The 57,671-nt window shown below is 57.3% G+C and carries 49 protein-coding genes and 1 tRNA gene; 26 read left to right on the top strand and 24 right to left on the bottom strand.

What is annotated here, in order from left to right; genetic code table 11:
* Window positions 1-199: 199 nt before the first annotated feature.
* Both GRI65_RS11085 and GRI65_RS11080 read left to right on the top strand, forming a co-directional pair.
* Window positions 200-715, top strand: coding sequence for a ubiquinol-cytochrome C chaperone family protein (locus GRI65_RS11085; protein WP_160756650.1), 516 nt, complete (start codon window positions 200-202; stop codon window positions 713-715).
* A complete protein-coding gene (locus GRI65_RS11080; RefSeq protein ID WP_160756649.1) occupies window positions 712-1,230 on the top strand; it encodes a YceD family protein in 519 nt (172 codons plus the stop codon). Before GRI65_RS11085 ends, GRI65_RS11080 begins: the two co-directional genes overlap by 4 nt.
* Before the next feature lie 27 nt (window positions 1,231-1,257).
* On the opposite strand, the gene ssb is transcribed toward GRI65_RS11080, so the two are convergent.
* From ssb to GRI65_RS11055, 5 genes are read right to left on the bottom strand one after another with little or no spacing between them, the layout of a single operon-like run.
* Window positions 1,258-1,779 carry a single-stranded DNA-binding protein gene (ssb, locus tag GRI65_RS11075; RefSeq protein ID WP_160756648.1) on the bottom strand — a complete coding sequence of 174 codons (522 nt, stop codon included), beginning with the start codon at window positions 1,777-1,779 and terminating at the stop codon, window positions 1,258-1,260.
* A gap of 16 nt (window positions 1,780-1,795) precedes the next feature.
* Complete coding sequence (feoB, locus tag GRI65_RS11070) at window positions 1,796-3,664, bottom strand: ferrous iron transporter B (RefSeq protein ID WP_160756647.1); 1,869 nt, start codon at window positions 3,662-3,664, stop codon at window positions 1,796-1,798.
* Window positions 3,661-3,900 carry a FeoA family protein gene (locus GRI65_RS11065; RefSeq protein WP_160756646.1) on the bottom strand — a complete coding sequence of 80 codons (240 nt, stop codon included), beginning with the start codon at window positions 3,898-3,900 and terminating at the stop codon, window positions 3,661-3,663. The genes feoB and GRI65_RS11065 overlap by 4 nt, the downstream gene beginning before the upstream one ends.
* 52 nt (window positions 3,901-3,952) lie before the next feature.
* On the bottom strand, window positions 3,953-4,612 hold the full coding sequence (locus tag GRI65_RS11060; protein WP_160756645.1) for a COQ9 family protein: 660 nt from the start codon (window positions 4,610-4,612) through the stop codon (window positions 3,953-3,955).
* Window positions 4,613-5,230, bottom strand: coding sequence for an ankyrin repeat domain-containing protein (locus tag GRI65_RS11055; RefSeq protein WP_332872642.1), 618 nt, complete (start codon window positions 5,228-5,230; stop codon window positions 4,613-4,615).
* 66 nt (window positions 5,231-5,296) lie between these two features.
* Here GRI65_RS11055 and GRI65_RS11050 point away from each other — a divergent pair, with 66 nt between their 5' ends.
* The 7 genes from GRI65_RS11050 to GRI65_RS11020 all read left to right on the top strand — a co-directional run bounded on the left by GRI65_RS11050 (window position 5,297) and on the right by GRI65_RS11020 (window position 9,982).
* A complete protein-coding gene (locus tag GRI65_RS11050; RefSeq protein ID WP_160756644.1) occupies window positions 5,297-5,920 on the top strand; it encodes an SCO family protein in 624 nt (207 codons plus the stop codon).
* A gap of 16 nt (window positions 5,921-5,936) precedes the next feature.
* A complete protein-coding gene (locus GRI65_RS11045; protein WP_160756643.1) occupies window positions 5,937-6,371 on the top strand; it encodes a YcgN family cysteine cluster protein in 435 nt (144 codons plus the stop codon).
* Window positions 6,361-7,110: a M48 family metallopeptidase gene (locus GRI65_RS11040; RefSeq protein ID WP_232844109.1), complete on the top strand. Its 750-nt coding sequence runs from the start codon at window positions 6,361-6,363 to the stop codon at window positions 7,108-7,110. Before GRI65_RS11045 ends, GRI65_RS11040 begins: the two co-directional genes overlap by 11 nt.
* A 70-nt stretch (window positions 7,111-7,180) precedes the next feature.
* A complete protein-coding gene (locus GRI65_RS11035; protein ID WP_160756642.1) occupies window positions 7,181-7,777 on the top strand; it encodes a DUF4402 domain-containing protein in 597 nt (198 codons plus the stop codon).
* 65 nt (window positions 7,778-7,842) lie between these two features.
* Complete coding sequence (locus GRI65_RS11030; protein ID WP_202391300.1) at window positions 7,843-8,385, top strand: hypothetical protein; 543 nt, start codon at window positions 7,843-7,845, stop codon at window positions 8,383-8,385.
* Window positions 8,366-9,352: a bifunctional diaminohydroxyphosphoribosylaminopyrimidine deaminase/5-amino-6-(5-phosphoribosylamino)uracil reductase RibD gene (gene ribD / locus GRI65_RS11025; RefSeq protein ID WP_232844108.1), complete on the top strand. Its 987-nt coding sequence runs from the start codon at window positions 8,366-8,368 to the stop codon at window positions 9,350-9,352. The genes GRI65_RS11030 and ribD overlap by 20 nt, the downstream gene beginning before the upstream one ends.
* Complete coding sequence (locus GRI65_RS11020; RefSeq protein ID WP_160756641.1) at window positions 9,353-9,982, top strand: riboflavin synthase; 630 nt, start codon at window positions 9,353-9,355, stop codon at window positions 9,980-9,982.
* Between the two features lie 3 nt (window positions 9,983-9,985).
* Here the strand turns inward: GRI65_RS11020 and GRI65_RS11015 are convergent, their stop codons facing one another.
* A complete protein-coding gene (locus GRI65_RS11015) occupies window positions 9,986-11,161 on the bottom strand; it encodes an amino acid aminotransferase (protein WP_160757104.1) in 1,176 nt (391 codons plus the stop codon).
* 113 nt (window positions 11,162-11,274) lie between these two features.
* Window positions 11,275-12,111: a DUF1134 domain-containing protein gene (locus tag GRI65_RS11010; protein WP_160756640.1), complete on the bottom strand. Its 837-nt coding sequence runs from the start codon at window positions 12,109-12,111 to the stop codon at window positions 11,275-11,277.
* A 226-nt stretch (window positions 12,112-12,337) separates the two neighbouring features.
* Here GRI65_RS11010 and GRI65_RS11005 point away from each other — a divergent pair.
* A tRNA-Ser gene (locus GRI65_RS11005) sits at window positions 12,338-12,427 on the top strand.
* 498 nt (window positions 12,428-12,925) lie between these two features.
* Here GRI65_RS11005 and GRI65_RS11000 read toward each other — a convergent pair.
* The 5 genes from GRI65_RS11000 to GRI65_RS10980 all read right to left on the bottom strand — a co-directional run bounded on the left by GRI65_RS11000 (window position 12,926) and on the right by GRI65_RS10980 (window position 16,853).
* On the bottom strand, window positions 12,926-13,192 hold the full coding sequence (locus tag GRI65_RS11000) for a Txe/YoeB family addiction module toxin (protein WP_160756639.1): 267 nt from the start codon (window positions 13,190-13,192) through the stop codon (window positions 12,926-12,928).
* Entirely contained in the window at window positions 13,189-13,458 is a 270-nt protein-coding gene (locus GRI65_RS10995; protein ID WP_160756638.1) for a type II toxin-antitoxin system Phd/YefM family antitoxin, read from the bottom strand. Before GRI65_RS10995 ends, GRI65_RS11000 begins: the two co-directional genes overlap by 4 nt.
* 330 nt (window positions 13,459-13,788) lie before the next feature.
* A complete protein-coding gene (locus tag GRI65_RS15535) occupies window positions 13,789-13,947 on the bottom strand; it encodes a DDE-type integrase/transposase/recombinase (protein ID WP_160756637.1) in 159 nt (52 codons plus the stop codon).
* Between the two features lie 299 nt (window positions 13,948-14,246).
* Window positions 14,247-15,683, bottom strand: a complete 1,437-nt coding sequence (locus GRI65_RS10985; RefSeq protein WP_160756636.1) for a tetratricopeptide repeat protein — start codon at window positions 15,681-15,683, stop codon at window positions 14,247-14,249.
* A 93-nt stretch (window positions 15,684-15,776) separates the two neighbouring features.
* Window positions 15,777-16,853, bottom strand: coding sequence for a helix-turn-helix transcriptional regulator (locus GRI65_RS10980; protein ID WP_160756635.1), 1,077 nt, complete (start codon window positions 16,851-16,853; stop codon window positions 15,777-15,779).
* A 217-nt stretch (window positions 16,854-17,070) separates the two neighbouring features.
* On the opposite strand from GRI65_RS10980, the gene GRI65_RS10975 reads away from it, so the two are divergent.
* Window positions 17,071-21,045, top strand: a complete 3,975-nt coding sequence (locus tag GRI65_RS10975) for an autotransporter domain-containing protein (protein WP_160756634.1) — start codon at window positions 17,071-17,073, stop codon at window positions 21,043-21,045.
* Between the two features lie 469 nt (window positions 21,046-21,514).
* On the opposite strand, the gene GRI65_RS10970 is transcribed toward GRI65_RS10975, so the two are convergent.
* Window positions 21,515-22,147, bottom strand: a complete 633-nt coding sequence (locus GRI65_RS10970) for a tyrosine-type recombinase/integrase (RefSeq protein ID WP_160756633.1) — start codon at window positions 22,145-22,147, stop codon at window positions 21,515-21,517.
* Window positions 22,148-22,533: 386 nt separating this feature from the next.
* Between GRI65_RS10970 and GRI65_RS10965 the strand changes: the two genes are divergently transcribed.
* Both GRI65_RS10965 and GRI65_RS10960 read left to right on the top strand, forming a co-directional pair.
* On the top strand, window positions 22,534-22,833 hold the full coding sequence (locus GRI65_RS10965; protein ID WP_160756632.1) for a type II toxin-antitoxin system RelE/ParE family toxin: 300 nt from the start codon (window positions 22,534-22,536) through the stop codon (window positions 22,831-22,833).
* Between the two features lie 8 nt (window positions 22,834-22,841).
* Window positions 22,842-23,186, top strand: a complete 345-nt coding sequence (locus tag GRI65_RS10960) for an addiction module antidote protein (protein ID WP_232844107.1) — start codon at window positions 22,842-22,844, stop codon at window positions 23,184-23,186.
* 714 nt (window positions 23,187-23,900) lie between these two features.
* Here the strand turns inward: GRI65_RS10960 and GRI65_RS10955 are convergent.
* Both GRI65_RS10955 and GRI65_RS10950 read right to left on the bottom strand, forming a co-directional pair.
* Window positions 23,901-25,304 carry a serine hydrolase domain-containing protein gene (locus tag GRI65_RS10955; RefSeq protein ID WP_202391299.1) on the bottom strand — a complete coding sequence of 468 codons (1,404 nt, stop codon included), beginning with the start codon at window positions 25,302-25,304 and terminating at the stop codon, window positions 23,901-23,903.
* Window positions 25,305-25,732: 428 nt separating this feature from the next.
* Window positions 25,733-25,942, bottom strand: coding sequence for a DUF3892 domain-containing protein (locus tag GRI65_RS10950; protein ID WP_160756630.1), 210 nt, complete (start codon window positions 25,940-25,942; stop codon window positions 25,733-25,735).
* 328 nt (window positions 25,943-26,270) lie between these two features.
* Between GRI65_RS10950 and GRI65_RS10945 the strand changes: the two genes are divergently transcribed.
* Window positions 26,271-30,836, top strand: a complete 4,566-nt coding sequence (locus tag GRI65_RS10945; RefSeq protein ID WP_160756629.1) for an NACHT domain-containing protein — start codon at window positions 26,271-26,273, stop codon at window positions 30,834-30,836.
* Window positions 30,837-31,179: 343 nt separating this feature from the next.
* Complete coding sequence (locus GRI65_RS10940; RefSeq protein WP_160756628.1) at window positions 31,180-32,370, top strand: hypothetical protein; 1,191 nt, start codon at window positions 31,180-31,182, stop codon at window positions 32,368-32,370.
* A 27-nt stretch (window positions 32,371-32,397) separates the two neighbouring features.
* Here the strand turns inward: GRI65_RS10940 and GRI65_RS10935 are convergent, their stop codons facing one another.
* The 5 genes from GRI65_RS10935 to GRI65_RS10915 all read right to left on the bottom strand — a co-directional run bounded on the left by GRI65_RS10935 (window position 32,398) and on the right by GRI65_RS10915 (window position 39,378).
* A complete protein-coding gene (locus tag GRI65_RS10935; RefSeq protein WP_160756627.1) occupies window positions 32,398-34,590 on the bottom strand; it encodes an SEC-C metal-binding domain-containing protein in 2,193 nt (730 codons plus the stop codon).
* Window positions 34,587-35,411, bottom strand: coding sequence for a hypothetical protein (locus GRI65_RS10930; RefSeq protein ID WP_160756626.1), 825 nt, complete (start codon window positions 35,409-35,411; stop codon window positions 34,587-34,589). Before GRI65_RS10930 ends, GRI65_RS10935 begins: the two co-directional genes overlap by 4 nt.
* A 573-nt stretch (window positions 35,412-35,984) precedes the next feature.
* Complete coding sequence (locus GRI65_RS10925) at window positions 35,985-37,016, bottom strand: IS110 family RNA-guided transposase (protein WP_160756625.1); 1,032 nt, start codon at window positions 37,014-37,016, stop codon at window positions 35,985-35,987.
* Window positions 37,017-37,169: 153 nt separating this feature from the next.
* A complete protein-coding gene (locus tag GRI65_RS10920; RefSeq protein WP_160756624.1) occupies window positions 37,170-38,132 on the bottom strand; it encodes a nucleotidyltransferase family protein in 963 nt (320 codons plus the stop codon).
* Between the two features lie 55 nt (window positions 38,133-38,187).
* Window positions 38,188-39,378 (bottom strand): hypothetical protein, encoded by a 1,191-nt coding sequence (locus GRI65_RS10915; protein WP_160756623.1) that lies wholly within the window; start codon window positions 39,376-39,378, stop codon window positions 38,188-38,190.
* 37 nt (window positions 39,379-39,415) lie between these two features.
* On the opposite strand from GRI65_RS10915, the gene GRI65_RS10910 reads away from it, so the two are divergent.
* From GRI65_RS10910 to GRI65_RS10895, 4 genes are all read left to right on the top strand, one after another.
* Window positions 39,416-39,682, top strand: coding sequence for a hypothetical protein (locus tag GRI65_RS10910; RefSeq protein WP_160756622.1), 267 nt, complete (start codon window positions 39,416-39,418; stop codon window positions 39,680-39,682).
* A gap of 790 nt (window positions 39,683-40,472) precedes the next feature.
* Entirely contained in the window at window positions 40,473-40,745 is a 273-nt protein-coding gene (locus GRI65_RS10905) for a UvrB/UvrC motif-containing protein (RefSeq protein ID WP_160756621.1), read from the top strand.
* Window positions 40,742-40,999, top strand: coding sequence for a DUF3253 domain-containing protein (locus GRI65_RS10900; RefSeq protein WP_332872641.1), 258 nt, complete (start codon window positions 40,742-40,744; stop codon window positions 40,997-40,999). The genes GRI65_RS10905 and GRI65_RS10900 overlap by 4 nt, the downstream gene beginning before the upstream one ends.
* Window positions 41,000-41,252: 253 nt before the next feature.
* On the top strand, window positions 41,253-42,662 hold the full coding sequence (locus GRI65_RS10895; RefSeq protein WP_160756620.1) for a hypothetical protein: 1,410 nt from the start codon (window positions 41,253-41,255) through the stop codon (window positions 42,660-42,662).
* 478 nt (window positions 42,663-43,140) lie between these two features.
* Here the strand turns inward: GRI65_RS10895 and GRI65_RS10890 are convergent, their stop codons facing one another.
* The gene (locus tag GRI65_RS10890; protein WP_160756619.1) at window positions 43,141-44,571 is read right to left on the bottom strand and encodes an outer membrane protein assembly factor BamB family protein; all 1,431 of its coding nucleotides are present in this window, start codon (window positions 44,569-44,571) and stop codon (window positions 43,141-43,143) included.
* A gap of 756 nt (window positions 44,572-45,327) precedes the next feature.
* Here GRI65_RS10890 and GRI65_RS10885 point away from each other — a divergent pair.
* From GRI65_RS10885 to GRI65_RS10875, 3 genes are all read left to right on the top strand, one after another.
* Window positions 45,328-47,013 (top strand): serine hydrolase domain-containing protein, encoded by a 1,686-nt coding sequence (locus tag GRI65_RS10885; protein ID WP_160756618.1) that lies wholly within the window; start codon window positions 45,328-45,330, stop codon window positions 47,011-47,013.
* A 313-nt stretch (window positions 47,014-47,326) separates the two neighbouring features.
* Entirely contained in the window at window positions 47,327-47,881 is a 555-nt protein-coding gene (locus GRI65_RS10880) for a hypothetical protein (RefSeq protein ID WP_160756617.1), read from the top strand.
* 194 nt (window positions 47,882-48,075) lie between these two features.
* On the top strand, window positions 48,076-48,573 hold the full coding sequence (locus GRI65_RS10875) for a hypothetical protein (protein WP_160756616.1): 498 nt from the start codon (window positions 48,076-48,078) through the stop codon (window positions 48,571-48,573).
* Between the two features lie 176 nt (window positions 48,574-48,749).
* On the opposite strand, the gene GRI65_RS10870 is transcribed toward GRI65_RS10875, so the two are convergent.
* Complete coding sequence (locus GRI65_RS10870; protein ID WP_232844105.1) at window positions 48,750-48,983, bottom strand: hypothetical protein; 234 nt, start codon at window positions 48,981-48,983, stop codon at window positions 48,750-48,752.
* Between the two features lie 225 nt (window positions 48,984-49,208).
* Complete coding sequence (locus tag GRI65_RS10865) at window positions 49,209-50,369, bottom strand: IS30 family transposase (protein ID WP_160756615.1); 1,161 nt, start codon at window positions 50,367-50,369, stop codon at window positions 49,209-49,211.
* Between the two features lie 477 nt (window positions 50,370-50,846).
* Here GRI65_RS10865 and GRI65_RS10860 point away from each other — a divergent pair, with 477 nt between their 5' ends.
* The 4 genes from GRI65_RS10860 to pal all read left to right on the top strand — a co-directional run bounded on the left by GRI65_RS10860 (window position 50,847) and on the right by pal (window position 57,390).
* Complete coding sequence (locus GRI65_RS10860) at window positions 50,847-54,092, top strand: TonB-dependent receptor domain-containing protein (RefSeq protein WP_332872640.1); 3,246 nt, start codon at window positions 50,847-50,849, stop codon at window positions 54,090-54,092.
* Window positions 54,093-54,456: 364 nt separating this feature from the next.
* On the top strand, window positions 54,457-55,950 hold the full coding sequence (locus tag GRI65_RS10855) for an ATP-binding protein (protein ID WP_160756614.1): 1,494 nt from the start codon (window positions 54,457-54,459) through the stop codon (window positions 55,948-55,950).
* On the top strand, window positions 55,947-56,642 hold the full coding sequence (locus GRI65_RS10850) for a response regulator (protein WP_160756613.1): 696 nt from the start codon (window positions 55,947-55,949) through the stop codon (window positions 56,640-56,642). Before GRI65_RS10855 ends, GRI65_RS10850 begins: the two co-directional genes overlap by 4 nt.
* 241 nt (window positions 56,643-56,883) lie before the next feature.
* The gene (gene pal, locus GRI65_RS10845; protein ID WP_202391298.1) at window positions 56,884-57,390 is read left to right on the top strand and encodes a peptidoglycan-associated lipoprotein Pal; all 507 of its coding nucleotides are present in this window, start codon (window positions 56,884-56,886) and stop codon (window positions 57,388-57,390) included.
* 29 nt (window positions 57,391-57,419) lie between these two features.
* Here pal and GRI65_RS15315 read toward each other — a convergent pair.
* On the bottom strand, window positions 57,420-57,671 hold a 252-nt coding region (locus GRI65_RS15315; protein WP_232844104.1), incomplete at its 5' end, for a hypothetical protein.

Genomic DNA, 57,671 nt, shown 5'->3' with positions numbered 1-57,671 from the left:
GTCACTTTGAATAGCGGGGATAAGCGCTATATCGCAGGGAAGCCATAAGGGCATGTCGCCCACCTTGCAATGTAGCCAGTGGGGAAACGGCAGAACATGCCGCGGCCTGTCCGCAGCCCGCCCAAGGGCATGGGGCTGACAGGTTGAATTGCCAATTAACGAAACCGCCATGCGGCCAACACAAACCGGTAGAATGCTGATGTCCTTCCTTTCCCGCCTTCTTGGAACCGAGCCTGATCCCAAGGACGCGCTTCGTCCGTTGTGGCAGCGTACCGTGGAGATCGCACGGGAACCGCAATGGTACCGGGATTGCGGTGTCCCCGATACCGTCGAAGGCCGGTATGACATGATCACTTCAGTGCTGGCGGTGGTGCTGATCCGCATGGAGCAAGCCCCCGAATTGAGAGCTCCCTCGGTGCACCTTACGGAATTGTTCGTCGATGACATGGACGGCCAATTGCGTGAACAGGGCATCGGCGATCCGGCCCTCGGCAAATACATGGGCAAGATGATGTCGGCCATGGGCGGTCGGCTGGGCGCATTTCGCGATGCATTGGTGTCAGACCGGTCGAGCCTGAAAGCCGCGGTCAGCCGCAATCTCGGTCTGTCGGAAGGGACGCCGCCCGCAGCGTTGGCGCAGCGGCTGGAGCAACTGCACGATCAACTCGCGCCGATCCCCGCAGATGCCATCCTGGGCGCGGAGATTCCCCGATGAGCGAGAGTGCGTGCGAATTCAGCCGGGTAGTCAGGCTCCACCAGATAACCGGCAAGCCAGTGGTCCTGCAGCCGGATAAACCGGAAATGGCGGCGCTGGCACAGCGGTTTGCCTTGGCCGCGGTGCACCGGCTCAAGGCGGAAGTGACCTTGGTGGCCGATGGCGCAATAGTTAACGCTACCGGACGCCTGCTCGCCGATATTCTCCAGTATTGTGCGGTTTCAGGCGAGGAATTTCCCGTCCATATCGATGAACAGCTCGCCTTGCGCTTCGTGCCGGAATCCCGCGCACCGAAGGAGGAAGAGCTCGAAATACAGGCTGAGGATTGCGACGAAATATTTTACCAAGGCGAAAGCTTTGACCTTGGCGAAGCGGTCGCCCAAGGGTTCGGGCTGGCGATCGATCCGTTCGCGCGCGGACCGGATGCGGACGCATTCCGGCAGCAGGCAGGCATCCTCGGCGAAGACACACCGAGCGGCCCCTTCGCCGCGCTGGCTGCGCTCAAAAAGAACTAACGCCAGCCGCCGGCCCGGCCACCCCGGTCAGAACGGGATATCGTCGTCCAGATCGTCATAATTGGAGCCGCCCCCCGAGCCGCCGCCCGAACCACCGGAGCCGCCACCGGAACTGCCAGAGCCGCCGCCCTGGTTCCAGCCGCCGCCCGAACTGCCGCCCTGGCTGCCACCACCGGAGCCGCCGCCTTGACCGCCGCCAGGTCCGTCGAGCATCGTCAGAGTGCCGTTGAAGCCGCGCAGGACGATCTCGGTCGAATAGCGGTCATTGCCCTGGGCATCCTGCCATTTGCGGGTCTGCAACTGGCCTTCGATGTAGACCTTGCTGCCTTTACGCAGGAAGCGTTCGGCAACGCTGACCAGGCCTTCGGAAAAAATTGCGACGGTGTGCCATTCGGTCCGTTCCTGGCGCTCACCGGAATTCTTGTCTTTCCACTGTTCGGACGTCGCGATGCGCAAATTGCACACTTTGCCGCCGTTCTGGAAGCTCTTCACTTCCGGGTCCGCACCCAGATTACCGATAATCATTACTTTGTTGAGGCTACCCGCCATATTTCCGTGTTCCCAGCTAAAGGCCCAGCGCTGTCGCGGACCAGAATGTGATTCCCGCGAAGATGTAGGCCAATGCGAACAGATAGGCCAACATGAACACCGGCCATTTCCACCCATTTGTTTCCCGCCGGGCAACCGCGATGGTCGACAGGCACTGCGGCGCGAACACGAACCACGCGAGAAAAGCGAGCGCGGTCGGCAGGCTCCACCGGGCGGTGATCTGGTCTCGCAAGGCATTTTCGGTCGCCGCCTCGTTTTCCGAATCGACCGCATAAGTCGTGGCGAGGGAGGCAACCGCTACTTCGCGCGCGGCCATTGCGGGAACCAGCGCCAGCGTCATTTCGCGGTTGAAGCCGACCGGCTCGAACACGACGTGCATCCCGCTGGCTACCTGCCCGGCGATGGATACATCCAGTTGGCTCTCGCCAGGTTCGGCCCGAGGGAAGGTCAGCAGCAGCCAAAGAATGACCGTCGCGGCGAAAATGATCGTGCCGGCGCGGCGTAGGAACACCCATGCGCGTTGCCACAATCCGATTGCGAGATCCCGGAGCCGCGGCATCTGATAGCGCGGCAACTCCATGATGAATCCGCTGGCCTGCCCGGCAGTAACCGACCGGCGCAGGATAAGCGCCACCGCCATCGCGCCGATGATGCCCGCGACATAGAGCGCGAACAGCACCAGCCCCTGAAGACCGATCCCGCCCCACACGCTGGTGTTGGGAATTACAGCCGCAATGACGATCCCGTAAACCGGCAGGCGTGCGGAGCAGGTCATCAGCGGGGCGATCAGAATGGTGGTCAAGCGGTCCTTGGGATCGGCAATGCTGCGGGTCGCCATTATGCCGGGAATGGCGCAGGCAAAGCTGGACAGCAGCGGAATGAAGCTGCGTCCCGACAGGCCGACACCCGCCATCATCCGGTCCATGATGAACGCCGCCCGTGCCATGTATCCGGTAGCTTCCATCACTAGGATGAACGCGAACAGGATGACGATCTGCGGAAGGAACACCACGACCGAGCCGACCCCGGCAATGACCCCTTCGGTGAGGAAATCGCGGACCAGGCCGGCGGGAACGATTGCCACCACCAAACCGGAAAGCCATCCGGCGATGCCTTCAAGCGCGTCCGCAAACGGGGTTGCCCAGGCGAACACCGCCTGGAAGATCACGAACAGCAGCGCGAACAGGATTGGCGGGCCGAGCCATGGATGCAGGAGGACCTTGTCGAGACCGGTGTGGAGCCGCCGCGTCGTGCTGACCGAAAGTATCGCCCCCTTGGCAATGTTGCGCGCTGCCAGCCGGCGTTCGGGCAGGGTCAGGTGCGGCCGCGGATGCACCCGCTGGCCCGCTTCGAAATCCGCTTCGGCAACGGCAATGGCCGCGATCAGTTCGGTAAGACCCTTGCGGCGAACGGCGACGGTCGGAATGACCGGAACGCCGAGCGCTTCTGACAAGGCGTCGGGATCGAGCGTCAGCCCGTCCCGCTGCGCCAGGTCGACCATGTTCAGCGCGACCACGGTTGGCCGGCCAAGCTCGATGACTTCCTGCGCAAACACCAGGTGCTGTTCCAGGTTGGCGGCATCCAGCACGACAACCATGACGTCGGGCTGGACCTCGCCCTCGAACTCGCCGTGGACGAGTGCGCGGGTCACTTCCTCGTCGGGGCTGGTTGCGTCGAAGGAATAGCTGCCCGGCAGGTCGATCAGCTCGACCGGAATACCGTCTGGCATCATCAGGCGCCCGGCTTTGCGCTCCACCGTCACGCCGGGATAGTTGGCAATCTTCTGACGAGCCCCGGTAAGCGCATTGAACAGCGCGCTTTTCCCGGCGTTGGGATTGCCGACCAGCGCTGCCTTGCGCAGGCGGAGGGATACCGGTGCGTTCATAGCGGATCGACCATCATGGCGGCGGCGTGCACCCGGCGGATCGCAATTGTCATCCGGCCGATCATCAATGCGATCGGGTCCTTTCCGCCAAAGATGCCGCGGTGGGAAATCTGGATCTCCGCACCCTCGTCAATTCCCAGAGCGCGCAATCGCTTGCCTTCTTCCGGCGCGATTGCCGACCAGTCCACGGAGCGAATCCGTGCGGGAATGCCGTTTTGGAGAGCTTCGAGCTTCATGGGGGTGCGCTGCCAGACCGACGCGGTAATTGCAACTAATTCTCAATAGTCTTTAGCGCGCCGGATAACGCAAGCGCCCAAGGAGGCGCGTAAGACTGAAACTTTCGCGGTCGGAATTGAGCAACCGGCCCTTCAGTTTTTCGAATTTCATTACGCCTTCGATCCGCCGATCGAGGAATTCCCGCGTGTCGGCCTTGCCCTTGCTCTCGTCGCCAACGAACACCGCCAGCGTCGCTCCGTAGATCCCGGCGAGGATCGTGCGCTTGGTATAATGGTTGTAATCGGTCGCGGTATCGCCGGCGAGCCGCCACATGATATCCGCACTGTGCCAGCCGGTCCTGAGCGAGCGAGCGGCGTTTTGCGGCATGGCCATGATCGCCAGCGCCCGGCGCAGCGCCTCCTCCAGCCCGGCGACGGCATCGAGGCGGAACTGGACGAGGCTGCGGATGCGTTCGCGGATCGGCATGGCGGACAGCACGTCCTGCGGAAGAGCCTCCGCCATCTCGGCATCGATGGTTTCAATCCACGCGGCGATCATGTCCATCGCACCGCCGGGATATGCCAGGGCTGCCACATCGGGATCGACCGCCAGATCGTTCGCGGCGGCGGCCGCGGCATCGGCGCTCCACCCGTCGAAAATCGCGGCTTCGGCAACAGTGGGAGCCATGGCGAGGCGCAATTCGTCCAGCGTCAGGTCAGAAAAGTCGGCCATTCAGAAGCTCGGCCCATAGGATTTGGACGGCTTGTCGTCTTTCCGGTCTTCATCCGACTGCTCGATCTCGCCCAGCAACCGGCTGTTGGAATCGAGCCGTGCATAATCGCGTGCGGTGCGGCCGGAGTTGTCGCTGCGGTCGGCATTCCCGCCGTTGGCAAGCAGCAGGCGGGTCATTTCGACGTCGCGGCGCAGGACGGCGGCGATGAGCGGCGTTTCGCCGGTGCTGTTGGCCACATTGACGTTCGCGCCCGCTTTCAGCAGCGCTTCGACCCCTTCGACATAACCGAGGCTTGTGGCGATCTGGAGGGGCGTGATGCCGTTCTTGTCGGCGATGTTGGGATTGGCGCCCTGTTCGCTGAGGAACCGGATCCACAATTGGTCGCGCCGCTGCGTCGCGATATGCAGGGCTGATTCGCCGGTTACCTGGTCCCGCGCGTTGATGACGGTCCCGTTGGTCGCCTCGAGGATCTTGTTGACCTCGTTGCCGTCACGGTCCTTGACCGCTTTGAGGAATTCATAGCCGGCAGAGAAAAACTGCGCTGCGGCCGGAACGGCAAAAGCCCCGGCTACCAACATCAGGGCAAGGTAGGCGTTTCGGAAAACGGCTTTCGCCACTGGTTCGTCTCCATAAATTCTGTTTCTAGGCAGAGTCGCCTCTTGCTCCCCGCTGGTTAGCAGAGCATGAACCTCCACGCTATGCCCCACACCTTCAAATATCTCCGCACCGCAGCGATCGCCGCGCTGTCCCTCGCTGCGGCCAGCTGCAATTCCAACCCGGCCACGCCGCTGGAACAGGCACCGCTTTACGGTGCTACCATTGGAGGGCCGTTTGAATTGACCAACTCCGCCGGCGAGACCGTGCGCTGGTCCGATTTCGCCGGTCAGTACCGGATCGTCTATTTCGGCTTCACCTATTGCCCCGATATCTGCCCGACTGACGTCCAGCGCATGTCGCAGGGTCTGCGGCAATTCGAACAGGAGAGCCCGGAACTGGGCGCGCAAATCCAGCCGATCTTCATCACCATCGATCCCGAGCGCGACAACCCGCAGGTAGTCGGAGACTTCGTGGACAATTTCCACCCGCGCCTGATCGGGCTGACCGGGACCCCTGAGCAGGTCAAATCCGCTGCCAAAACCTTCGCGGTTACATATTCCAAGGGGGAAGTTCCCGAGAGCGGCAATTACCTGATGAACCATTCCGCGATCACCTATCTGTTCGGACCGGACGGCCAACCGATCGCGACGCTGCCTACCGACCTGGGCGCCGAAGCCGTTGCCGAAGAGCTTGCGAAATGGGTCAGGTGACGCGGTGACTGAAGCGATGCGTGACAAATTCTGGGAACTGCCGCTGGCACAATTGACCCGGCCCGAATGGGAGGCGCTGTGCGATGGCTGCGGCCGGTGCTGCCTGCACAAGATCGAGGACCCGGATACCGGACAGGTCGAACACACCAACGTGTCGTGCAAACTGCTCGATACGCGCAGCGCGCAATGCAAGGATTACCGCAACCGCAAGGCGTTCGTCCCGGATTGCCTTCGGCTGACCATGAAGATCGTGGCCGACGTGCCTTGGCTTCCGGAGAGCTGTGCCTACCGGCTGCGTCATGAAGGAAAACCGCTGCGGGATTGGCATTACCTGATTTCGGGAGACCGCGAGACGGTGGTGCACGCCGGCATATCGGTCAGTGGCCGGGTGGTCAGCGAAAACGTTTCCGGTCCGCTCGAACACCATATCGTCGAATGGGATGAGGCATGAAATCTGGCGCCATCCGATGCTAGACTGGCTTCGCCGCGACCAACTGGAACCGACGGTCAGGGTCAACGGTGTCGCCTTGCCGATCGCGATCCGGCGTCATCCGACCGCAAAGCGTGTGGTGCTGAGGATAGCACCTGACGGTAGCGAGGCGCGAGTGACCTTGCCGCGCTGGGGCCGAACCGCCGATGCAATCGAATTCGTCCATTCCCGCGCCGACTGGCTCGCCGGACAGCTTGCCGCACTGCCCAAACCGGCCGCGCCGATAGCGGGCGGTCTGCTTCGCTATTGCGGCGAGAATGTCACCATCGAATGGCAGGCTGGCGCAAAGCGCAGGCCAATCCTTGGCGAAGGACGGCTGGTAATCGGCGGACCGGAGGAAAACCTCGCCCCGAGGCTGCAGCGATGGCTGGAGCGGGAAGCATTGCAATTGCTCGAAAGCGATCTCCAGGATTACTGCGCAGCGGCCGGGGTTCCTGCCCCGGCCATTCGCCTCTCACGCGCCCAGCGCCGTTGGGGCAGCTGTTCGAGCAGCGGCACGGTGCGGGTCAACTGGCGGCTTGTTCAGGCTCCTCATTTCGTGCGCCGTTCGGTTGTCGCTCACGAAGTCGCCCATTTGCTCCACTTCGATCACGGCCCGGCGTTCCACGCGGCATTGGACCGGATCTACAACGGCGACCTCGCCGCGGCCAACGCCTGGTTGAAGCGCGAAGGACGAACACTCTACGCCGCCTTCGGATGATTTCCGGTCTTCAGCGGCCTTAGGGAGTTTCCCTTACCTTAAATTAACCCTGATCCTGCATGATCGGTCAATGATCAGATTGATCGCTATCCTTGCCAGCGCTGCCATGCTGTTGGTCCTGCCCGCAGCACCCGTTGCTGCGCAGGGTCAATGCAGTTTTTGCGATACAAATCCTCCGCCTCGCGGTGTCGGAGGCGGACGCCCCGGCAATGGCGGGAACGGGAACGGGAACGGGAACGGGAACGGGAACGGGAACGGGAACAACACCGAAATTGCTCTCGTCATCGAAAGCGACATCAACTTCGGTCGTTTGGTCATGACCGGCGACGGGGTTGGCCGAGTCCTGGTCGATTTGCAGACGGGCGCCAAGACCGTGGTTGGTAATCTGGACGATCTGGGCGGATTGGCTGTCCAGGGCCGCGCGATCATTCGTGGCGCTCCGCTGCAGTCCATCCGGGTCGAATTCCCTGCCCGCGTCATCATGCGTGACCCGGCTGGCGGAGAAGCCGAGCTGCGCGATTTCGTGACCGATCTTGGCCAATTACCTCGGCTCGATGCTGGCGGAATGCTGGAATTTCGCTTCACCGGCACGTTGTACACCGACCTCGCCGTCGCGATTGGCGGCAATCTGCGCGGACGCGTTCCGATCCAGGTGGACTACGATTGACCGTCTGAGTCGAACCGACACGATCAGCACTGGCGAAAACGGCTCCCCGTCGCTATCTTGCGGGCATGGGTATGATCAACCGCTTGAACCCCACCCCCGGGGCCCTCGATTTCTGGAATGAGTTCAAGAAGCCGACGCCGTATCGCTGGCCGATACTAGGCGTGTCGGCGCTGATGACGTTCACGCTGATGTATCAATTCACCAGCGAGAGCGTGCTCGTGCCTCCCGCCCCGCCCGAAGTTACCTACATCGCCAGCTTCCCCGCCGACCGCACGGACGCGGAAATCATCGCGTCCAACATCGAAAACCAACGCAACCAGGACGCAGTCGCCGCACTTCTCGAACAGAACGAGGAACGAAAACGCGAACTGTACCGGGCGCTGGGCCGGGCGTCGGGGATGGACGTCGATGAAATCGATCGCGAAGCCGAACGGGAACGCACGGCCATCGAAGCGGCGGAGAACGCTCGCAAGGCCGAAATTCGCCGCCGTGCCGGCCTGCCCGAAGCAGGCATCAGCGAAACCGAACTGAGGGCGCGCGCCGCCGGCGAGAACATCGTTGCCGAAACCAACAGCGTGGGCGCCCCGGTTGCAACTCCCCCACAGTGACGCCGACTGGCTGGCCGCCGCGGCGCGGTTGGCAGTCAGGGCGCGCCCGCAAAGCAATCCGAACCCCGGCGTAGGGGCCATCTTGGTCAAGGACGGTGCCGTGATCGGACGCGGCTGGACACAAGCGGGCGGCAGGCCGCATGCCGAGGCGATGGCGCTGTCCCTCGCAGGCGGCGATGCGCGCGGCGCAACACTTTACGTGACGCTCGAACCTTGCGCCCACCGTTCGGACCGCGGCCCCGCCTGCAGCGACCTGGTTGCCTCTGCAGGTCTGGCAGCTCTGGTCTATGCCGTCCGCGATCCGGACACGCGCACTGCGGGTCAGGGCGCAAGGCGGATCGCCGAGGCAGGCACCGAAGTCCGCCATGTCCCCTGCTCCGCTGCCGCCGACAGCCTCGAGGGCTATCTGATGCGAAGCTGGCATGGCCGTCCGCATGTCACTCTCAAACTTGCGATGTCGCTCGACGGGTGCACCGCTCTGGCCAGCGGCGAGAGCCAGTGGATCACCGGCGAGGCAGCCCGCGCCCATGTCCATTCACGCCGCGCGATGGCGGACGCCATCCTGGTCGGCGGCGGGACCTGGCGCAGCGACCACCCACGGCTCGACGTTCGACTGCCGGGACTGGAGGGACGCAGCCCGGCCCGATACTTACTGACCCGGGGCGAAGCGCCTGACGGGGTGCAGGCCATCGGCTCGCCGGAAGGCATTTCCGGATTGACCGACGCACAATATCTGTATGTCGAAGGCGGTGCGAGAACGGCGGCGGCTTTCCTTGCCGCGGACCGGGTGGACACCCTGCACCTCTACCGCGCGCCGATCATTCTTGGCGACGGCGCGCGTTCGGTGGCTGATAGCGGGCTTACCGATCTTGCATCCGCCCATGACCGCTGGACCTTGACCGACAGGCGGCAGCTTGGCAGCGACCGGTTCGAAGCCTATCGGCGGATCCGCCACGAAAGGGATTAGATGTTCACCGGAATTATCACCGCTGTCGGGACCATCGAGCAGGTCGAGCAAAAGGGTGATCTGCGCGTCCGTATCGCTTGTCCGTTCGATCCGGCCAAGATCGCGATCGGCGCCTCGATCGCCTGTTCGGGCGTCTGCCTGACCGTGGTCGAGCGCGGTATCCGTCCGGAGCAGGATGGCAACGCCGCGTGGTTCGCGGTGGATGTTTCGGGCGAAACCGTCTCCTGCACCGTGCCGGGAATGTGGAGCAAAGGCCGCAAGCTCAATCTCGAAGGCGCACTGCGGATGGGCGATGAACTGGGCGGGCATATCGTCACCGGCCATGTCGATGCGGTTGGGTCCGTGGTCGAGATCAGTCCGATTGGCGATTCCCATCGCTGGGTGGTCAGGGCTCCCAAAGCCCTCGCCCCGTTTATTGCGGCAAAGGGGTCGATCACCATGGACGGTGCATCCCTGACCGTGAACACGGTCGAGGATCAGCCGGACGGGTCGGTCCATTTCACCATGAACATCATCCCGCACACTTCCGAAGTGACGACGCTGGGCGGCATGGAGGGCGGCGACCGGGTCAATCTGGAGATCGACACGATGGCCCGGTATCTCCAGCGGATGCAGTCACTGATGGGCTGATGTTCAGCCCGCGACGTTCTTCAGCGCAGCAATAAAGTTGGCGATGTTGCCGCTGTGCAGCCCGGCCACGTTGATTCGGCCGGAACCCGCCATGTAAACCGCGTGATCCTCGCGCAGGCTGGCAATCTGGTCCTTCGTCAGCGCGAGCATCGAGAACAGCCCGTTTTCGCGCGATAACGCGGTCAGGTCGAGCGGCCCGATCTGGCCGGCCTCCGCCATCTGGGCACGAACGCTCGCGATGCGGGCGCGCATGGCGGTGAGCTCGTCCAGCCAAAGCTTGGTCATCGCAGAATCGGAAAGGATGACCCGGACCGCAGCCGCGCCGTGATCGGGCGGCATCGACCAGCTCGCCCGAGCCAGGGCGTTGAGGTTGGACATGATCGCATCGAGCTGCCCCGCCTGATCGGCCAGCACATACAAGGCGCCAACCCGATCACGATACATCCCGAAATTCTTGTCACAGCTGTAAGCCACCAACGCTTCGGGCACGACCGAAACGACCGCACGAACGCCGTAGGCGTCGTCGTCCATCCCCGCTCCCAGACCCTGATACGCCAGATCGAGTATCGGTATGGCAGGACTGTCCGCAAACGCGGCGGCAATCCGGTCCCATTGGGCGGGCGAATAGTCGATGCCTGTCGGGTTGTGGCAACAGCCGTGCAGCAACACCGCTTCGCCGGCAGCCGCGGCGTCGATGATCGCAAGGACCGCCTCGACATCGACCCTGCCGTCGGAATCGGCATGGCCGAATGTCACAGTTTCAAGGCCCACATCGGCGAGGATTTGCGCGTGGTTTGGCCAGCTCGGAACACCCATGTGGACTTTCGTCACACCGGCTTTCTGCGCCACCGCGAGCGCCAACCGGACCGCGCCAGTTCCGCCGGGGGTCTGCATTCCTTCGACCCGGTCGAGATAGGCGGCATCGGCGCCAAACACGTACGGAACCAGCGCGCGCACGAACGCGACGTCTCCCTCAGGCCCGAGGTAACTCTTGCTGTCCTGTGTTTCGAGCAGGTTTGCCTCAGCCGCCTTGATCGCGGCAAACACCGGGGTCGCGCCGTCATCGGTCCGGTAGACGCCAACCCCGAGATCGATCTTGTCGCTGCGTGGGTCCGCGGCGTACATCTTGATCAGCGCAAGCAGCGCGTCGGGCGATTGTGCGGGAAGTTGGTCAAGCATCATGCAGCCCCCATGCCGAGGGAGCCACGCTCCCGCAACATATTTTGGCGGCGGTTACGCCAATTACCGCGTACCGGGACCTTCCGTCCCTGATCCGCGGGGGTGCTTGCGACTCAGAAGGGCAGCCAGCGCTGCTTCTCTGAAAACCTCATGTAACCGGCGTTGACACCAAGCCGAAGCCCGGCACCGACGCGGATCGGGATGATTACGACATCACCCCAGCGCATGTAACTCGCCGTCAACCCGCCCACCAGGTAAGCCTGGCCTTCTCCGGCGGGAAACCGTTTGTACAGGTCTTCACTGTCATGAAGGTTGTAGACGAGCACGAAAGTGTTGCCGGCGTTGGCACCGGCGTCGAACCCGATCGACGGGCCGGTCCAGTAAACGGGACGCTGGCCTTCCACCTTGTGATACAGCGTTCCGGAACCGTAGCGCGCACCGAGGATAAACGCCCCGCTCGCTTCTCGGCCCACGATGTAGGCGTTGGGTTCACCCTGCTTTTCAAGAAGGTCCTCGATCATCCGGGCAAGGCCTTCGGCGCCCTTGCCGAACACACCTTCGGCCGCGCCGATCAGGTCGTCGCTGGCGTAGGTGTCGCCCTGCGCGGCAGCGACTGACGGGCGGGCCGAAGCCTGAGCTGCGGCCACCGAGGGATCGTTCGAAGTGACGACCGGATCGGACCATGCCTCTGCAACGGAAACCCGGCTATCGGCAGGGAGCTGACTATCTGTCGCCGGTTCCGTTACCGGATATTCATAGACGGAAGGATCACCCGGGGCTTCTACCAGGTCGCCGTCGATCGCGCTGTCGGGATCGAAAGTCTCGATCTGCTGGGCGGCAAGTGGTGCCGCGCCTAACGCTGCGATGCCCATCGCGACCAGGCAAAACTTGGCGATGGTCCCGCTGACTGCCTTGGGTAGCGATTTGGTGTTTGGGGTGGCGATCTTCATAGTCCCTCCAGGGGCAAAACGGGCATCTTGCGCTGCAATTGAGTCCTTTGGCGCTTAAGCATCAATGAACGGTCGACGAAGCGAATCCAATTTGCGGTGAGCCGAGTCGAAAACGGTACGGATGGAGCGGCAGGCTTGCGCCCTGATAAAATCGCCCGCCGCTTGCCAGCATGGCTTGCCGCCATCCACGACCGCCGTTATAGCGCCGGGCTTGCCGCTGCGATCCGGAGACGTGGGTGAGTGGCTGAAACCAGTTCCCTGCTAAGGAACCGTGGGGGTAACCCCACCGAGGGTTCGAATCCCTCCGTCTCCGCCACAGCCCTTTCCAAGGGTGATTAGATGCCGCTAGATTTGGCCACTGGCAACGCGACTGCATCCGCCAACAAAGCAGTCATTCTCAGGCTCAAGGCGCTCGGTTCGCAAGTCATGTCTAGCGTACAACCATTTGCTAAAATTGATGGCCCGACGCGTGGCCGCGAGAATTGATCGCGACTCAGAGGCGTCAGCCATCCACGGCACAAGCATGGAAATGAGACACTTGCAGCGAAGGCCGAGCGCAGCCGAAAGCTTGCAGAACTGCGCGAACTTGAGGCACTATCGTTTTTGTTAGGATTGACCGCTGGGTCACGTTGGCAGGGCAGAAAGCCAAGAGATGACGCCTAATTAAAGCGTAGCTGTCTCTTAGAAACCCATGCCACGAGACTAGTTGAGCGACCTTGCTAACTTGGGGACTGCAAAGCCGCTAGATTCCGCATTTAGGGTGGCGGGTTGTTCCAAAAATTTAGGTGGAGGGGACGAACCGGATTAGTGAGAGCTAATAATGGATTCGGCATTGGGCAATCTCAAGGCACTGATCATCGCCTTTGCCCTTCACCCTATAAACCAGCCGGTCCTCTTGAGTTACTCGCCTAGACCACCACCCCGATAGTGCCCCTTTCAAAGGTTCAGGTTTTCCCGTCCCCTTGAAAGGCGTGCGCATACATTCTTTTATTAGTACATTAAGGCGTGTGAGAATCTTCCCATCGACCTCTTGCCAATGGAGATAATCCTCCCACCCATTATCAGACAAAACGAGCTTCACGCTTCTACTAAATCAGGTTCCGATAGAGAGCGTTCTGTGCCGCCTGCCGCGTCCAGTTGCTCAATAGAGTCACGAAGGCGCTTAGCATTAGTACGGTTGGATAAGAGGTGCATCGTTTCTTCGATTGCGTTCCAGTCTTCCAAAGATACTATCACAATTGATTCGGCCTTCTGTCGTGTGACAACCACGTGAGTACGGTCATTAATAACCTGATCCATCACAGCTTTGAGGTTGGCGCGTGCATCGGAATAAGTGAGTACATCCATCGCTACCTCCTTTCGTTGCTCATGTGTTGTACGAATTGTTGTACGTATGCAAGCATGAACATTCAGTGAAGGCAGGTGCGCTTTGTTCAGCCATCACTCCTCGTAGGCGGATGCGATCGGTCATTCCTTAAGGACTTCACCAACTTCCCAAGTCTGTCAGCAGAGCGCTTCTCGTCACGTCGCATTCAAGAGGGCGCTCGCTTGTTGCCGCCCCGGCCACATCCCGCGTTCTGCGGAACCACCATGCCCGAACGAGCAGGTTGGTGCGGCATCCGCCGACAAAGCTGCCATTGCCAAGCTCGTTTTTCTCACCTGAAACCGGTCGTTCGTTCAGGTTTCGTAGAACGCTTGCGTATTCCTCGCCTTAGTTAAGTAGCTCTGCAGCAGCTCGCCTTCTTGGTCGACCGCCAACTCTAGTTTATGCATTTTGCCGTTAATCTTCACATAGGGCTCGTCGAAATGCCATTCCCACTGTCGGAACCCGCGCAATCGGTTAACCGGTCCTTTTCACCTCAGAGGCAAACAGCGGGCCGAACCGGTTCCTCCAATGCCGCACCGTCATGATAAATGTCGATGCCCGCTTGAAAAGCAAATCTTCGACATTCCGAAGTGACAGGGGAAATCGCACGTAGATTATGACATCCTGCCGGATGACCTCGCGTGAGGATTGCAACGGCGGAATGGGCTTGAGGGAAGGGCCCGAGATTTCCGCGGCATCAGCGCTAGATAATAGGGCCGGGCACGATCTACCAAGTTGCGTTGACAGAGCCGATCCGCGCAATGCCGGCCTAATTGGGCGCAGTAGACTGGCGGTTTTCAAGCAGCTTGGAAATCGCCTCATCACCGACCCACCGAGCTTTCATGCGGCGAACTATGCCCGCCTCGCCCCATTTTTCGCTGCGCAGGGCGGCGCGGCGAAGCAGCGTCAGGGTCTGTGCGCGGTCACCAGCAATCGAGGCAACAAATACCGGTCGCAGATAGGTCTTGCGCGGATCAGAAGTTACATCGTCGAGCAAGTACCGCATAATAGTTTTATAGGCGGCTTCGGGAACGCCAGACTGAATGGATGACTGTATGGCCCTAGCGCGGCTGGCCATCGCATTGTCTTGTCGTAGTACCGCGACAGTAGCCATCGCATTAGCGTATCCAGCATAATCGCCAGCAGCCAAACGGGTGTCGCCAAGACTGTCATGCGCGACGGCGAACCCAGGATGTTCAACTGTTAGTGCCAAAAGGTTTCGCTCCCCATCCGCGGTGTTGCCAGCCGACCATTGCGCCCAAGCCAGATCTGTCAGGATGGCTTTAGATCCGGGCTGCATCGCACGTGCAACGTTCAGCCTGCGCAGTCCGTCAGTAAAAGCGCCGCTGTCGATCAGGACATTGCCATACCAGAAATTGGCCATCACATTGGTTGGGTCGCGGATGATCGCTTCGTCGAATGCGGCGCGTGCCGCAATAATATCCTGATCCCACCAGTAAGCGACAAACCCTTTCATCCGGTAGCCTTCCGTCAGCGATGGATCGAGACGCAGGGCTGTGCTCGCGGCAAAACTGGCCGCTGGAAAGGCATCTTCATCGCTCCGGATGCCAAATTCACGCGACAGAATGAGCGCTTCTGCCAACGCCGCATATCCCGGCGCATATTCCGGAGCGCGAACGGTGACTTCGCTCAGCATCGCAATCGCCTGTTCCAGCGACTGCGCGTTGCGGGTGGCTGTCAGATCGCGTGCCGCCAAATACCGTTCGAGCACCCCTGGATCTTTCGGCAGGATTTCGGATGATGGTTGGGGTTTTGATCCATCAGGGGCAACATCTGCCGCAACAAATCCCGGCACACTGATTGCTACGAAAAGTACAAGCAGCCCGGCGGCGATCCAGCCTATCATATTGCGTTGCTTGGTACCGGGATGCTCGCGACTTTCATCGGGCGTTTCCACTGGATTGGCGGCGGTCTGCGTGAGAGTCGCGACCGGCTCAGGAGCGGCGGCCGGTTTGGTTATGCCAACCCCACTTGCCCAAGCGTCAAGTTCGTGGCGCAGCGCAAATGTCGTACTGATTTTGCCGCCGGGAATACGATGGATCGGCATGTTACGTTCGCGCGCCCAACGGATCGCGGTTGTCCTGTCGCGGCCAAAATAGGCGCCGATGGATTTCCAGCCCTCGATCCGGTCGCCCGCAATGTTGCGCGCGACGTTAAAATCCGAATTTCGCAGAGTGGTCGCCATGATCCCCCTATCGCAGACAACGACAAGCTGGCCGTCAACAACTGTTTAGGTGCGACTCCCGTTGGGTTCATCATTCATCTGTTTAGGCAGTCACTATTTTTTGCCCTTTTCCCCTGCCATCGCAAACCGGTGCGCCAAGCTTGCCAGGCGCGGAAATCCATTGGTTCCTGTCTTGGAATAGATCCGGTGCAAATGCGCGCGGGTGGTGGCGCGCGCCATGCCCAATCGTTCCCCGATACCGGTAAGATCACCTTTCTCCACAGCGTCGCTCAAGACCCGCGTTTCGGTAGGGGTCAAACGATACATGTCCGCCATCGCACCATAAGCGATTTGCAGTGGCTGATCGATGATGGTGATGTGCACAGTGTGTTCCGTGCATGGCCCCGACACCAGATCGCTAAACCGGTCACGAACCAGTTTGCGTGCTTCGCACAAGAGCTTGAACGGTGTTCCGTCGGGCGAGCGCACCTCGACTGCGCAGGGTTGATCCCCAGCCAAAGCTGCGATGACTGTTTTACCAAAAATGGTATCGGCCACCAGATCGCCTATCCGCAAACCCACGATCCGGCCCACCTCGGCATCAATCTCAACGACATGGCGGTCCTCGGTCAATTGCAGCAAGTAGCCGCTGAGGCATGATGCGGATTGCCTGTAAGCCCGCGCGGCGCCCGCATCGCGGATCAGGCGGCTCTGGATGAACACTGCGCGCTTCAGATGCGGCATCAGCGTTTCCATCTGGGCCAGTTCACCCGCGTTGAACGGTGGCGCAGGTACCTTGCGTAGCAATGTCAGGTGCGCGCTAAACCCTGCCCTCCGAACTAAAATGGCAGCCATATTGTCGACGACGTGATGGGGCGCGAGGTATTCGCGGTAGAACTTGCTGCTGCGGATCTCGGGCTGTTGCAACAACGCGTGAACGGTTTTGCAGTCCCCCTCGTTATAGCTCAGCAGATAGGGCATCAGCACATCGTGCTGGTGATAGATTTCGGTGTAGCGTGCGATCCATGCGGGATCGTTGCCATGTTCTGCCTGAAACCCGGCACCGCGATCCTGATCAACCCACGCGATGAAGGAACTGCTGGCGTCAAACGCCCCGGCGATGCGTTGCAGCAGTTCTGGGAACAGCGCGGCATCGAATGCGGCATCATAGATTTCGCTGACCGTCACCATATCAATCTGCTCCCTTGGCCGACCAACGATCTCCCGATCATGGGGCCATGGGTACAAAGGCCGCATTTTGCGTCGTTCGTCGAGCGTAAATCGCCGCGCTGCAACACCTTGCAACACTCTGCAACACTTTGCCGCGTTCCGTGATGCCCCGCATTCCCCCACTGTCTTGCTTAACACAACGCGCACCCCGCGACGTTGTCAGGCGCAGGAACGTACCATGCACACGCACACCACATACACTACAGCCAAAAGCAAGTTTGCCGTCCGCATGTTGGCCGGGTTGCTGGTGACTACTGCGATTTTGTCGCCTGCGCTGGTGCACGCGCAATCTGTGTGGACCGGCGCTGAGGGCGATGATTACAACGATGGTCGCAACTGGGTAGGCGGTGTGCCGCCGTTGCCTACGGAGGAGGTGACGATCAACGAAACCACCTCCGGCCGTCAGCCGGTGCTCTCCGGTGCATCCACGGCTGTAACTGTGCAGACGATGTCAGTGGGCCGGGTCAACAGAGGCAGCCTGACCGTGCAAGGCGGCGCGGCGATAACCATCGCTGGTGATATCACAATCGGCGGCGTTTCCAGCAATGCCGGCAGTCAGATCCGAGCGGCGCGTTTCGGAAATGGTACGCTTACCATCACCGGCGCGAGTTCACGGGTGAATACAAGCAGCCTCACCATGGGCCGAGGCACTCAGGACAGTGCGTCAGCCGGGGCTGAGGGTGGCGCGGTCGGCTTAATCGAAGTTTTGGATGGGGGCACTTTGCGCGTATCAAATGGCCTGTTGCTTGGGGCATCCATCAACGGAGCCAACGCTGCCTTCAACGGACGCGGCGTGCTGCGGGTCAGCGGCGCGGGTTCGACACTTGAATACGGTGCTTCCAACAGTGCCGAAGTCCGCAACGCCGGATCGCTGCTTGAAATACTCGATGGCGCACAGGTCGTCGCCATCGGTGCGGCCAATTTGAGCATCACCCGCGATGGCGGCCTTCGTATCTCTGGCACAGGGTCCGACGCCGATTTCGGCAATTCGCTCAGTACCTCGACGCGCACTGCCGGTCTCAGCAATGCAGGGATTCTGGTGGAGAACAATGCGATTCTCAGAGTCAACGACCTTTCCACTTCTGTGAACCCCAACTCTTCAGCCTTTGGCTCCGTTGGCAGCGTGCTAGTCCGCAGCGGTGGCCAAGTCGTTGCCAATGTTATCAATATCAGGTCAGGCTCGCTCATCACAGTCGACGGTGGAACGCTGAGTGCGACTGGCAGCATCAACGTTGGCAGCTCGTCTGGGATCAGCAACAACCAGCTTTTCCTGCGCAACGGCGCTTCTGTGAATGCGCGCAGCCTCTTCACTGGCGTGGTCGGCAGCGAGATTTTCTTCGGTAACAGCGAAGCCGATGGCCCTAGCGCAATGGGCAGCTATGATGTTGGTTCGCTGACCGTTTCTACCGGCACCCGGGTGGTGTTCAATCATAATGGCAATCCGCTCACCATCAATTCAAGCATTCTGGGCGGAGGCCGCTTTTCGCATCTGGCCGGAACTACCATCATCACAGGCTCCGGCGGCAATTTCACCGGTGAAACCATACTGTCCGGCGGCACGCTGCTCGTAAACGGTTCCTTTGGCAGCAGCACCCATGTGATGACCGTGTCGGGCGGATCGACGCTAGGCGGATCCGGCCGGATCCTTGGTAACGTCACGATCGGCAACGCTACGCTGGCAGTTGGCAACAGTCCGGGCAATCTGACCTTCACCGGCAATCTGGGGCTGAGCGTAGACAGTATCCTTGCCTTTGAACTCGGGGAGCCATCGGGGGTGGCAGGCGTTGCCAGCGATTTAATCACAGTCAGCGGCAACCTAACGCTCGACGGCACGCTGAATGTCGCCAACGCGGGCGGCTTTGGCGCAGGGCTTTACCGCCTGATCAACTACGGCGGAACGCTAACTGACAACGGCCTGCTTATCGGCATAGCGCCTGAGGGGTTCAGCCCCGCCGACCTGTCCGTACAGACGTCTGCTTTAGCTCAGGTCAACCTGCTGGTTGACGCGCCGGTGAACAGCTTCAACTTCTGGGATGGCAGCAACACCGTAGCCAATGACGTGATAGATGGCGGCGTCGGCACCTGGACCGCAACCGGCAGCAACTGGACGATCATGGATGGATCGCGCAACGGGACGTACGATCCAGCGACGCTGCTAATTTTCGCTGGCGCTGGCGCTGCGGTCACGGTCGATAGCACAGCCGGCGTAGTGTTCCTTGGCACCGGCGTACAGTTTGCAGCGAACGGATATCGTGTGACCGGCGGTGCATTGCAGTTTGATGCGGCATCGACCGCCTTCCGGATTGGCGACGGCACTGCGGCTGGCGCAGAAATCACCACAACGATTGACAGCGTGCTTAGCGGCACTGGCAGTCTCGACAAGACCGATCTCGGCACGCTGGTGCTGACGGCGGCTAACACTTACAGCGGAGGAACGACCGTCACTGACGGGGTGCTGCGCGGCACGACTGTGAGCGTTTCGGGGCCGGTCGCTGTGGGATCGGCAGGAACGTTGCAGTTCGACCAAGCCACCGATGGCACCTATGCGGGCGTTCTGACCGGCAACGGAACTGTGCGCAAGACAGGAGCCGGCGCCTTGTCCATCACTGGCACGTCCGACACCTTTGTAGGAACTACGCGCCTAGAGGCTGGAACGCTGGCCACCAGTGGTACGCTGGGCGGCAACATGGTGGTGCAATCAACTGCCATGCTGGTTGGTAACGGCCGCGTCGGCGCGCTCGACGTCAGCGGACGGGTTTCGCCCACCGGGGTGGGGACCCTGAACGTCACCGGCGATGTCATCTTCCGCTCTGGGTCGACCTTTGCCGTTGATTTGCAGGCGGCAGGCGGCGCAGACCGGATCGCCGCTGGCGGCCGGGCTACGCTGGACGGCGGCACTGTTGCGGTGACGACGCTTGATCCGCAGACCAGCTATACCGACGGATCGGTGTTCCGTATCCTTGATGCCATCGGCGGGCGCACCGGCACTTTTGCGGGGCTGACGGAGCAATCCGAGTTCCTGGATTTTGTACTGGGTTATGATGCGACCGGTGCATCCATAACCGTCCAGCAGGTTCTAGCCTTCCCCGATGTTGCAGCGACCTACAACCAGCGGCAGGCCGCAGACGCGCTAATGAACCTGGTGCGTCCAGCGGGATCGGATGCGCTGGCGGTATATAACTCATTACTCATGCTTGACGGAGATTCGGCCCGCGCTGCGTTTAATGCAAGTTCGGGCGAAATTTACGCCAGCCTGCTCTCTGCGAACCAACGCCAAGGCATGGCGCTGGCCGCCCAATTCATCCAGCGCGGTCAGGCCGGGCTTGAAGAAGGGCTGGGAATCTGGGGCGGCGTGACCGGGCGCAACAGCCATGTGGGCGGCGATGGCAACGGCGCGCGGTTCAGCTCCGACGCTTTCGGCGGCGAGATCGGGGTCGATTATCGCGGCCAAGGCAATAGCTGGGCCGCGGGGATCGGCGGCGGCTGGTTATCAGGCGATGTGCGGGTCAAGGCGCGCGGATCCGATGCCAGCACCGATGAATGGCATGTGGGCGGCTATGTTCGGTATGGCACCGGGGCTGCAGGGGTCACGGCCACCGCTTCGCTGGTCCATACCAGCGCCCGCGCGGATGTGACGCGCACCATCTCGTTTGGACCAATTGCCAGAACCCCGCAGGCCGAATCCAAGTTTAACACCACCGCCCTCACCGTCAATCTGCGCTATGGCTTTGGTGAAGGCGACTGGACGTTCGGTCCCACCATTGGCACTGAGACCAGCAAGACCCAGCTGGGGGCATTTCGCGAAACTGGCGCAAACGTGCTTGATTTGTTTTCTAGCCGGAACAGCGATGCCTGGACGCGCCTAGGCGCAGGCGGCTTCGTCCGAATGGTCAGCCCGACAGGATATTTCGACATGTCAGCCCAGTATGTCACCGGCGGCCGCAACGATGTTGATGTCGATCTGGGTATGGCGGGATCAGCCAGCGCCTTCAATGTCCGTGCACCTATCGGTGCACGGACGGGCGTCGCGCTGCAAGCCAGCGGCAGCTACGATCTTGGCGGCAACTGGTCACTCGCCGGACAGGTGGGCGCCACAGGCGGCAACGGCGATGCCACTGTAAATGGCAACCTTCGCCTGTCTCTGGAATTTTAGCCAGACTCCACAGCGCCCCTGCCTCGCTATCGGAACGGCGGGCAGGGGCAACAGTGCTCTCAGCCTAGTTCCAATTCGCTTCCGCCCACTGCATATTCGTGCGTCTTCAAACGACCTCTTCGCACGGATGAGAGACCAACCTGACATTATTAGCCAATTTCGCAGGATTCATCACTGCCATGAGGATCGTGGACTGCCTGTAATATCATTGAAAGAAGAAGCCGTCCTCCGCACTAGGGTGCACCGTTTGAGAGTATACCGGATCGAGCTGCGCTGTCACCCAGTCCTAACGCCAACATCGGCTTAAGTAAGTACCTGAGATTGGTCGAACGACCGATTGCGGGGCGCAAAGCTGACAACGGCATCCGCCGACACAGTGGTCGTTCAAATGTCTAGGGCACATGCTTGTTAGCTGCCATTTTTTCATTATCGATGCCGGCCTCTGATGCCAGCAAAAGCCGGCAAATAGTCAGATCTCGGTGCGCTCGGACAGGGTCAGAGCATCTTCGACGTCCACGCCCAGATACCTGACGGTGTTCTCGATGTTGGTATGACCCAAGAGGATCTGCACGGCTCGCAGGTTTCCGGTAGCCTTGTAAATCAGCGAGGGCTTGGTCCGCCGCATGGAGTGCGTCCCGTACTCCCGCTTGTCCAAGCCCACGGTTGCCACCCATTCGTCGACCAGACGGGCATATTGCCGGGTGCTCAAGTGTCCAAGATAGTCGACCCGGCTTGGAAATACGAAGTCGCGGATTGTTCCGCCGCGCCGATCGAGCCATGCCGTCAGGCTATTGCGCGCTTCAGCCATGATCTCGAATTGCACCGGGCGGCCGGTCTTTTTCTGGATTATGGTCGCGCGATCACGAAAGGAGCCAGCGCTCATCAGGTCGCCGATCCTCAGCTTGACCAGATCGCAGCCGCGCAACTTGCTGTCGATGCCAAGGTCGAATAGCGCACGGTCGCGCAGGCGCTTGTGCTCGTCGAGATAGAAGCGGATCGCCCAGATATCGCGCAGCTTCAACGGGCGCTTCTGTCCCACATTCTGTCCGGCATTCCAGGGTCGCCGCTCGTGCACGGCAGGGTCGAGGTCTGAATGTCCCATGATGGATCTCCGATGGCCGGGATTGGCCGATCGCAGTATATCGGAGCCAGCCACTGCAAGCTGTCGTCTTCTCCGACAAAACCGCCGTTTAACAGCTAACATCTCCCTCCCAAAACTAGCAGTAAGGTTATGCAGACGCATTGGATAACAAATGTCAGGTATCAAGGAGCGTAAGTGGCCCATCCAACTGCGGAATTGTCGTGGTTAGGTCTCGCTCGGTTTTGGCCGGATATTTTGCCGGAATGCCGCATTAGTAGGCAGCGCGGGGACCTCGGAGCGACTTTGCATCTACATCATTCTGGTAAAACGTTCGCAGATCGTTCCCGTCGGCGCTCCATCTGCAAACCATAGTTGACAAACTGCGCCGTGCGAACTACAGGATACACATGATCGAAGTTCGCCAGACAGCTCGTTTTACAGTCTGGCTTGCAGGACTTCGTGATGCCCGCGCAAGATCCCGTATTATCAAACGGATCGAGCGTGCAGCAATGGGTAATCTTGGCGACGTTGCGCCAGTAGGTGACGGCGTTTCTGAAATGCGGATATTTTACGGCCCCGGCTATCGTGTTTATTTTGTACAGCTGGGAGATAAACTGATAATTTTACTTTGCGGCGGCGACAAGTCGTCACAGAGCAAAGATATTGCAGCCGCGAAGGCGATTGCTGCTGACCTTGATACCGTTTGATGCAGTTGATGGCGAAGATTGATGCCAAGGAGGGCACGATGTCCAAAATCGAAACTACCCGCTTTGATGCCGCTGACTATCTCGGTAGCGCAGAGGATGCAGCCGCATACCTCGACGCTTACCTCGAAGACGGTTCGCTTGCCGAACTACGCGCAGCGCTTGATACTGTCGCCCGCTCGCGCGGTATGAGCGATCTTGCGCAAAAGACTGGGCTCACACGTGCTGGGCTTTACAAATCGCTAGGCAAGCGCGGCAATCCGTCGCTCGAAACGATTCAAACCATCCTTCATGCAATGGGGATGAGACTGGCGATTGAGCCTGTGGAATCCGAGGAAAAGCGTGAATACGCCTGAGTGATCCAAAATCTGCGAACTTCTCCTCGCGTTCGATAAATTAACTATCGAAAAGCCTCTAATTGATCTTACTCAGGAGGTACGGCGGATGCCCCGTCCGCCGTCCCTTTTGCTTAAATGGGCTTTTTCTGTCGCAAGAGCCTTGGGCATAACTTGCAGCGTAGCACAGCGAACCTCGGGCTAGTCTTGATGGTTCAATTAGGCCGCTAAATTGCAAGCGTAGAAGCGCGATCTTCGATGGCCTTTTTATACTTTCTTGTTGTTTGATGACGGCTTCCGCCGACATAGCTGCCGTTTAAGAGATGAGATCGCGACACCGAAACCCGCCGTACGTTCAGGTTTCCCTGAGCGCGCACAACCGGCAGCTTTCGGCACTGCGAAAATCAGTGTTAAATGGCGAGAATGTCGTGCGAAGCGGGCTTCAGTCCGATTGATTCCTAAACGCACCGAGAATGCCAACTATAGCGGCAAGTCCAATCGCCCATGGAAAGATTTGGCTCGCCACGATTGGCTGCTCTGAAACTGCAAATCCGAGGGCGGTTAGGATGAACCCGATCGGTAGGCCTACAATCGAAAAAACAAAAAATCGTGTTGGTGAGAAGCTCATTAAATTTTCCATAGTATGTGTTTTGGTAAGCCTTAGCGCGAACATTTTCCTCGGAGGATTCATTGGCAGAACCTAGGGTCGAAAGCGGACGGTATAATCGCTTTGCGTTACCTCGGACCTGACCTCTCGCGATAGGCGACCACCAGTCGAAATGTTGCCCAGAGAGGTGCTGTGATCGCAGCGGAGACCATCGCCGTTGTAAAGTCGGGCTGATACAGCAGCAATGTGCCAAGCGATCCACCAAACAAGTTTGGAACGACGAACATTAGAACCCCCGCTAACACAAACATGGCGACGAGTGGAAGCCACAGACTGAAGAGGCCCAAGACACCCGACTTTGCCGCTAATTTCTTGCGCGCGAACCAGGCCCAGACGATGCTTGTCATGAAGAAGAGCGGGAGCAACATGACCAACAGATATGTAAATTTCGGCCAAAGCCGTGAACCTTCACCTGAATACTCAAGGTCAAGAGCCTTTGCAGTAACGCCATTGCGCAGTTGCAAGTTTTCGCCGAAACCAATTCCACCATTGGCGTTGACCAGAACGACCACACCCTTTCGTTCGGAAGGCAAAATCGTGGCTAGAGTCTCAGTCCCGGGCATGAGACCTCCATGGAACGCAGTTCCAGCCTCAGTATTGATGAACCAGCCCAGCCCATAGAATGGCGATGCGTTACTAGCCGGGCGCACCATCTCGGCCTTACTTGCAGCGCTGATGATGTCGTCTTCGCCATTCACCATCATTGCGAGGTAAGCCGCCATGTCGTTTGCGCTGGATATGATGCCGCCAGCCGGTGCGTTCGCACGCTCGGTTATGTCTGCGTTATACTGTTGGTGACCGCCAAACCATGGCCGATGTCCGGTAGCTACTCTGCCTGCTGACCCGCCGCCAAAAACGGAGCTGTGGCCCATTTGAAGTGGCGCTAGGATCTTGGATTCCACATAGGTTGCATAATCCTCCCCGCTCATCTCTTCGATCAGAGCACCCAGCACTTGGTAATTCGCATTTGAATACTCCCACACGGTCCCCGGGGTATGGACTGTGTCCCATTGCGCGATGCTCACAACATGCTCGCCGAGCTCACCTGTCCTTGCTGTTCGATCACTATGCAGGGCGTTTCCCTGCACGGTTGAATAACCGCTTGTGTGGCTCAGCAGTTGGCGCACCGTTACTGTCCCGGACGCTCGCCCGGTAAAGGGATCAAGATAGCTATCGATCCTCGCGTCGAGGTCAATCTGCCCCTGCTCGGCAAGCTGCATGATCGCAAGGGCCGTAAAGCTCTTTGTTATCGACCCGATTAGAAAGGGAGTGTCAGGCGTAACCGCTTCATCGGCTCCTGCAAGGACCACGCCTCGCACATTCGAGCGTATTTCGCCCTGATCGACGATTGCATACGCAAAGCCCGGCGCTCCTGAAGCGGGCCATTCGACGTCGACAAACTTTTCAACTGCCAGGTTTGGCGCGCTTGCCTGCAAGCTGCCCGCCAATATCAACGCCAGAATAATAAACAAGGACCGCATTTTTACCCCCCAACACAATTAGGGTAGCACCGTATTGGGAGGTTTCAAAATTGCGCAAAAGATGGATAGCACAGCCGGAAACTAAGGTTTGGCTGATACATTTAATGTCACTTCTAACATGTCCGCTTCGGGGTCGCGTCCGGAACGGCAGATTCTGTCCAAAATTGAAGATAGGCTGCCGTCAGATCGGGCCGCTGGCAATGCGACTGGTTCCGCCGACATAGCTGTTGTTCCCTGCTTCGGATTAGCGCGCTGAAAGCTGCCCAACGTTCAGGCGCTGCCAGCGACGGCAGCTGGGCCGATTGCCGACTGTCCGGATTCGAAGTGATTGCCCAGCTAGCAGACATTCGGCCTCCGGCTGAGGTCGCCCGTCGCTCGCTCCCCAATTGTCATGCTCCGTCGTAACCAACGGATAAGGACTATTTCCGATTGACGTTGTCTTTCTTCGAATTGTCGGGGTTGTCGCGCACATATTCACGATTGTTGATCTTGACCACGTGAGCACCTGGATGCTCGCCACGTTTGACCTCCGCCACTGCGTTCCGCCGTGGCACGTTCTTGCGATTCCCAATGTCATAATGCTCATTGCGGCCGCCTGGCCCGTCATTTTTACCTTTGATTTTCGTCATGCGCGTCACCTCTTTCAAAATTCCGATATTGAGTCAGTAGCTCAGCCCATTCGTCAAGATGGTGTCGGGCCATTTGATTTCTTTCAAGGGAATGTGGATCCCCCCCCAAAAAAAATCAGAACCGTACCGTCTCATGGCGAATGATCTCGATCGATGAGTTGAAGCAATAAATGCACAAGTTGGCCAAGCTCTTAACCTGCGACTCATAATCCTTAGCCGGAGCGACAAATGAGAAATCGCTCGTTAGTAATGCAGCACAAGATCATGCCTTTACGAATAGCAAAATTGAGGACTGGATGATGCAAGCGTACAAGAGGTTCGATAATACATGACGTACTCACCAGAAATAGATTTTGGCCGAATCCGTCCTCATGGTGGAAGTCGAAACGACGGATTTGAAGAACTATGCGCCCAACTCGCAGGACTTGAAGAGCGCGAAGAATCCGACATCTTCGTGCGCACGGGTAAGGGGGCGGATGCCGGCGTTGAGTGCTTCCGGATCCGAAACGATGAGACTGAGCGAGGGTGGCAAGCGAAGTATGTTTTCGAATGGGACGATTCTCTTACCAGCCAGCTCAACAAGTCGATCGAAGCAGCTTTAAAAAAGCACCCCAAACTGACCGAATACGTAGTTTGCCTTCCGTTCAACCTTCCTGACGCTCGGCAAAAGAACCGCAAGAGCCAAAGAGAAAAGTGGATCACATGGAAAGCCAAGTGGGAAGGAAATGCGAAGAAAGATGGGCGGTCACTGGAAATCGAACTGTGGGATGCGACTGCCCTTACAACACGCCTGAATGTTGACCGGCCTGAGCTTTCGGGTCGCCGCTACTATTGGTTCAACGAAACCGAGCTCACCCCTGAGTGGTTCAAGGGTGTGTTCGATAGGGCGAGGGCCGATCTCGGATCGAGATATACACCTGAAACCAACATTGAACTTCCAATCCGTGCAGCCTTCTCAGGGTGTGCCCGCGAACCTCGGCTGAACAAAGTCTTACAGAGGTGGGCGGTCGATATTGCTGACGACGTTTCAGGTGTGCAGTTTTCCCTCAGCGGGCTTTCTGAGGAGGAGAAGGTTGAGGATGAGGTCTTAACTTTCCAAACAAGGCTGGAAAGACTAATCGAAAGCCTTTCGAGCGGTCCCTTCGAGCTTGCAGAGAAGTTCCCCATCGAGGATGGCAAGGCCAGAGCAGCCGAGGCCCGCACTGCTACGCTAGATCTTCTTTATTGGGTCTATCAGAAGCGCGATAATGCCGAAGAAGGCGAAAGAGCCAAACCGGATCTCGACTATGCGCGGATCAAGCTTGGCTCACTCGCCGATGGCATCGCCCGAATTGCAGACGCTTTGGAAGGAGACGAATGGAGGCTCGCCAATGCTGATGCCGTTCTCTTGTCGGGCGATGCTGGGACCGGTAAATCGCACCTGCTTGCCGACGTAGTAGAGCACCAAGTCCACAACGCTCTCCCAGCGATCCTGGTACTCGGAAGCTACATGGTGGATGGCGATCCATGGCAGCAAATCCTTAGGGTGCTGGACTTGCCAGCGCATGTAAGGGCAACTGATCTTTTGGGTGCTCTGGACGCTGCCGCAGAGGCCCATGGAAGCAGAGTCCTCGTTTGCGTCGATGCCATCAATGAGCGGAATGGAACTTCTGTCTGGCCTCAAAGGCTTGGCTCTTTCCTGAAGCTCGCGGAATCTTTTCCGCGCGTAGTGCCGGTCCTTTCCTGCAGAACGACATACCTCGCGCGTATCGTGCCACAGCACGTCGCCGAAAACCAATTATCTCAAATTGAGCATCTAGGATTTGCCGACCAGGGGGGGAAAGCTGCCAAGCTCTATCTCGTCAAACGTGGAATCGTGCGTCCGGGAGCACCCAATCTGGTGCCAGAAATGCACGTCCCGTTGTTTCTGAAATCCGTCTGTGACGCCCTGGACCGGCGTGGCGAATCCGAAATTCCGCGAGGGCTTCGCGGAACAAGTGCGCTTTTTCAGTTCTACAATACCGCGATCATCGAGGCCGTTACAGAGAAGCTCGATCTGGACCCTCGCCTAGGCCAAGTGCAGGCCGCAATATCTTCTTTTGCGCAACTGCTTGCGGACCAAGGAGAGGGTTACGCCACATACGCAGAAGCCAGCGCACTCTTTGAACAGATTTTACCATCATATGGGTCTGTAGGGCGAGGTCTATTGCCGCAATTTGAAAGTGAAGGTCTTCTGACTGTGGAGGAGTTTCATGATGGCGAACAAGGTTCTCGAACAGACGTCCGCTTCACATTCGAACGATATTCCGATCACATCATTGCGCGAGAGATCCTCAAAACGCATTTGGATCAGTCGGACATAGAAAAATCCTTCGATGAGGGTTCGGCTCTTGGCGACATCCTATTTGGTGACGAACGCCACAGGAAGGCAGGTATTGTAGAAGCAATCGCGATCCAAATGCCTGAGATTTGCGGGCGTGAAATTTTGGATGTGGGTCGCGAAATCAACTGGGTCGTCTTAAGGGCATTCGAAGCCAGCCTGCTGTGGCGAGATCAATCGCATTTCACTGCTCAAACAATGAAATTTGCCCGCCATCATCTAGATAGCGATGAGCTTTACGCCCTTTTAGTTTCTATCGCGACCGAGCCGAAAAACCCATTCAACGCGCGGCATCTCCACGAACAGCTAGCCCCACTTTCCCTCCCTGACAGAGACCAAGACTGGTCAGCATGGCTGATGCATCAGAGCGAACAAGGTGAGCCTGTCATGGTGCTGATCGATTGGGCACTGCGAAACGGTCAAGAGTATATCGGCGAGGAAAGAGCGGAGTTAGCGAGCATCTGTCTAACCTGGCTGCTCACCACATCAAACCGAGAGGTGCGTGACAAAGCAACCAAAGCGTTGACTGCATTGCTTTCAAATCGTCTGCAACTCGCTCAAAAATTGCTATCTTTGTTCGCCAATGTGAATGACCTTTATGTGCAGGAACGTCTGCTCGCAGGTATCTACGGAGCCGTTCTACAAGGGCGAAACCAAACCGAGGTCACATCACTTGCTAAATCGGTCTACCAATTGATTTTTGCGTTAGGCAGCCCCCCTCTGAATGAACTTCTGCGCGACCATGCTCGGTGTATTCTGAGATACGCAGACCACCTGGGCCTCTTGCCTTCCGAAATAGTCCCTTCTGACTTTGCCCCTCCGCACTCGAGCCCTTGGCCAATTGAGCACGTTTCGGACGAATTGATTGAGGGCTACAAACAGGACTATGACGGAGCGTATCTTAGGGACGACATAGTTTCGTCTTGCGTTTCGGATGGCGATTTCGCCCGCTATGAGATCGACTCATTTGTTGCCCATTTTGGTGTTGCAACGCCCGGAGCCTCGGAAACTTTGTCTCCTAGCGAGCTTGCCCACGAGTGGATCGAAGAGTTCATCCTTTCGGCTGAGGAACCACAAATCGATGCGTTTAACATGGTATGGGAAGCTGCTGAAAAGCTTGAAGGCAAACCAGGTTACGGTGATTCTCCTGAACATCGGGAACTGAAGGAAGCCAATGCAGCGTTCCGCGACACACTAACTGATGAAGAGTGGGGCGAATATCGGACTCGTGCAAAGCGCCATGTCGAACATGGCCTGTTCTCAAAAGACCGCTGGCACGGTCGCCACGCCGCTCGATTCAACAATGGATGGGCGAGACGATGGGTTTGTAAGAGAGCGCATGACCTTGGATGGACATCAGAAAGGTTCGCTCAACTAGAGCCAAGGTCAGGCTATGACCGGCACGACCATCAGATCGAGCGAATTGGCAAGAAATATCAGTGGTTGGCTTTTCACGAGCTTGCAGCTCGAATGGCCGACAATCTGCAATTCTTTGGTTCGAGTTATGGAGACGAGCCGACCCCATACACAGGTGTCATCGATCTTCGATTGCGAGACATGGACCCCTCACTGCTCGCCACAGAAACATACTATGACAGCTGGAAGGAGTGGCCAAAGAATTGGTGGGTTCCCGTTGAGCCAAAGTTGCACGCAGCGGCCCCGGTCGAAAGGGTTGAATGGCTACGAAGCAAACGAGATATCCTCAATAGCGTATCTTTGGTCGCCTTAGAGAACCCACGAACAGGTCAGCAATGGTTTCCCTTAGAGCTTCACGCAGGTTGGCGACAATCAGGCTTTGAAGACGGCCACCGAGGTATGCTCCGAGAAACATGGTTTCGCACAAATTGCTACCTAGTCAGCCAAAGCGATGAAGAAGCTTTGCTGGAAACCCTAAAGGGCCGAATGCTTATCGGGCAGCACGATCTCCCGAATTTTGAGTTCGATACCGAATTCCACTTGGGCGAGTATTGCTGGCATCCCGCAGTGCGAGCGAGGGACGAATGGTCCGAAATAGATAGCTGGCATAAACTGCCGGTCCCAATTCGTCCGATCGCTTTCGACCTGCTTCGAGAGCGATCCAGACACGACTATTCCATCGATAAGACCATCAATTTGATGATGCCGACCCCTTACCTCGTCGAGAAAATGGGACTGCAACTAAGGGGCGGACATGTGCCAGATTTTGTTGACCCTGACGGGAACACCGTCATTTTTGACCCATCGGTAACGCAGCCAGGCCATGAAGCGTCATTGGTCGAGAAAACCGCATTCTGCGACATGCTAGACCGGGAAAGCCTGACTGCAGTTTGGGTGATTGCCGGAGAAAAGGCGGTCTATGGAACTGCGCATTCTTCTTCCGGCTATGGGGGGCGTCTTGACCACACCGGAATTTATCGCCTCGATGATCGCGCGATTGTGCAACATCATCTTCAGGTTGATCCCAAGCCACCGGCGAAGGAGCAGCTATTGCAGCTCTTGAAGATTGAAGACTTACCGCCAGGTCTTGAAGACTGGGTTACACAGAATCAGGACTGAGCATCGCTCAACCCTGCTATCAAATACTTTCAGAGGAAAGTATTGAACTACAAGGGGATTTAAAATATAAATATTTGTAATTCAATATTATTGGTTTTCAGCCTTCGGCGAACAGGCGCATTCATATTTTTCGATGATTGAGACGGACGTATCCTACCCGAACGCGAGGATTGGATGGATGGGAAGTGGCATTAGCGCTACGGCAAACACTTCCAACAAATCCTCGTGATTGATCCCACAGCGCGGCCTAAAATGGTGATTGTTATTAAGTCGGACCAATTTTCATTTGGGGGAATACTGCTTATCTATGGTGGATTAGCGATAACTGACAGGAACGCTCTGCATGGAACTGAATGAGCTCCCGCCGAAAGACGGTGTGCAGCGCGCATACTGCGACGATTGTAGCGGAGCACTCGATCTTGTTTTTGCGCATTTTCACGAGACCGTGTCGGGCATTGAAATCGACATGAACGGCGTGCCGATGCTTGAATGCCCGAAATGCGGTTTTCGAACTCTCCCGGACCAGACGCGGTTCTCGATCATGCGTGCGCACGAGATCGCTACCAAGGAGGGCGTACCGATTTTCAAAAGCAATCGTCGGAAAATCACGGAAAGCTTCGACTACACCGATGTGCCGTTCCACTATGATCCTGATGATTACTACTATTATCCGGGCCTTGTTCGGCCCTGGAACGACGGCTTCCTAACGCCGGTGTTTTTCAATCGAACCGTGTTGGCGAAGTATGATGCTGATCCGCGTTATGTCATCCGCTTCGCTTCACCAACATATGGCGACATCCTTGCGGAAGGCTTCACGATTCCGTTTGGAATCAATCGTCATGGTCACCTGATCATGTGGCTTGGTGACATCGCCAAGCTGCCGAAGTCCGAACAATATTATCTGATGAGCGAGAACCGGCCTTCGGACCATTCGCTGGGCAGCGAATTCTACGATGGACAGATCGAGTGTATCTTCACCGATCCTACTAATGAGGATCAGCTATTCGCCGCGCGCTCAGATTTCCTCGCAGCCGCCTTTACCCGTTGGGGCGCCAAACTAGCTCACCTCGAAGATGAGGTTCTCAATCTTGCGGGTACGCTCAGCAGACCGGTGCACGAATCCGCAGCGCAACGACATGCGGTTTCGGACCTCCTCAACAAGGTCCACCTTGAATCTCTCGACAGTACCAAGCTTGGTCAGCTCTTGGCGCAATCCGGCATCGAAGTCGCGGGGACGGGGACTCTGAAACGCCTCCAAGCGTTGCTCGAGTCTGTCGATGACGACGGGCAGGTTCATGACCTGATGTCACCCTTTTACGTACTCTATGACTTTCGCGTCGCTTACTCTCACCTAGGTTCACTGGAGGGCGTGGACGCACGAATGAAATCGGTCACTGACCGGTTGAATCTCGATGGGAGCGCGGAACTATTTGACATTTATGATCGGTTGGTTGCCGAAATGACGGCATCGTACAACGCGCTCACTGCGCTAGTGCAACCAACCAACGAGGTCGAATCCACATCCGCCGTTTAGGCCGCGGGGCATTTCGAAAACGCCATGCTATTTGCTCGCATCGGCGTTCAGGTGGCATTTCTTATACTTCTCACCACTCCCGCAATGGCAGGGATCGTTGCGACCAAGCTTCACACCGTTCCGTTTTAGCGATCGTTGATCCTTCGCCTTCCCTAGCTGCCTAGCGGCACTCTGCAACTCTGGATCGAAGGCCCATGGGAAAGCGACCTTCTTCCCAAATCGGATTGTCCCATCAGTCGGCGACAGGCTGATGCCGTACCAGCTGTCTACCTTCTGCTTGTACTTCCTGAGAGCCATGTGAGCTTCCAAGCGCGGCTCAGCCTCTAAACGACGCATGAAGTTGGAATGAATCGTTATGCCAGTATCGGCGAAGCCAATCGAAAAATCGGACGAACTGTTCTGCCGCGCTAGATCGAGTACCCGATCGATACCGTCGGCAAGCTCCTTGAGCGCAGATCCACTCAATTGATAGATCAGCAAAACGAGGTCGATCATCGGGCCGAATGGTTCACCCTCCAACGCAGCGATCAATGTTTCCAAGTGGCGGCCGCTGCAAACTGTGAGAATCCCTTCCGGCGTGCGCTTCCCCGGCAATCCCAGACGGCGGGCACCCATGGCGATTTCAAGATCAGCTGCGAAATCGTCTTCGAGCGCGACCATGTCGTACTCATCGTCCAGCCACAGATTGTACTTCAGATGGTAGGAGAGAAGCGTGATCTCATGATGGATGTGCACTTTCACACCGTATGTCGCGCGAAGCTCCAGGTAGCTGAGGAAGCGCAGCGGCCGGTCAAGCATCTCCGCCATCGCGTCCAATGTGAAGATGTCGATCACGAGCGGAGACTTCACGTCCACAACGTTCCGCTGAACGAGGAATTGGTCAGCTTGGAAGGCTAGAGCCGGGTAATGATCGGCAACGACGCAGATGAGAAAAATCTGCGTCAGCTTGGCGGGTATGCGGACGGTAGCACCATCCGAGGTCAAAAAGCGGAGGTTCGGATTCCTGAGCGCTTCCGCGCAGTCCATTGCCTGATCATACGAATCCTGAATCGCGGCTTTGAAATCGCCCTTGATCTGAAGGTCGTTTCCGCGTCTGGCTTCAAGTGTTAGCCGTTTCGACTTAGCCTGAAGAACGATGGCTCGGTCGCCGAAGAGAACGAGCACGTCGATCTCGCCGACCCGATCGCCCTTTCCTCGCTCAATATTCACACCATGAAATACACGGCTCTCACCGAATACCTTGCACAGCCGTTTAAGCGCGAAGGTCTCGGTGAAATCACCGCGATGTTTGAACGCCGTCGGCGCATAAGACTTGTCGGCACCCAGCCAGTAGAATGGCGCCTCGTAAAGCGCTTCGGCGAGCGCGTTCCAGTGAAAAAGTACGAAACGGTCATCACCGCGCGCCAAAATCGGCATCGCATTGACGGCGTTGAATTCGGTCAATGCTCGGAAGGTCGGATTCCCATGACTGTTAGGCAGCGCGAACGCATGGATGCACGCGAGCACACGGTCATGCGGCAATCCAATGCTGGCGACGATTTCATCAGCGTCGAACGTGAAGCTGTCGAGAAAGCGCGGGTCGCCAATCTGATGCAACCCTGCGTGGATCGCAAAGGTCAATTTGTCCGTTTGAATTCTGCCGATCGCCCTCGCCACGGCGATCATTTCGTCGATCGAGGCACCCTTCGCTGTTATGATCCAGCTGTCATCGGCGGAATATTTCTGGCTCGCGAAATCGCAGTTCTGGAAGGAAAACGCACCTTCTCCGCCATAGAAGATTGGCTCGCGCATCGCATCGCCTTGCGTCCACGGGTTGGGCATGTCGCCGCTCAGCATCGCCTCACGCATGGATTCGACCCGAGGCTGGTTCATGCTGTCATGCAGTTCTGAGAGGAGCTCTTCTGCGCGCTTCGCTAATTTGCCGGGGTCGGCGGGAGTGGGCGCGGAGAGATCCGGATCGGATCGCATCATGAGCCCGATCATCGTGAACATTTCCGTGCGAATAAGCCGCGAGCGCGAATACAGGTGCGCCATATCTTCCGCGCGCATCTCATCTCTGTACCAAGTGAAATTGTCGCGAGCGCAGAGAGCTGCAATCACATGGGCGAAGCCTGGCGCGGCAACGAGCCTCCCCAGCTCATCAAAGACTAACTGCTCCGGCCGTGAATCGCGCCTTTGCGAGGTCGCTTGAGCCGGCGTAATGTCAGCGTCCGCGCTCAATCATCATCCCCGTTCGCATCGACCGTCATATACCCGGGAGGATAACCTCGGGCAAACTGCGTGAAGCTCTCATCACCCTCACTGTGGACGTCGAGGATCGTCTCGGGACCGAGCGCGCATTGAGAATAGAGGTCAAAACTTCCACCATCCGGTCGACAGCCGAGCGTGCGCGCATAAGTCGCGACAACGGCCTCGGCGGCTCGATAGCTATGGCGTGAATGCGCCAGCGGCATCGCTATCTCCAACACGCGCGGAAGGCCGATAGTTGTCAGTATGAGCTTTAGCTCGGAATCCTGTTGCCAAAAATGGGCCGCTTCACCGCCCCAACTTGCCAGCAGCGGTTTGACTCCGCTGGAAGTCGTCAGGACCGGGTTCGACACCATCCAGAACTTGCCCGCACGTGCCGAAAGCTGATCACCCTGGAAAGGGCTGTCCGCAAACAACCGATCCGCGACCTCTTCCGTTATATGTCCGGCCGCTACCTGCCGGGCGAAGCGCGCTCTGGTCGTCTCAAGGGTCGAAAGGTGCACGCCGTTTTGCCTCACAAGCTGTACCTCGTCATCTGTCATTCGAGTATAGTGCCATGCGCGGATCGTGCGCGACGCCATGATGCCCATCAGGCGCTCCTTCAACGCAAGGTAGTCACCGGCAAGAGGGTTTTCGGGATACGCCATCAACCTTGTGGAAGCTTCGCGTTCGCGGGATTGCCGGCGAAAAGTTTCGAGGTAATCCCGGATAAGGTCGGCATTGGCGGCGAAATCAGCGAGTAAGGCCGGATCAAAGGATTTGACGTTCCAAGTATCGATAGGCTCGTTCACCATTTATCGTCTCTTTCCCGATACATTCGATTAGGGCTGGACCGTCGTATTGGCTCCGAGGTTTGATCGAATTAGCCTGCCGTCGCCTGCAACTGCGATTAAAGCTGTTCGCCAGGGTCAAAACTGCCCGCCCAGCTCAATTTCTATCTTACGAACGCATTAGTCAAACTCCGTCAATGCAGCCGGAACGTGGAGTCCGGTTCCGTCCGCTTCTAGGAAACTGACGGGCCATTTCGAAAGACTGGAGTTAGGGCGCGAAGCAGACACGAGAGGTAGGGATATTGAATGTCCGCTATCCCAATCTGCGTTCCTAAAAGGAGCCGTTCCGGAGTGTCATGAGCTAATCCTTTGACTGCAGGTCTGCTTGGCCGATTTGCCGTCACGGAGCTCGTGCTTCTCTTCGAGGTCGGCGTGTGGCCGCCTCATGATGGGGTAAGAAGGATAGGGTGGTTCAATCTTTCAGGCGCCCTTGCTGCAAAAACAGCAGGATCTGCTGCCGTAACGAACTCACTCTACCCGTCGTCCCCGTGAGGACATCTTTCTGCCGGGGCAGATCTGGTAACAACGGCTTGTGTGCTAAGCCTCCTTTGCGGCGCTGTTGCTGAAGCGGAAGTCGGTGCCATCGATCCACATGCGGTGAAGAATGACGGCGATGCGCCTGGCAAGCGCGACGGTTGCACGGCGCATGCCGCGCCGCTGTGCTACCCGCAGCGCCCATGCCTTGAGCCACGACCATTTGCGGGAATGGGTGAGCATCGATTGCGCCGCTTCGTAAAGCATGGTGCGCAGCATAACGTCTCCGCATTTGGAGATACCGGCATCATAATCGATCTCACCTGACTGGTGCCGCCTCGGCGTCAGACCGGCATGCGCACCAACATCTCTCGAATGCGCAAACCGATGCGGCTGATCAACGGAAGCCCGGTAGGTGAGCGCAACGATGGGGCCGACACCGGGGACGGTCATAAACCGTCGGCATATAGGATCCTCACGAACTGCATCGAGGAGCATCTTGTGCAGCACCGCCAGTTGCTGTCGCATCACCTGCCGGACTGCCAGCAGAGGACCCACAATCGCCGCCAGTGTGGGAAGACTGTCGACCAGTTCGCGGATCCGCGCTTCATAGTTCCGAGTGCTGACGACACCAACCTTCAGCCCGAAGTTGCGCAGCGTTCCGCGCATGTCACACTCGATATCGAGCAATTTCCGCTGGATCAGTTTGCGGCTCGTCAGCAGCATTCGTTGTTCCTGGGCTGCCAGCGTCTTTACATGCACCGGCTTGAACAATCGCACACGCATCATCTGCGCAATCCCGCGGGCGTCATTGCGGTCGCTTTTGTTGATCTGCTGGGCCTTGAGCAGCGCTTTCATGTGCCGTGTCTCAACACACACGACAGGCAGGCCCGCTCCAGTCAGCCCGTTCACCAGCCACTGCGACAACGGCCCCGCCTCAATCCCGACCCGGACATAATCGCCGCCGATCGAAGTCAACAGCACAGCTATGTCATCAGGCTCGGTGGGAACCTTGTGTTCGCAGATCACCTCACCAGCTTCATCGACAACGCACACCGCTGTCTTTTGTGGTGGCCGTCGTGGGGGCGGGGTCATTTCGTCGCTTTACTCTTTGGCGCTCAACGTCGGCTGCTAGGTTGGAAACAGGCTGGCCGCTTCAAAGCCAGCCGCAGGTGCCGGTAATGAGCTAAAGTGGGTGGGTTGCCGTCCTCCTTGAAAACTTAAATCCCGCACGCACGCAGAACCAATTCAAACTTTGTTCGGCTTTTTTGCCGAAAACATGCGTTTTAGATACTGCGCGCGCTCTCTGCGTTCTTCGAGCGGCCGCATCCGCCTCGTAAGTATGGGAGGGTCGAGCAGCAACGTTGCGGCTGTCAGCAGGTGCATCATTTGGGGCCGACCGATCTGCCAAAAGCGGCGGTTGCATTGGAGACGCGCCCATGCTGAGCCTTCAAGGTTACGAAGGGGAGCCAGGGGAAGTAGCTGCTCGAGCGTTCGTAATTGCGTCTTTAAAGCACGCCGAGAGCGTCCAGTGAAAAAGAATGCGTCTAAAGTCGCCGAGTCTAGCGAGCCTGCACCGGCGACGAATTCTCGTAAATCAACCAGGTGCCGCAAGTCGATTAGTCCACGCCAATAATCTCGTTCTTGCAATTGGTCGTGTGCGATAAGGATGGCCGCATGGAGGCTGGCGGACGGCATCAGGATCGCCGCTCCGGCTAGCTCGGTTCTAATGCAGAATGGCTCCAGCACATCGTATGTCGGCCAGTTTTCAAACGATCTCAGGCAGTAGTGAATATCGACCTCGCCAACATCACTGTCCCGCTCAAAGCTAAGCCCTGCGCCGCGCGCGGCGCTCGGAGCCTGCGCCCGGTAGCCAATTGATTGAAGTATCCCCCAGCTAATTTCCGCGGCGTCTGCGGGAATCACGAGGTCTAGATCAGTGCTCAACCTGTTTACGCTAACGGGCTGACACGTTGCGAGAAAGGCGGCACCTTTAATTAGGATCGGCGTGACCCCTCCGTTCGAGAGCGCCTGCACCGCCTCAACCAACTGGCGCTTCATCAAGACATTGCGTTCTGTCGTACGCGCGGCGATGTGGGTGAGAAACACGTGAACACCCGTCGGGACGCCCGGTTTGCCTTGCAAGGCCGCGGCAAGCGCGGGAGTGACTAATGTCCGGTTGGCGAGAGCCAGCACTGGTGTCCAGTCCACCAATTGCGGAACGGTACCCGCCAGGGCTGTACAAAGATATCTCAGGTCTCTGCGGTCATCCTCCAAAATTCAGACCCAGAAGTTGCCCGGCTTCGGCGGCGTCGGAATAACTCAAAGTCAGGGTCTTCGCATCCGAAATTGCGCTGACCATTGCGTTGATGTCCTCGACGGATGCATTGCCCGAGTTCTTTTTGGCCTCGCTACAAACGTGGCGAAGGCAATCAGTCTTGGACCAGTGCGAGATGGTTGCCCGCTCCTGAGCCCCGCGATCGATACGGATCAAGGCGCGGATCTTCATCGGTGTTTGCGAGACAGGCCCGCGAAGCGGCAGATACATAACGGTTACGCCATCCTGTCGCTGGACTGGCGCGGTATTGCTGTGTCGCCAACTGGTTGCAGTAAGCAGTGACCAGCTTCCCTCTTTCAAAGTGAGCGGAAGCGCCAGAGGCATGATCTTCCCAGAAAGCGGATCGAACAGCGCGATATCGTCTCCGGCAAGGGTCATACCGCACTCGTTGGCAAACATTGCAAGCGTCGACTTCCCGGAGCCGGGAGCGCCCAACAGCAGAATTGCCCCATCACCGACTGTCATGCACGCGCAATGCATTGCGATGCGGTCCGTGTGCTGCAGGATCATCTCGACGAGTGAATATCGCAGCGCAGCCGCGATCTGGTCACGCAGAATGATACGCGCAGGTTGGTTGGCAAATTTAACGATCCCGACACCTTTATAGGACCATACATGCGCCGACAGCTCGCCGTTTCCGGCTTCTGGTAGATAATTCAAGGCATCAAACCACTCTAGGCTTCGGCCATGGCCAAAAACACTTGCCACTTCATAGCCTAGTGGAAGGCCAGCTTGCCGATCCGCTGGTTCAAGCAAACCCCCAGCGTCGGGTATCACGTCGATAAGCCCGGCGGTTGACCAGTCCACGAGCAAGCGATCCAGTTCGGCAGTTCCGCCTCCAAGAAGAGGGGGTAAGCAATTATAGAGCGATGCCAAGGCAACCGGCTTGATCAGATCGCCAAGTATGGCAGCCGCTGCTCCGTTGGGCTCGTAAACTGCCTGGCTGGCTTCTGCAAAGATCGCCGGCCTTTCGTCAAGAATGAACGAGGACAATCGTTCGCTCAGTCCGACTGCAAGAGGCGGCGCAATGAGGACTTCAGCTTGATGATCATCAGAACTTGTCCGGAGCACCTGCTTGGCCTCGATTGTCCGGGTGCTCGATCGGGACATATCGGGCATGATGCCGGTTATGACCTCGACGGGCGGGCCGAAATTGATGGCTAGACCTCACCTTATGGAGCGTTCTGGGATTGAACTGCAAAGATCGCGCCTACTGCTTCACCTCTCGCCGATCGCGGGCACGACCTTCACCGCGACCGTCGCCACGGACGCCACCGTCACCGCGACCGTCGCCACGGACGCCACCGTCACCGTCACCGCGACCTTCGCTACGGACGCCACCTTCACCGCGACCTTCGTTACGACCGCCGCCATCGCCCCCGCCGCCTCCGCCGTTATCGTGGCCGCCATCGCCTCCATCTGAGCCACCAGTGCCGCCCCCACCTCCAGTCTCGCCGCCTCCGGTATTGCCATCGCCGCCGCCGTTGCCGCCCCCATCGCCCCCTCCGGACCGGGCGATTGCGGGGGAGGACAGAGACGTCGATAAAAGTATGGTCATAGCAGGCGGAACTGTAATCGAGTATTTCCCGCAACCAGCGAGAAAGGCCCTGCGATCAGTCTGCATCGTGCCCTTAGTTTTAAGAATCGGATCATCCATGGCCGTTACCCCCTGCTAGATTCAGGGAGGAAACTCCAAAGATGAGATGATCACAATTCAAATCGCAATCATCTCGGTCATCTAATACTAAATAGTTTTGGCTACCGAGACTTGTACCTCGCCGGGCTCTCGATATCTGCGTTGCATAAGATAACGATGTCCCGTGGGCTTCATCGGGGGCCGTAAAGCTAACGGGCTCCTACGCGGTTCAGTTCGTCCGCGTTTCATTCCGCGCTCCTAAAAGGAGAGACAGCCCAGACTCTCGCAAACCTTGGTCATTGCGCCCATCGACAATGTGCTATCGGCGGGCTTTGAGCGTCGACGAGCGAAACGCGGGGCCCGTTTCAACGGGCGCTACCGCGTTGTTTTCTGAAGGACAGTTTCACCGGGTTTCCGAGCCAATAGTGGACGGTCGGGTATCGGCCCATGCATTGCCAATCGAAACCGTATTTCATGGAATGAATGAACGGCGGGTTTCGGAAGGAAGATTGCGCCAGCGCCACGTCTGCTTTGTCAGCGCTTGGCGCCGAAAGTCACATCGGTTCGTTGAGTCGTGATGAACAAAACCGTTGAGGATCTCCAACGCGCTATGGAAGCGGCGGCGCGCGCTCTCGATTTCGAAGAAGCACGACGAATTCGTGACCGCATCAATCTTATCCGAGGCGGCGCAAATGCTGCAGAGGCCGCGCAGGCCGACACGTCGGGTTTGGATCGACAGCGGTCGGGCGCCATGGGGCTCGGCACAAGCCGGCAGCGGCCGGTTCCTCCGCCTGAATGGAAGCCGCCACCAAAGCCTGATCTAATGACGTCCCGTCGGAAACGTAAGTGAGGATCGAAGTCGCAAACGCCGCAGTGCTGAACCTACTTACCGAACGGGAGCCGGGAGCAACGATATGCCCTAGCGAAGTCGCACGCAGGATCGCTTCGGACGATGACGCAAATTGGCGTAAAGTGATGCCGCTTGTTCTTGCTGCGGTGGATCATTTGTTGGATCGCGAATCTATTAAACTCAGCTGGAAAGGTAAGGCGCTGTCAGCGCGTACCGGACCCTATCGGATCGGCCGCGCGAACGACAGCGGATAGAATAAACGAGAATGGCTGAATGACCAAGCTTCCGGCGCGTTACAGACCGGTGGCGCTTTCGCGACACCCAGCACGTCACACTGCTCACTTACAAGTGGAACGCCGAGCACACCGCTGGCGACATATAGTCCACCTTCTGCAATTTCGAGACGTCTTGTAAGGCAATGAGAATTATCTGCTTTTTCCGCCTTTAGCTCTTGCAAAGCGCATCCGGCGATGCCACGCACTGTCTTTCTTAGGGGGCGGAAATCATATGGCTCGTGTTACTTCGCGGAGGCTGGTCGCCTCCCTTCTGGTGCTTTGTGTGATGCCCGGCTGTGGCGGCGGCGGTGGTAGCGAAGCTCCTGCTCAGATTAACAAAGCCCCATCCTTCACCTCGCAATCTACCGCTTCAGTGGCCGAGAACTCTAGCGTGCCGTTCTATACCGCTGCAGTCACAGATGCCGACGGAGATTCGGTCACGATTTCGATGACCGGCGGAAGCGATTCTGCCGCATTCTCGTTTGTCGGAGGTGTGCTCGGCTTCGTTAAGGCGCCCAACTACGATCAGCCCACCGATGCGAATCTCGATAACATCTACGAAGTCACACTGACCGCCACTGACGGTAAGGGAGGATCGACCAGCCTGACCTTGCCGGTGCGGGTCACCAACGACCAGGAGGGAGTCAATTTAACCCGAGTGACTAGCGGCCTTGGGACCGATGCGGTCATGGCCGCGCGTACACGAGGGGCTGACGGGCTGATTGTAGTCTCCCAGGATGGCACGGTTCGCGAATTTTTTGGCGGGAGCGGCTCCGGAAATTTGATGGGCAACGTCTTCAAGTCTGGGGAGAGCGGGCGTGTGCTCGCGGTTGCTCACTTCAATGGATATGGCGTGGCCATGCTCGACATCACGGGAACCGGCGTCATCGTGCGGACCATTGTACTCCAAGATTCCCCTTTGCAGTATGCCATTACCGACGTCCTCGCTGCACCCTCAACCCAGGCAGCGCGCGGCACCCTCTTCATCGGCGGCGACGGCTTTATGTTTGGCGCGGTGGGCGACCCTTCGGGCGGTCTGGCGCAGGACACTTCATCGGGTTACGGCAAGCTCTACCGGATCCAGGTCGATCCCTACTGCGGTGCCTCGACGCTTTCCTATTGTCTATATTCAGAACGGTTTGGAGACGGGATTCACTCACCGGCCGGGGGGGGTGGCTATGCCTCGCGTAGTTTTGTGCTCGACAGCGGTACGGACCAGCAAGAGGAAGTCGATTATTTCTTCCAAGATTCGCGTCCGCTCGATTTCGGCTGGCCCTATCGCGAAGGTACCTTTGCACGGGTCGCCAACCCGCCGGCGCCTGTAATCGGTCCGTCCATCACATACACATATGGTGATGGGTTCTTTCAAGGCCAGGGAATGACCGGAGGGCTCCACTATACCGGCGCGATCGCCAGTCTTGATGACAAGATCCTGGTCACGGACCGAAGCGGCAAGATTTTCGCTTTCCGAGCCGGGTTCCTTAGTGACGGCATATTGCATGCGCCGACCGAGATGGAGAACCGAACCGCCGATTTCGTCCCCGCTGACGGAGCGATCGAACGCCCTGCCGCGATCGTACGCGATACTGCCGGTCGTCTCTTTGTGCTCGACGGCGACGGCGAGCTTTATTTGGCGGGCTAAGCTGGAGTTCGTGCTCCCGCACGCGGATTTGGAGCGCTAGGGCTCGAGTCAGACAGCTGTCTGTCTTAGGGCCGGAAATTGCCGACCGGCATTGAACCGACCGCCGGTAGCATCTCCGCTTGCCACCATCTTCTTGCCGCTGAGCGTGTCCCGGACACCCCTAATTGCCGCCGCCCGTTGCCCGATGCTTTTGCATGAACTTACGGCGGGTTTCGGGAGGACGATTTGTGTAGGTAAACGTCCGCTATGTCGGCGGAAGCGGTCAGATTGCATTCTGTTCTCCTGATAGACAGCTCATCGCCGCGTTTGCCAGGAATCGGCCGGTCCGTATTGCCCACGACCCTGCGTTCTCTATTCAGGCGTCCACAATGCCACATGGTGTTCATAGCTCTTTTCGCAGCGGCACGTAGTTAAGTGCTATTTCCCAGATGTCGTTGTGCCCGAGGGCTGCCCTAGCAATGGTACCGCCCACGTCACCCTAAAAAAGCCTATATGCGGTCAGCCGGCTTGCATCTCTCATTCCAGTAGTGAGTAGGTAGTTGTCCGGCGTAATTGCCAATCTGCCACCAGTGGGTGCGGTCCAGACGACTGGATGGCTTGATTGCTTAAGATCAATTGCCCAAGTTTGCGTGCCAGACGAAACGAATAAGAGATTCTCAGTAGCGATCACGTTGCCGACGATTGGATCACTGCCAGGAAGTGCAGTCGACCAAACGACTGCCCCGTTGGCAGCGTCTATTGCCGAAATCACATGGGCATCCTGGCGTGCGGCATAAATTATGCCATCCTTGAGAGCAAACGCGGTGGTGTATTCTGCCGCAGTTTGCCAGATTGCCGATCCGCTATTCAGAGACAGACCAATAATTTTATTGCGTCCGTCGTTTCTTTTGTCGCCGGAGAATAGAAATACATTAGCATTTCCGTCGAGCACCGGTGCCGCCTCATAATCACGAGTTCCTGTCTCATAATCGGGGATCGCAATGCTCCTAACGATATTTCCGGTCGAGCGGTTGACCTGATCGAGCGCGGAACCCGAGTAGTAATAAAGGTATGTCGCGTCTAATGCGAGTGACTGGCCGTCCCAGATGGAACCCCCGGTACGGGTCGTTTCCCACACTTTCGTGCCTGCAACAGTGTCATAAGCGTAAAGAACACTGCCGTAGAAACCGGCAGCGACATAGGCATTGCTGCCTTCGGCAGCCGGTTGGTTGAATTCGCTCCATTGCGATGCGAACGCCATCTGGTTTCTAAAGCCGCCGGTTGCAAGATCGAGGACCCATTGTGGGTTGGCATTGCTAGGGGAAACCATTGAGGTCACGTGCACCATGCCGTTAGCAAGAGATGGACCGCTCGCGTGGGCTTGCTCGCCTAGATCATAGGTCCACCGCACTGCGCCAGTCGCAGCGTCGAGCGCCTTTACGCGCATGGTGCCGGCATAGGCGATCCCCCCATCACGACCGACGGTCGCGAGAACTAACCCGCGGGACGCCGCCGGTGGTCGGATTCGACCTGCGGGGAATTCATCTGTGTATTCCCAAGCCTTAACAAACTTGGCCGGATCGAATCTCACCGCTACATAGCCAGTATGCGCATTGTTGCGCTGAAAGTTTGCCCAGTCTTTGACACGCACATCTAGACTAACTGCAAATTGCTGTGTTGACCCAGGATAGATGACCGAACAATCGGCGTTGGTACACAGCTTGAAAGTTACAATGGATGAGGACAACCCGCCTAGTCCAAAAGGGGCGGTCTTTAAATTCACGGTGAACTTGTTCCCAGTCCCAACCGGGCCGCCATCCAGAGTAACCCGATCGCCGCTCACCGATGCGACTGCGACGATGGGGAGACTAGAGCTTCCGGAATAGTTGGCTTCGAACCCAAAGCTTGCGGTGCCGCCTTCATCCACCACCAGATTCGTAGACGGACTGGATAGTGTTACAGCAAGGGTTGGCGTGACTGGCGTACCTCCACCAACAATCCCCCCGGAGCTTCCGTCACCACCTCCGCAGGATGCGACTATCGCGGCTATTGCCACGACCCCCAAACGTCTAGTCTTCATACTGCGGCCCCTAGACGAATGGCTTTGCGGCCACTTTTCCCTGTAAAGTCGTATGCTTATCGAACGAGTTCTGAGTTAGCAATGGCAACCGCTTCGTATTTTCACGAAGCTCTTCCAAATCGCAATGTAAGCCGCTGGGTCGCTGGTCGGACCCGGCGCTATCGTTTGGAAGTCTTGTTTGGCAAACATTGTTTGTACGTAGCGCGGCACAGAATTCGGTACGTCACTACCATTGGCTTTCGTGCAAGCTTTCCACAACATTTCCGCCATATTGCACCCAATTTCGCAGTCGCAAAAGCGGCTGGTTATTGCCGCACAACCCAACCTGAACGTACGGCCGGTTTCAGGTGAGAAGAACAAGCTTGGGAAGGGCAGCTTTGTCAGCGGATGCCGTCACGCTGCCTTTGGTCGAGCCGATGGGTAGCTATGCGGCCTCTGTGCGTGAAGCTTGCCGCTTTGGGCACAACCCAACTGCAGACAATCTTTAAACTTAATTCGTTTGCCGAAACTCGCCGCTCACTTCGTTAATATAGGCAGTTCATCCAACTCCGGCTTGCGCGCCGTTCTGACTGTGTTAGTAAGCTAATGCACTTAATTGGGGTTTTTATGCTGTATCGTAAATCAGTGACCGTACTTGCCGCGATCGCAAGCGCCAACCTGTTACCTGCCGCTGCCTATGCCGCGCCGGAAAATCTGGGGGCAGATATTGCTGCGCTTCTGGACAGATCCATCTCAGCCGACGGGCCAGGTGCAGCCGTTGTCGTCACCGAAGGTGGCAAGATTATCTATAAGGGCGCTCGCGGCATAGCCGATCTGGAGGCAGGTACGCCAATCACCCCGGACACTGTGTTTCGCCTCGCATCGATCAGCAAGCAATTCGCCGCCGCCACGATGTTACAACTGGTGGAAGAGGGTAAGCTGTCGCTCGACGATCCGCTGTCGAAGTTCTTCCCCGATTATCCCGAACCGGGGGCCAGCGCGACCGTTCGTCAATTACTCAATCACACCTCGGGCATCAAATCTTACACCAGCATGCTGGGCTGGATGAGTGAAGCCAACACGGCCCGCAGATACACAAGCGACGAATTGATCGCGGAGTTCAAAGATCAGCCGGCTGATTTTCAGCCGGGCGAAGCATGGTCGTACAACAACAGCGGTTACGTGCTGGTCGGCGCCATCATCGAAAAGGTGACCGGCAAGAACTGGGACCAAGCGATCGTCGAACATATTTCCAAGCCGCTAGGCCTGACTTCCATCGCAGGGTTCGGTGACGAAGCGACGGTGCCGCGCATGGCGAAGGGTTACACCAGCGGCGAAGATAATCGGCCGGAATTGGCGCGCAAGATTGACATGAGTGTGCCCACCGCTGCTGGCGCATTGCGCGGCACGGTGCTCGACATGGCCAAATGGGCCGAGGCGCTACAAGGCGGCAAGGTAATTAGCCAGCCTTCTTACGCAGCTATGATTGCCCCGACCCGGCTGCCTGGCGGCAAGACGGAGGATTACGGCTTCGGTATCGGCCCATCCGATATTCGTGGCCACAAGGCCATTGGCCATAGCGGCGGGATCTTCGGGTTTTCGACCGACAGCGCCTATTTGCCTGACGACAAGATTTTCGTGGCTGTGTTTTTCAATACGGATTCGGGCCCGGTGAGCGCCGGAACACTGATGCGGAAGATAGCTGCGATCGCGGTGGACGAGGCTTATCCTGAGTTCACTCCGGTCACACCCGATATGGCTGCGCTGGAGCAATTGTTCGGCGTCTACCAGATCAATGAAACAGACAGCCGCAAGTTCTTCGCGCGTGACGGCAAGCTGTTTACCGCACGCAGCGGTGGCTCAGACATGGAAGTCTTCGCGGCGGGAGAAGGCCGGTTTTTCTATGGTCCCGACAGCCTGACCTGGTTTGAAATCATTCCGAATGTTAATGGCGTGCCGGTGATGCAGATGCACCCCAACGGTGCGGAAATGCCGGAACCCGCAATCTACGCCGGGCCGATGCCCAAACTAGAGACGGTTACTGTGCCGCGCACCGTGCTTGAAAGTTATGTAGGGGAGTATACCACACCAGTGGGCCCGATGATCATCAGCGTAACCGATGAGAATGTGTTGATGGCTAAGTTGGGTTCGCAGCCAATTATTCCGCTCGCCGCGTTGAGCGCAACCGAATTCAAAGTCACTGTGGTCGACGCCAGGGTGAAGTTCACCGTCGAAGGCGGCGCGGTGACCGGCTTGGTAATTGAGCAGGCCGGTCAGTCTATAGCGGGCGAGCGGATTGGCGCAGAGGATTGACCGTAGCGTAAAAGTCTTTGCACCTTTGGGCCGGGCACCCTCAACAGCGCGAAAATGGTAAAGTCGATTCCCGCGGTCTCAGTTCGATAGCGGCTATCCAGCAGATGACCCGCTCTTAGACGCTCGGGCCTCACTGACAATCACCCAGAAGTCGACCAGTGCATGCTATTCGATCCATGCTGACGGGTCCTCGAACCATTCGGTCCCTAAAGATAAAAATCTAGAAATCGTACCGAGAAAACTGGTCACATCGTCATTTGCGTGAGTTTGTGGTAATTAAGGCAGGCGGGCTCTTTGAGGAACAGTCATGTCTATGAAAAGCTACCTTATTGCAGGCATCTTCGCTTGCTGTTCGCTTGATGCTGCCGCGCAGGTCAGTCCGCCAGCGGCACAATCGGTGACTCGAACTGCTTCCAGGGAATTGCTGGCCGAGGGAATGGCAATGCTCGATGGGATATGGTCGGGCAATGAGACTTCGCGCAAAGCGACGGACGCGATGACCACGACGGTCAGCACCGGCACGTTCGAAAGCCGCATGGACCGCGAGACCTATACCGCGACGGTCACCAACGAAGGCCAGATTTTCAATGTTCGTCTTGAACCCGGAGCGCTGATCTATAGTTCTGCCGAGCGGCCTGGCGAGCAACGGCGGGAGATAACGACGTTCTTTCCCGTCGACGAAAACGGCAACTGGTTCATCGCCGTGTCCTACGTAACCCCCTTCGCGGACGGTAAGGTATACGAAGTCGAGGAAACGTACCGCATGGATGGCGGGGTCTACACAAGAATTGCGGCCGCGACCCTGACCGACGGAAGCGGTCCGCCGACGCTCATCCGATGGGGTAGCTTTAAAAAGCAGGCTGAATAATCAAATAGAAAAGACGGTTACGGACACCCCAATGGCAGATCTTCGCAGCACAATAGGCTCCTATTGTCTCCTGCCGAAAGCGGCCTTGACGCAAACGGCAAGATTGCAGACGTTCGCTTTCGCGAGAGAGAGCATGTAACTAACATAACCACGACCAGCTGCTGGTGAACGTAGGGCGGAGGAGCATCGCGGTAATGCATGTGCCGAAATGGGCCGTTGGCCTGAACTTTTTTGGAATAGTGCTCCTCGCGACTTGGGCCATTGCCCTATCGGTCGGTAAGAACCCTTTACCGTGGCCGGACCCCGGTTCGCGGATTTTTGCAGCATCGTCGCCTGAGGCTAAGGCTGCAATCGTTGAACTGATTTCCAAGCACGGAGTCGAAGAACGGTTTGAAGTGAATTCCAGCGGTATCTTGCGGTCGATTATGTGGGACGGCACAATCGTGAATTATTCTCCGACCGCATTTACACAGAAAGTCGGCAATGCGAGTTCGGCAATTGGGCTCGTCTCGAACGAACCGCTGATCAGCGCACAAAACGCCGCAAGATTTCTCCGATCCAAAGGCTTCAAGGCCGAAGTCATCGAAAGTGCTGAGCCGGGCATGCCAGTCCATTTCGTAATCACCGACGCTATGTTGGGAACCGCATTAAACTTTAGACCACCAGTGACGCAGATGCCGGCCCCGAAGTAAGGAGAGGCAACATACCACAACATTGCGGCGTTTGGACATGTCTTGGACACCCCCTAATAGCCGCCTTTTATTGCCCAATGTTCCTTCATGAACGTACGGCCGGTTTCGGTAACTAGATATCAGCCCCTAACCCCCTGCTTTGTCAGCGCTTGCGGTCATTTAGCCAATCTTGGCGATCATAGCCGGACTTCCAGCAGCCCATCGCGCTCGCAAAACCAGCCAGAGGCAAACTCCAGCGCTTCATCAAAAGTCTCGTCCTCATGCTCGGAAGTAACAAGAAACCGACTATCATCATTGCCATCACCGATGACAAGGAGGTCTATTTCAAACTCCAACGCACTGGCTCCTTTTCCAGTGATCGCTATCAAACGGACTTCATCGCGCAGACATTGCTCTAAAAAATTCAACAAGCGCCGCTCGATCGGAGACAGGAGAATGGAGTAGAATTCTCGGCGGAAGGGTCATTTCAGATCCATAGTTCTACATTGACCACTTTCGACGACATTTCCGTCATCCAAACCCGGTATTTGCAGTCCTGAAAGCGGTCTTTCGTGGGTATTCGACCAAACCTGAACCAACGACCGCTTTCGGAGAGGCGAATTCGCTTGCTCTACGTCCGCTTTGTCAGGGTGGGTTCAACCGGTCACCGCAACACATGCATTAAATCGCATTGCTGGTGTATCGTAGTCCAGCGTTTTTCTAGGGCGCTCGTTCAGGGCCCTGGCGATCGCGTTGAGCTTTGCCTGGCTGTGCACGGACAGGTCGGTGCCTTTGGGGAGATATTGGCGCAGCAGGCGATTGGTATTTTCGTTCGAACCGCGCTGCCACGGGCTTCTGGGATCACAAAAATAGATCTGCACATCGGTCGCCAAGGTAAATCGCTGATGAGCGGACAGTTCCTTTCCTCGGTCCCATGTCAGCGACTTGTAGAGTTCGCCGGGCAGCTTGTGCGCGTGCTTGATCAGGGCGGCAACAACGCTTTGGGTATCGCGGTTGGCCACTTTCATCATCATGACATAACGCGACTGCCGCTCGACCAGGGTTACGATGTGGCTGTTCTTCGTGCCGGCGATCAAATCCCCCTCCCAGTGCCCCGGTACAGCCCGGTCCTGGGCGGAAGCGGGACGCTCACGGATGGAAACCATATCCTTGATGTGCCCCAGACCGCTGCTCTTCAGGCTCGAATGAAGCGGACGCCGCATCGAGCGCGGTGAGCGCAAATAGGCGATCAGTTCCTTCTTGAGGACGCCGCGAGCCTGGACAAACAGGCTTTTGTAGATGGTCTCATGGGACACGCGGTTGGGCTCATCTCCGGGGAACTGCTTCTTCAGGTAGCCTGCAATCTGTTCTGGCGGCCAATGTCGACGTAACAGGGTGGAGACTGTCCGGCACAGGTCTCGATGGCAAGCCAGTTTGCACAGCTTGGGCCGCAAGGCACGGTCCCAGGCGGCCCCCTCGGATCGTGCGGCACGGTACTTCTCCCGGCCGCCGTTGCGATGGACTTCCCGACTGATCGTCGAGGGCGCACGCCTCAGACCGAACGCAATCTGTCTGAGAGAGGCCCCCATTCCAAGACCCCGCGAGATATCTTCACGCTCCGCCAGGGTTACCGCCAAGCTTGAACGCTTACGCTCCGCCGGACGGAAACCGCCAGCGCGCGCGATCAGCGGATGGATCGACGAGGAGTTCCGATCGAAACTCCGCCCGATCGAACTCATCGACTCTCCGCGCTGCCAACGATCCCAGATCTGGGACTTCTGCTGGTCAGTGAAAAATATCCGGCGGCTATAACCCATGGCCTACACTCCATCCTCGTTGAGAGACTAAAGCGTTGCGGCGACCGGTTGAACCCACCCAGCGAATGCTGACGGCAGCTTCGCGCCCCAATTTCGGTCATTGAGGCTTCGCCGCAGATCGCCTGAAAGCGGACATCAATTCGATGCAAGGCAATGGCCGCTTCGTCGGACTATCCTCACAGCCATCGCGCCGAAGGTTTCCACGCGGCGCGGCATTCTCGTTCATATTTGTGTAACCAAATCATCACACATCGCAGCTTTCTTGCGAAACCAACGTACTGAATTCCATATCAGGACGCCCCGATTACACGTGCATACGCCTTTCAAACTGGCAACGCATATAAAACCCATACTAACTGATCGCCCCGGACCACCACATAGCCCCAAGATCGCGATTCCGGCTGACGCGTAACAGCACACGCCGGAGGGCAAATCTCGGTGGGCATGGGTGCCCATCCACAACGGGGGCAATATTCTGTGAGAAAGATTAGCAAACTCTACGCTTGTACTTCGGTAATCGGCCTGTTTGCCGCTGCCGTTCCGATAGCCGCTCATGCTCAGGACGAGGCCGCACCGGTTTCTTCCGAGGAAGTAGAGGAGGACGGGGCCGCGTCCGTTACTGACACATCCATTGTTGTAACGGGTTCGCGCATCAGGCGGCCTAATCTCGAATCCACAGTCCCCATTACGTCAGTTGCAGGCGAACAGTTTTTTCAGCAAGGACAGACAAACGTTGGCGACACTCTAAACGATCTTCCGCAGTTGCGGAGCACGTTTGCTCAACAAAACCCTGGCCTGGGTATCGGCATAGCCGGCCTCAACCTCCTCGACCTGAGAGGCTTAGGCACACAGCGAACGCTAGTCTTGGTAAACGGTCGCCGTCACGTCCCCGCAGATATTCTGAACAACGCAGTGTCCGTCGACACGAACTCGATTCCCAACGACCTGATTGAGCGAGTCGACATCGTTACCGGAGGCAATTCGGCAGTTTATGGCTCTGATGCGATTGCCGGTGTTGTAAACTTTGTACTGCGCAAGAACTTTGATGGCATTCAGGTTCGCGGCCAGGCCGGCGTTACCGAAGAGGGGTTTGGCGGCAACCAGTACTTGTCAGCGATGTTCGGCAAGAATTTCGCTGATGGGCGCGGCAATGTGACTCTGCATGGCGAGTATGCGCGGACCGATCGGGTGTTCGCCTCGGATGTCCCTGCCTTCCGCAGCAACGACAACTACCTGGTTGTCGACGCTGATGGTGGTACCGGCATAGTAAATGGCGGCGACGGTGTTCCTGATCGCAATTTCTTCACAGGGATCAGCACCTCGACCATCCACGTTCGTGGACTGGTGCCGATCAACCAGCGTAACCAGCCCAACGCCGGGCTTTGTGGAAACGCTACCACAGCGAACAACGGAGGCCCCAACACGGCCGGACCTGCCTTCAACTGTACGTATATCTTCACTCCCGAGGGCCGACTTGTCGCGCAGACTGGCGCGCGCTTCGGAACTGGCATCAACAGTTCGATCATCGGTGGCAACGGGCAAACAGGCCGTGAAGGCGAACTCGTTTCAGTCCTTCCTTTCACAGAACGCTACAATTTCAACTTGCTCTCGCAGTTCGAGTTCTCTTCGGCAGCAGAAGTGTTTCTTGAAGCGAAGTGGAACCGGGTCAACGCAATCGGGAACAACGCTGGCCCTTCTTTCAACCAAGGAACTGGCGGGACGACCGATTTCCGAGAGCGCGCTCGGCTAGATAACCCATTTCTAAATCCTGCCGATCGGACAACCCTAGCCAACCTTATTCTGGCTTCTGGCTGCCGGCCAAGTTTAACAGTGACCTGCCCCGCGGCAGGCAATCTGACCGCAGCCGACATCGTAGCTGTCAACAATGGTAGCTACCGGTTCGTAAATTCTCGCAGTTTGGCGGACGTGGGGCTTCGCGACGCGGAGTTTCAGCGGGATACCTATCGTGTCGTTGGCGGTCTTCGCGGATCGTTCAACGATGATTGGAACTACGAACTGTCAGTCAACTACGGCAAGTTCAAGGAAGCGACCACCAGTGATGGCTTTATCGACCGGCAACGCTTCGCGCTCGCGCTCGACGCTGGCCGAAATCCTCTGACTGGCGCAATTCAATGCCGTTCCCAGTACGATCCCGCGTCAGCGGTACCGCTTGTCGGCTTTGCTGCACCAGCCGCCGCTAACGCCGCCCGGCTGGCAGCTGATATCGCCGCCTGCGTTCCGTACAATCCTTTTGGATCTCCTGACAACTCGGCGTCGGTCGACTATTTTGCGCGCACATTTACAACAACAGCTTCTCTCGATCAGCTCGTAGTGTCGGGCTTCGTCTCCGGCGATATGAGTCAGCTTTTCGAACTCCCCGGCGGGCCGATCAGTTTCGCTTTGGGCGGCGAATACCGGCGAGAGAAAGCTTTCTATGAGCAGGATCCATTCGTCACCGATGGATTTACCAACGCAGTCTCCATCCCGACATTTGCACCCGATGCATTCGAGGTGAAAGAGGTATTCGGCGAAGTCCGCATCCCGCTCTTGAGCGATCAACCTTTCTTTGAAGAGCTGACCCTCAGCGGTGCTGGACGGGTATCGAAATATCAAGGAAGTGTCGGCACTGTCTATGCTTACAATGCCGGGATCGACTACGCCCCGATAGACGACGTTCGCTTCCGCGCCAATTACAGCCGTGCAGTCCGTGCTCCAAACGTTTCGGAAACCGGCTTTCCACTAGTACCTAACTTCTCAAATGGTTTCATTGATCCATGCAACCCCGCTGTAATTGGCACTGGCATACGCGCGGCCAATTGTCTTGCCGACATTGGAGCTGCGACACTTGCTACATTTACAAATGTTACCCAGTCATTGCCAATCGTCAGCGGTTCGAACCCGAATCTGACGGTCGAGACATCTGATTCTTACACGTACGGGGTTATTCTGCAGCCGCGCTGGGTTCCAGGCCTGAGCTTGTCGGTGGATTATTATGACATCAACGTAAAAGGCGTAATCGCCAGTGTGGGTGCGCAAGGGATTGTAAACTCATGCTACGATTCAGCTACGCTGGACAACGTTTTCTGCGATCAGTTTACCCGCTTCCGTGGTCCCGGGGCTGGACCGCTCGGTGAGGACCCAGGGCGTATTCTGGGCAACTCGCTGATTAACGCACCGCTAAATTTCGCAAGCCGTAAGCGGCGCGGGGTGGACGTAAATATGAGTTATCAGGCAAAATTCGGTGACGTCGATTTCAGCACCAGCCTTATCTACACCCACAACCTGGAAAGCAGCAATTTTCAGGACCCGACGAACCCTGAATTCGAAACCCGGATACTTGGGCAACTAGGCGATCCAAAAGACGAATTCCGGTGGGACTTCGACATAGGTTCGGGACCGGTAACTTTCGGTTACCGCCTACGTTACATCGGTCCGATGTTCTTCAATGCTTATGCCACGTTGTTCGAAATCAACGATTTGCCTCCCAGCGACATCGATGCGTTTCCAACGACAAAATACCCTTCGGTTATGTATCATGATCTACGTCTGGACTTTGACGTAGCTCGGGATGCGAACGGCAATTCCATCAAGTTCTACACCGGTGTCGATAATGTGCTCAACAAGGGTGTGCCCCTGGGCGCAACGACTGCAACCGGAGCAGGAAGTGCGATCTACTCGTTCCGCGGCCGGAACTTTTATGCGGGTTTCCGAGCCCGCTTCTAACGAGTAACTGTCATATTTGGATGGGAAGCTGGTCAGGCCTGCCAGCTTCTCATCCGATTGACGGGTTTGATAGACCGATAAGACTAGCCGTATTTAGGGTCGCTTGTCTGGGTAGTGCAATTGATAAGGTACATGATGCAGAATTAACGGACGGCCCTGAGTTGAGAGGTATACCGATTGTGTGGCGGTAGCTCGCTGGCAGATACTCAAGGATTCGATCTTCCCACATGGCATTCCAGCGCCTCGGCATCGAAGTCGAAGGAATTGATATTACCGATTACACGATAGACGACCTTTCAGTCGTCCGGCCGGGTGTAAAAAAGTCATATGCTCCCATTGGCTCATGCTCTGCTATCGTAAGTTGATGCAGCAAACGATCCACTCCAAACAAAAACCAGTGTCGCTTGCCAGTCTGGTAGGTGATCTTACTATTTTTCTGTTGGCGACAGCGGGAACATACTTCGCACAGTCGCTTGATCGCCCGATCACATCCGTGTTGATCTACCTAACAGGCGTAATACTGATCGGAGCCAGGTCGGGCGTAAAAAAGGGGATCGTTGCCGCGATTGGCGCATCTTCAATATATAACTTCTTTCTGAGCGCTCCCGCCTTCGGCTTCGGTGTATCAACCGCCGATGAAATCGTTCCATTGCTGGCTTTCAACATAAGCGCGATTGTGACCGCAGCAGTTGCTGGACGCACGAGGGACAGCGCTATGTCAGCAACGCTGGCGGAGGCTAAGAACGCTACTCTGTTGAATATCAGCGACAGGCTACAACAAGCAGTTGAAGTTGCCGAGGTGCTCGAAATTGCACGGCAAACACTGACCCCCTATGGCGTGACCCATCTCGAAATTCATGTGCGCCGGGAGGGCCAGCTTTATGACATCGAAATGGCTGGCCAGCCTGTAAACGCGCTCAACGCTTTGTTGAAGTCGAGAAGCGACAATGGCGGGCGATTGAGTGTCAAAACCTGCGAAATGGTGGGGACGCACGGAGATTTGGGTTTCGTAAAGTTCATCTTTACCGAAGCCATGTCCGCTGGAGGCAAGCTTCTCGATCTACAGGCGGTAACTAACCTGCTCGCTTTGGCAATCGATAGATGCATGCTGCTCGACGCGCTATCGGAAGCCCGCGCTCTTCAGAAGTCCGAACAACTGAAAAGCGCCATCCTTTCTTCGGTTTCGCACGATTTGCGTACTCCGTTGACGGCGATCAGCGCGGCAGCAAGCAGTCTCCGTTCGTATGAAAAGAGCCTTTCACCAGCACAAAAAGAGCAAATGCTTGCTACAATAAGCGAGCAATGCACGAAACTAAATCGCTACACTGCAAACTTGCTTGATATGGGCCGAATTCAGGCAGGGATCTCGGCAAGCGGCTTTGAAGAGATCGATGTAGTCGAAATTCTGGGGGTGGTCTTGAGCCACGTGCGGCAGAGCTTTCCAAAGCAGCCAATCCGCAAGGAGATCGCGAGTGGCGAAACTCTTGTGTGCGCTAACGGCGTGATGCTTGAGCAAGTGATTTTCAACATCATCGAAAATTCTATAATCCACGGAGGGGGGCAAAGTGAGGTGCTCATTTCTTTGCGCGCCGAAGATGGGTTCTGCGTGCTGGAAGTAACTGATAGCGGACCCGGAATTACCCGAGCCGATCAGGCCGACATTTTCAGGCGGTTCTTCCGCTCCGAAAGTCAGGTGGCGCGGGGCGGAAGCGGTCTAGGTCTCTACATCGCGAAGGGCTTTGTCGACGCGTTCGGCGGGAGTTTGGAAGTAGTCAGCCCAGTCAAAGACGGAGCGGGAACCGCGATGATCGTTCGAATACCGCTCGCGGCATCCATGCCTACTGGCGCCCCGAAATGAATATCCTTATCGTAGATGACGAGCCAGCGATCATCGCAGCCCTCAAGCCGGTTCTTGGTGGTCAAGGTTATGTGCTGTTTACAGCCGATTGTGCCAAGTCCGCGCTCGAGATGTCGCGAAAGCATCCCATTGATCTGGTCCTGCTCGACCTAGGCCTTCCCGACGCTGACGGGATCGATATCATCGGCAAGCTCAAAGAATACTCCGATCCGACTGTGATCATCCTGTCCGCCAGGCATCTTGAAAAAGATAAGGTCAGAGCGCTGGACGAGGGCGCTGACGACTACATAAACAAGCCGTTCGGGATTGAGGAACTTCTTGCAAGGCTTCGTGCCGCACAAAGAAGGAAGCGACTGGCCGGAAAGAGCGAGGCATCGAAGTTCGTTTCCGATCAATTGCATGTCGATTTTCCGACCCGGCAGGTTAGGCTGATGGGGCAGGAAGTGAAGCTGTCTCCCAAGGAGTTTTCCCTGTTGGAAGTTCTTTGCAGAAACGCTGGCCAGGTTGTGACTCAGCGCAAACTCCTGATTGCCGGCTGGAACGATCCGGCGGCGGATAGCCAGTACCTCAGGAGCTACATCGCTCTACTGCGTCAGAAGCTCGAATATGATCCGTCGGAGCCAGAGCATATTCTCACCGAACCGGGAGTAGGCTACAGATTGTCTGTAAGCCACAAACTCAAAGAAATGTAGCCGGCAGAGTTCGGTGGGGGCGTTCTGCCGACTACATCATCGCTGTTTATGACCCAACTGCGTCCTTGGGTCTAAGGTTGACTAGCGCAGCGCGCACCGCTCCGTTACCATGGCTTTTTTATACTACAGGGTTGTTGTAAAAAAGCCGTGGTAACGGACGACTCTCGATACTCACTACTACTCCGGACACATCTTTGCGGCCGCAGGAAGCAAAGCATGATTCAGCAATCCGGAGATCCCGATGACCAAATTTACCCAGCTCATTATTGTCGCCGCGGCAACCCTTGCGCTCGCGGGCTGTTCCAAGAAGCCGCCGGCCAACCTGCCGCCGCCGCCCACAAGTCAGGATAGCCAGACCGAAACTTCACAGTATAACAATCGGCCCGACAGCCAAGCGGCGTTTTTGGCCGAAATGGGAGGGCGCGAGACCATCTACTTCGATACCGATCGCTTCAATATTGACAATGCCGATGCAGCAGCCCTGGCCGCACAAGTGCAATGGTTGATGAAGTATCCGCAGAAGCGCATAAAGATCGAAGGCCATGCTGACGAGCGTGGAACGCGAGATTACAATCTAGCGCTGGGCGAACGCCGCGCTAACGCGACGAAAAACTATCTTGTGGGCCTTGGGATAGATGCTTCGCGCATTTCAACCATGAGCTTTGGCAAGGAGCGTCCCGCCGCTATAGGATCTGACCAATCCGCTTGGTCTCTCAACAGGCGGGCCGTTACAATCACTATCGATTAAGTTCTAATCTCATCAGCGCATCGCCACTTTCAGGCTGCGCCGTCAATTAATTGGAGTAATAGGACGTCCGCTCTTGCGTCGTTTGCTGAGTTTCTCGCCCACGTAGTCAATGAGTTAAGCTTCCGCTTGGTAGCGGACGAGCCAAAATTCGTCGTGCTGGCTGTGAATGATGAGATCATCGACGATTTGCTGATCAAAAGCTGGTGCGCGCCGCCTCGGTCCGGATGCACCAGCGCGCTTTTCGCGGCGACGAGCTGCTGACCGAGGTGCATTTGCGCGTT

Source organism: Allopontixanthobacter sediminis, assembly GCF_009828115.1.
GTDB classification, from domain to species: domain Bacteria; phylum Pseudomonadota; class Alphaproteobacteria; order Sphingomonadales; family Sphingomonadaceae; genus Allopontixanthobacter; species Allopontixanthobacter sediminis.
This window is presented reverse-complemented; position numbering and strand designations above follow the sequence as displayed.

Coding starts and splice junctions, on each gene's coding strand:
- GRI65_RS11085 (WP_160756650.1), top strand. CDS start 200: ATGTCCTTCCTTTCCCGCCTTCTTGGAACCGAGCCTGATCCCAAGGAC.
- GRI65_RS11080 (WP_160756649.1), top strand. CDS start 712: ATGAGCGAGAGTGCGTGCGAATTCAGCCGGGTAGTCAGGCTCCACCAG.
- ssb (WP_160756648.1), bottom strand. CDS start 1,779: ATGGCGGGTAGCCTCAACAAAGTAATGATTATCGGTAATCTGGGTGCG.
- feoB (WP_160756647.1), bottom strand. CDS start 3,664: ATGAACGCACCGGTATCCCTCCGCCTGCGCAAGGCAGCGCTGGTCGGC.
- GRI65_RS11065 (WP_160756646.1), bottom strand. CDS start 3,900: ATGAAGCTCGAAGCTCTCCAAAACGGCATTCCCGCACGGATTCGCTCC.
- GRI65_RS11060 (WP_160756645.1), bottom strand. CDS start 4,612: ATGGCCGACTTTTCTGACCTGACGCTGGACGAATTGCGCCTCGCCATG.
- GRI65_RS11050 (WP_160756644.1), top strand. CDS start 5,297: ATGAACCTCCACGCTATGCCCCACACCTTCAAATATCTCCGCACCGCA.
- GRI65_RS11045 (WP_160756643.1), top strand. CDS start 5,937: ATGCGTGACAAATTCTGGGAACTGCCGCTGGCACAATTGACCCGGCCC.
- GRI65_RS11040 (WP_232844109.1), top strand. CDS start 6,361: ATGAGGCATGAAATCTGGCGCCATCCGATGCTAGACTGGCTTCGCCGC.
- GRI65_RS11035 (WP_160756642.1), top strand. CDS start 7,181: ATGATCAGATTGATCGCTATCCTTGCCAGCGCTGCCATGCTGTTGGTC.
- GRI65_RS11030 (WP_202391300.1), top strand. CDS start 7,843: ATGGGTATGATCAACCGCTTGAACCCCACCCCCGGGGCCCTCGATTTC.
- GRI65_RS11020 (WP_160756641.1), top strand. CDS start 9,353: ATGTTCACCGGAATTATCACCGCTGTCGGGACCATCGAGCAGGTCGAG.
- GRI65_RS11015 (WP_160757104.1), bottom strand. CDS start 11,161: ATGCTTGACCAACTTCCCGCACAATCGCCCGACGCGCTGCTTGCGCTG.
- GRI65_RS11010 (WP_160756640.1), bottom strand. CDS start 12,111: ATGAAGATCGCCACCCCAAACACCAAATCGCTACCCAAGGCAGTCAGC.
- GRI65_RS10995 (WP_160756638.1), bottom strand. CDS start 13,458: ATGGATGTACTCACTTATTCCGATGCACGCGCCAACCTCAAAGCTGTG.
- GRI65_RS10985 (WP_160756636.1), bottom strand. CDS start 15,683: ATGGCGACCACTCTGCGAAATTCGGATTTTAACGTCGCGCGCAACATT.
- GRI65_RS10980 (WP_160756635.1), bottom strand. CDS start 16,853: ATGGTGACGGTCAGCGAAATCTATGATGCCGCATTCGATGCCGCGCTG.
- GRI65_RS10975 (WP_160756634.1), top strand. CDS start 17,071: ATGCACACGCACACCACATACACTACAGCCAAAAGCAAGTTTGCCGTC.
- GRI65_RS10970 (WP_160756633.1), bottom strand. CDS start 22,147: ATGGGACATTCAGACCTCGACCCTGCCGTGCACGAGCGGCGACCCTGG.
- GRI65_RS10965 (WP_160756632.1), top strand. CDS start 22,534: ATGATCGAAGTTCGCCAGACAGCTCGTTTTACAGTCTGGCTTGCAGGA.
- GRI65_RS10960 (WP_232844107.1), top strand. CDS start 22,842: ATGGCGAAGATTGATGCCAAGGAGGGCACGATGTCCAAAATCGAAACT.
- GRI65_RS10950 (WP_160756630.1), bottom strand. CDS start 25,942: ATGACGAAAATCAAAGGTAAAAATGACGGGCCAGGCGGCCGCAATGAG.
- GRI65_RS10945 (WP_160756629.1), top strand. CDS start 26,271: ATGACGTACTCACCAGAAATAGATTTTGGCCGAATCCGTCCTCATGGT.
- GRI65_RS10940 (WP_160756628.1), top strand. CDS start 31,180: ATGGAACTGAATGAGCTCCCGCCGAAAGACGGTGTGCAGCGCGCATAC.
- GRI65_RS10930 (WP_160756626.1), bottom strand. CDS start 35,411: ATGGTGAACGAGCCTATCGATACTTGGAACGTCAAATCCTTTGATCCG.
- GRI65_RS10925 (WP_160756625.1), bottom strand. CDS start 37,016: ATGACCCCGCCCCCACGACGGCCACCACAAAAGACAGCGGTGTGCGTT.
- GRI65_RS10915 (WP_160756623.1), bottom strand. CDS start 39,378: ATGCCCGATATGTCCCGATCGAGCACCCGGACAATCGAGGCCAAGCAG.
- GRI65_RS10910 (WP_160756622.1), top strand. CDS start 39,416: ATGGCTAGACCTCACCTTATGGAGCGTTCTGGGATTGAACTGCAAAGA.
- GRI65_RS10905 (WP_160756621.1), top strand. CDS start 40,473: ATGAACAAAACCGTTGAGGATCTCCAACGCGCTATGGAAGCGGCGGCG.
- GRI65_RS10895 (WP_160756620.1), top strand. CDS start 41,253: ATGGCTCGTGTTACTTCGCGGAGGCTGGTCGCCTCCCTTCTGGTGCTT.
- GRI65_RS10885 (WP_160756618.1), top strand. CDS start 45,328: ATGCTGTATCGTAAATCAGTGACCGTACTTGCCGCGATCGCAAGCGCC.
- GRI65_RS10880 (WP_160756617.1), top strand. CDS start 47,327: ATGAAAAGCTACCTTATTGCAGGCATCTTCGCTTGCTGTTCGCTTGAT.
- GRI65_RS10875 (WP_160756616.1), top strand. CDS start 48,076: ATGCATGTGCCGAAATGGGCCGTTGGCCTGAACTTTTTTGGAATAGTG.
- GRI65_RS10865 (WP_160756615.1), bottom strand. CDS start 50,369: ATGGGTTATAGCCGCCGGATATTTTTCACTGACCAGCAGAAGTCCCAG.
- GRI65_RS10855 (WP_160756614.1), top strand. CDS start 54,457: ATGCAGCAAACGATCCACTCCAAACAAAAACCAGTGTCGCTTGCCAGT.
- GRI65_RS10850 (WP_160756613.1), top strand. CDS start 55,947: ATGAATATCCTTATCGTAGATGACGAGCCAGCGATCATCGCAGCCCTC.
- pal (WP_202391298.1), top strand. CDS start 56,884: ATGACCAAATTTACCCAGCTCATTATTGTCGCCGCGGCAACCCTTGCG.